This window comes from Rhizobium sp. CBN3 (assembly GCF_030518245.1).
In the GTDB taxonomy this organism is placed as follows: domain Bacteria; phylum Pseudomonadota; class Alphaproteobacteria; order Rhizobiales; family Rhizobiaceae; genus Rhizobium; species Rhizobium aethiopicum_A.
In genome coordinates this window covers 1-55777 of sequence record NZ_JAULSE010000027.1, presented here as the reverse complement: position 1 = coordinate 55777, position 55777 = coordinate 1, and the positions used below count along the sequence as shown (strand labels likewise).

The following is a 55777-nucleotide window of genomic DNA, read 5'->3' as shown; positions in this document are numbered from 1 at the left end:
GCGTTCGTCAAAACTCAAATGCGAAAAGGTACGGATCAAACCATGGCTCCCGAAAAGCAGGCAGCTTAGCGCCTTTGTTGCAGTTCGAGATAGAATGTACCGCCCTTACAGGCGAATCTGGCGTAATCAGCATTATGGAACCAAAGATTTTTCCAGCCGCGCCAAAGACTTGCTTGATGGTTTCAGGAAATGGTGAGGCTGACACGCCTCGCCCAATTCCTCTGCGGTATTCAATCATCAGGAGCCCAGCAACGCGGTGATCTCGGCGCGAGAAGGCATGGCGGGAGCCGTGCCCGGCCGTGTTACCGCGATTGCGGCGGTCGCGCAGCCAAAGCGGACGGCCTCGGTTGGCGCCCGGCCTTCCGAAATCGCCGTCGCGAACCCGCCGAGGAAGGCGTCGCCGGCCCCGGTTGTGTCAACGACATTTCCCGCCGAAAATGCGGGCACGAATTCGCTCTGCCCGGCTGTGTGATAGAACGCGCCGCGGGCGCCGAGCGTGATGACCGCTGCTTTCGCGCCCCGATCGACCAGCGTGTGTGCCGCTGCACGTGCCTGCTCATCGGTTTCGATCGCATGGCCCACCAATTCCGCTGCTTCGACTTCATTGGGAACGATGAAATCGCACAGGCCATAGATGCTGTGCGGGATGGCGCTGGCCGGCGCCGGGTTGAAGATCGTCGTGGCCCCTGCCCTCTTGGCGATCGACAGGCCGTGCAAGGCCGCGTCCAGCGGTTGTTCGAGCTGTGTCATGAAGATGGCGGCACTTTCGATCGCCGCCCGGTTCGCTTCGACATCTTCGATGCCGATCAGCCCCGCGGCGCCCGGCACCACGATGATGGCGTTGTCGCCGCTCACCTCGTCGACGAAGATGAAGGCGGCGCCCGTGGAAACGCCTTCCATCTTCATCACATTGGCTTTGACGCCAGCCTCCGCATAGGCCGCAAGGGCCATCGCGCCGAACGCGTCGTTGCCCACCCGTGAAATGAAAGTCACCTTGCCGCCGGCCTTTGCCGCGGCAATCGCCTGGTTGGAGCCTTTGCCTCCCGGCCCGAGCGTGAAACCCGACCCCATCAGCGTCTCGGCGATATGGGGCAGGCGCCCTGCCTTATAGGCGGTGTCGGCGGCGAAAATGCCTAAGATGACGATCCCGCTTCTCTCGCTCATCGCACGGCCTCTTCCGCTGGAATGACGCCCTTGGTCAAAAGGAAGCATCCATAGAACCGCAGTTCCCCGGTTGCGATCACGCAATAGGCCTTTTTGGCGATGTCGTAGAACGCCATGCGTTCGACGGGATACATCGGCGACGGCTTGCCTTCGGCCCGGTCGACAATCGACTGTACTTCCTGTTGGATCGGCGGGATTTCATCCGGCTTGCCGATCACTTCCATGCGGCCAACCGACGGCTGGATCGGCGTGTCCAAAGGCAGGACCGAAAGGACCGCGTCGACCGCCTGCGGCGCGGGAATGTTTTCCATGGTCAGCAGTCTACCCAGGCGCGTTTGGCGGGCTATCGAATCCGATGGAAAATTCATGTCGGAGATGACGAGATAATCGCCATGTCCCATGTTGCAAAGTGCCTGAAGAATGTCGCCGTTGAGTTCGGCCCGGATTCCCTTGAGCATTGATCTTCCATCCTTTCTCTCGCCGGTACGCCCGGCCGTGCTTCAATTTCTGTGTCTGGCGACATCCGCCCTGGAGTGCCGCGCGCCCTTTCGGACGCACAAAGGACGCTCCCGCTCTTTGGATCTACGCATCGGGCTTTCCGAGAATCGATTCCGGTTTTCGGGCCGGTGCGCCGGGTTGCGGGCACGGGCCGCTCGAACCACGCACGATCAGCGATCCATCCACCATTTCGTCCCCCTTGCCCGGCGGTTCCTCCAGGAGAAGGCTGACCGCGCGCCGCGCCAGCATGTCGGCCGGCTGGCGGATGGTTGTCAGCCGCGGCACCACGAGATTGGCAAGCGAAATGTCGTCGAAACCCGTGACGGACAGTTTTCGCGGCACGTCGATCTTGAGGTCGCGGGCGGCACGTAACGCGCCGATCGCCTGCTGGTCGCTGGCGGCAGCGATCGCCGTCGGCCGGCTTTGTGGCGGGCGCGAAAGCAGCTCACGGGCAATTCTTTCGCCGGATTCGTAGTCGAATCTGCCATGGGCGATTTCCAGTTCGACAGGCTCGCCGGTCTTGCCGAAGCCGTCCATGCGGCTGACAAAGGCCTCTTTGCGGATGCGCCCCGCTTCGGTGTCGGTCGGCCCGGCAATATAGGCGATGCGCCGGTGCCCCAGCCCATAGAGATGATCGGCAATCAGTGTGGCCGCCTGCGCATGGTTGGTCGACACCAGGGGAAAGATGCCGAAACGTCGGTCCAGCGATATGACCGGCACCGAGGCTGGCAGATCGAGACCAGAACCGTCGCTCGAAGCCACCACGATGATGCCGCGCACCGATCGGTCGAGAAAAGCCGAAACATGGCTCTGCTCCGCCTCGCTATCGTTATGCGAGCTTGCCAGCATCAGGCTGTGACCGCATTCGAGCGCCGCGCGCTCGATGCTTGCCGCAAGCTGCGCAAAAAAAGGATTGGTGATATCGGGAACGACGAGGCCGATGACGTCGGTTCTGCTGGTGCGCAAGGCTCGTGCAGTCACGTTCGGCCGGTAACCGAGCGCCGAAATGGCGTCGTTGACCCTTTCACGCAGCATGGGTTTGACCGCGGCTTCGCCCGACAGAACACGCGAAACGGTGCCCACGGAGACGCCCGCATATTCGGCGACATCCTTGACTGTGGGCATCTTTGCCATGTTCAAACGTCCCGCGGCTATTTCACCGCTCCTGCGGTCATCCCGGCGATGATGTGCTTTTCCAACACGACGCCGACGACGACCAGCGGAAGGATACCGGCGGTGGAAAGGGCGGCCATCGACCACCAGTTGATGCCCTGGCTGCCTGTCTGGCTGGCGATCATCACCGGCAGCGTGTTGGTGTTGGTGGAGGTCAGCAGCGCGGCGAAGAAATATTCATTCCAGCACAGGATCAGCGCCAAAAGGAAGGCGGCAACCATGCCCGGCAGAACGAGCGGCACGATGATGCGGGCAAACGCACCCCAAATCGACAGGCCGTCGACCAGCGCGGCCTCCTCGAGCTCGACCGGTATGGTGGCGAACTGGTCACGCATGATCCAGACGACGATCGGCAGAACCATCAGCGTATAAACGGCGATCATGCCGGCATAGGTGTCGAGCAGCGCCAGTTCCTTGTAGAGAACCAGGAATGGCAGGGCGAGGACGACGGGTGGCATAATCAGCTGCGACAGGAAGAAGAAGGAAATGTCGGAATTGCGCATATGGCCGAATTTGTAGGAGAAGCGGCTGAGGCCGTAGGCGGCGAGCGATCCGAGCACAACCGCAAGAGCGGATGCCGTGACGGAGATGATGACGCTGTTCCAGAGCCTGCGCATGAACTCGTCACGCACGGTCGAGATCTGGGGAATCGTATCGGGAGAGAGGCCGAGCGAGCGCCAGCCGAGCCAGTTGGGCGCGAAATTGAACCACGGGATCAGATTGCCGCGCATGACATCTGCGGCTGTCTTGAATGAGGTCGAAACCGTCCAGAACAGCGGGAAGATGCAGACACAAGCCCAGATGACGAGCAGGCCGTAAACGGCCAAACGCATGGCCCACCAGCGAATGCGTTGGCCCCGTCCGTATTTTTCGAAATCGATGCGAACCATCAGAGCCTTCCTGTCATCCGCTTGACGATGCGGTCGGAGATCTTCATCAGCGCGGTCATGCCGACGACGATGATCACCAGATAGACGAGCGCGAGCAGGGTTCCGTATCCGACATTCGAGCGATCACGATATTCGCGGTAGATGAAACTGGTGACGGAATCCGTCGCTCCTCCGGGACCTCCCGATGTCACGGTGATGATGATGTCGGCGAGCTTGAGCTTGAAGATGATGCGGATCATCACTGCCGTGACCGACACCGGCAGCATGAGCGGGAAAATCACCTGCCAGAAGCGCTGCCATTTGGTGGCGCCGTCGACTTCGGCCGCCTCCAGCACCTCCCGAGACAAGGCCTGCAATCCGGCGAGCAGCATGATCATCATGAAGGGAATGAAAGTCCAGGCATCCATGATCATGATCCAAAGGCGCGCCGTCAGCGGATCGCCGAAAAAGGAGGGATTTTCCCAGCCGAGCCAGCGGGCCAAGCGCGCGATCGGGCCGAAACGGGTCTCCAGCATCGACTTGCCGACCATCCAGCTCACCGCGACCGGCGACAGCATCAAGGGCACAAGGAAGGTGACCCGCCAGAACTTCCGGGCAATGATTTCCTGGTTGAGGAGCAGCGCGAGGCCGAAGGCGATCGCATATTCCACGACAATCGCAAGGCAATAAAGGATCATGTTGAGCAAGGCGTTGGCATAAAACGGATCGGCGATCATCCGGCGCACATTGTCGAGCCCATTGAAGCGCCGCCCGGCAGAAGAGGCGAGGTTCCAGTCGGAAAAGCCGATCCAGAGCGCAAAGAGCAGCGGGAAAACCACCATCGATACGACGAAAAGCGCCGCCGGCAGAACAAAGAGCGCCTTCTTGCCGGCCTCGCCGTAGATGACGACGCGGGTGACGCAGAGAACCGCGGCCCAGATGAAATAGGCGTAGAGAACCGGCCGCCAGTTGGCAAAGCCCCAATCGGTCCAGCCAAGTTCGTGGACAGCCTGCAATACAAAGGCTGCCATGAACCATATGGCGCTCAGCCACAGAGCCGCGCGGCCCCAGAAACGACGGCTCACGGAAATGGAGCCGGCTTCGACCGTGTGGAGCAGGTCGCCTTCAACTGTCGACATTGATATTCCTCGCCCGGACAGGATGGGCGCTGGCGGAGCCTTTCAGCCCGCCAGCGCGTTATGTCAAATCGATCAGAGCCCGAGGCTCGTCCGATAGAGCTTCAGCTGGCTATCACGGCCGATCTGGTCGGTGATCTTTTCCCAGGCGGCGGCAATCGCATCCGCGGTTTCCTGTGCCGACTTGTATTGTCCGGCAAAGCCCTTCGCCAATTCGTCCTCCGCAACGGAGTAGTATTGGAAGATGCCGGGGATGCGCGGCTCGATCGCAGCGTTCGGATGGTTGTAGCTGTCGGCGTTCGAGCCCAGATAGTCCTCGATGTAGGCGCGATCGTAACCTGCCTTTTCCCATTCGTCATAGTTGAAGTGCGACTGACGATAGGGCTGGAAGCCGGACGGATAGGCCGATGTCCAAAGGGAAAGATCCTTGCCGCCGAGATGGGCTGCAGCAGACCACGCCGCCTTGCGTTTTTTCTCGTCGCTGGAGACCCGCTTGGTGACGTAGATGCCCCAGCCGAGGTAGGCCATGTTGGGCGCTTCGTTATACTTGTCTTCCCATTGCCCGGACTTGCGATTGTAGACGCGGTTGGAGCCGCGGTTGATGCCGAAACCGACCACGTCGCCGACGACCGACGTATCCGAGGTGCGCGCGCTGGAGCCGACGTCGCCCCACCACATCAGCATGGCGCCGGTGCCCGCCAGGAACTGCGAGAAGGCGGTGGTGCCGGGGTCCGCATTGATCTGGTCGGCCGGATAGGCCTTGGCCGCGATCAGATCCAGCACGTCCTGGATCGCCTGGACCCAGGCGGGGTTGTTGACCAGCGGCTTCATGTTGTCGGGATCGAACAGCCAGGCCGGGTCGCCCGGATATTTGGCATAGGCCGTCGCCCGGTTCTCGATGAAATAGAAGCCGAAGCCGCCCCAGCCCTTGAGCGGGTCGAGATAGCCGTAGGCCGGCTGGCTGGTCAGCGGATCGGTCTTGCCGACCAGCGCCTTGGACGCTGCGTTGACGTCCTGCCAGGTCTTCGGCGGCTCGGCCATGCCGCTGATCGAGCCTTCGCCGAAGTAGTCCTTGCGATAGGCGAAGGTGTGGCAATCGCCGTCGATCGTGACACGATAGGTCTTGCCGTCCCAGGTGCCAACCGGTGGCTTCAGGTAGCTCACCAGGTCGTCGGCTTCGACCTGCTTTGCAGCCCAATCAGGCATCTCGTCGAGAAGCCCGCGTCCGGCGGTGTCGCCTTCGAAAGGCGCGCCCATTTCAAGGATGTCGAAATCGACAGTACCGGTTGCGATCGACTGCTGAAGGCGGGCGTTGTAATCGGCCTGGGCAAGGTCGATCCAGTTGATCTTGGCTCCGGTATAGGCTTCCCAAGGCTTCAGGAAGCCGCGGAACAGGAAGTTGTGCAAGTTCTGGTTATTGAGCCCCATGAAGGTCAGCTCGACACCGGCGAACTCGCCCTGCTTGACATTGGCCTTGGTCGGTCCGAGGCAGAGCTCGCCGACTTTCTGCCAGTCCGCGTCCGTCGGCGATCCCTTGCCGACGCCCGGGATTTGCAGGATCTGGGCGCGCAGATCATCGGCGGCGAATGCTGTGCCAGCAATTCCGCCCATCGCGCCGGACAGGCCGAGCAGGGCCGCCGCACTTGCCGTTCCGCGCAAAACGTCGCGGCGACTTGCCTGACGGCGCATCAATGCATCGTAAATTTCGACTTTCATGTCTTCCTCCTCCACGTTTGGTGCGCTGCCGCCAGCCAGTGTTCCGGATAGGCTCCGGCCCGAATTTGGGACTGGTCTCGTGCAGAACTATCTGGTAAACAAGAAAATGAAACGTTTCATAATTCTTGTTTGAAACCGCTCCTCTCGGTCTCATCATTGAGCATCAGACGGGAAGCGGAAAAAGTCAATAAAAAATGAAACGTTTCATGGAGGAGGCTTTGAAGGTATTTCGGGTCGTGGCAGAGCGCGCTTTCGCTGTGCCTCATGCTCTGGATACCGTCGAGAGATTCATCCCCTGGAATGTGTGCCGGGGGTGACCGGAAAGCGAGTGGGAGGCATATGGCTGAGGTCAATATTTCAGAGGCGCGGAAGGCCTACGGCGCCTTAAATATCCTGCATGGGGTCGATATAGACATTCGCGATGGCGAGTTCGTGGTGCTCGTCGGCCCGTCCGGTTGTGGCAAGTCGACCCTGCTGCGCATGGTCGCAGGCCTCGAGAGCATTACCGGCGGCACCATCTCGATCGGCGGAAAGATCGTCAACAATCTGCCGCCCAAGGACCGCGATATTGCGATGGTCTTCCAGAGCTATGCGCTCTATCCGCACAAGACCGTTGCCGAGAACATGGTCTTCGCGCTGCGCCTGCAGAAGCAGCCGGCCGATGTCATCAAGCAGCGCCTGCAGGCGGCGGCCGAAACACTCGACCTCGTGCCCTATCTCGACCGCTATCCGCGCCAGCTTTCGGGTGGCCAGCGGCAGCGCGTGGCGATGGGACGAGCCATTGTCCGGTCGCCGCAGGTTTTCCTGTTCGACGAGCCCCTGTCGAACCTCGACGCCAAGCTGCGCGTGCAGATGCGCAAGGAGATCAAGGAACTCCACCAAAGACTGAGAACCACGACGATTTACGTCACCCATGACCAGGTCGAAGCGATGACCATGGCCGACAAGATCGTCGTCATGCAGGGCGGCAGGATCGAACAGACCGGAACGCCCCTGGAGCTCTACGATCGGCCCCGCAACACATTCGTGGCCACCTTCATCGGCTCGCCGTCGATGAACCTGATGAAAGGTCGCTATAAGGCCGAGGGTGCGGTCTTCGTCACGGAGACTGGCGATGAGATTGCGCTCGGCTTCACGCCGGAGGCGTCCGATGGCCAGGCCGTGCGCCTGGGCGTGCGGCCCGAACATCTGTCACTCGCTCCGAGCGGCTTGAAGACGACCGTCAACGTCACCGAACCCACCGGCCACGAGACGATGGTATTTCTGCGCTACGGATCCGGCGAGCTTGTCGCCGTGCTGTCCGAACGTCACGATTTCGAGCCGGGACAGGCCGTCACGATCGCTGCCCGGCCGGGCAAGCTTCATCTGTTCGATGCGGAGTCCGGTAAAACGCTGCGGCGGGATTGAGGAGCCGCTTGGTGCCGGCCGACATGCAGAAGCACCCGGACCGGTGGGAAGTCGGTTCGCTCAGCCCGAGGGAGGTTCCGATCCTTGCCGAATGTCCGCACATCTTCTTTGGCATCCTTGTCCGGATATTGTCAGGCCGCGCAGCTTCGCCGTCGACTAGGACGACGTCGGCATAGAGCGCCCTCGGCAATATCTTCGTCGGCCCATGCAAATTCCGTGTAGACGTCCCGGACTTCGGAGATCTTGCTTTGGTCGATAGCAGTCTTGATGTCGTCTGTTTCTGGCACAGAACGTCGATTTCGCGCTGGCGTTCGTCAATCCAAACAGAAGAGATGGTGTTATAATCGTTGGCGCAGTTCCCAACGAGATCACCAGCGCATTCAAATGCGCGCCATGGGCGCTGCAGAAGTCGATTGCGGTTTTGAGATCTTCGTCGAACTGATGAACGCTGAGGATGCTGAGTACCGTCCTGATGGCCATGTCGATGAAGCGGTTTCGATTTCTGCCCTGTAGGCTGCTTCTCGATTGACAGGCGAGGCCGTGACGTCTCGATCGCGCAGTTCGGAGAGGTGCGGGGCCCGTCATCGGTTAGGAGGCCGCAAATGCTGTCGACGGAACGAGACTTCAAACGGGGCGGCGAGCGGTCGCCCATTCCTTCGCAAGGTGAAGTCGAAGGCAAGCTTCTCATGTTCGAAGCGGTTGCCGTCACCTGTTTGCAGGAGCTTCTCGCCAAAACGGAATCGCGCCTGGTCCCCAGGCTTCGCCGGAGACTTATCCGTAATCTGAAAGAGCGGTGCGGCCCATTGAAGCTTTGCGCGGATGACGAAAAGGCTGCAGAGGAGTTCGCGCTCCAACTGTTGAACGCAGCCCTGGAAAAAGCAGAAGACGAGAGAGCGGGCTGACTGCCGGACGCCTCAAGCGCAGGTTCGAGCGCCCAGGTCTTTGACCGGCTCATCCGCCAGCTTGCGCACCACCTTTGCGGAGACCACCCCCATTTTCGAGGAGATCCCGGCCAGTCGCGCGGTCTCTCGAGGCGCCTCGGCAAAGGCATTCTGCGCAAAGTCGGCCACGACCTCGAACGTATCGTTCAGTTCGGCACTTTCGGTGAGGTCGTCCAGGAAGATCTGGTAGAGTTGAAGCCGGTGCCGGAATGAAGTCAGTAACTCGATCTGACAACGCAGCATCGTCCGCGACGCCTCGATGTTCAGTCTGCAGGCCGCGAGGAAAAGATTTCTTGCAGAAGCAGGCAGCGCCTGCTCCGGTATCAGAAGCGCGTTATCGACCATGGCGGACTCCTCTCGTCTCCTTCAAGATTATCGTCGCGGCGAAAGATCTCGTTGATCTGCATCAAGCGGACTCTGCTCACTGCAACGGCACGATCAGATGGGGTGATTGAGCAATCGCAATGACCAGGCCGCATGGCTGTGGATGGCTTCCAGGAACAGGGAGATGGAAATGCATGCTCGTCACGGCATATCGGGCGGAAGACCTCCGGGAGGCGGCGCCGGCAAAAACTGGACCTTCGGATGGTGACTTCATTGGTGATGGCGGATGCATTCCAGCGCCTCAGTCTTGCGCTTGCGATCGGCATACTCGTCGGCATCGAACGTGGATGGCAAGAACGCGAGGCCCCGCCGGGCAAGAGAGTGGCCGGTATCCGCACCTATGGCCTCTCGAGTTTCCTCGGCGGCTTTTGCGGCTTCCTGCAACCTATTGCCGGGCCGATCCTGCCGACGGCCATTTTCGTATTCTTTTGCATCACGATCCTTGTCTTCAGCCGCATGCAGGCGCTGCGGGAGGGTGACTACAGCGCAACCGGCGCCATTGCCGCGATCACGGTGTTTGCGCTCGGTTTCGGAGCCGTCGTTGCAGATATGACGACGATCGCGGCGAGCGCGGTCGCCATGACGGCACTTCTGGCGGCGCGGGAGCCACTGCACGGATTTCTGCGGAAACTGACCTGGCTCGAATTGAGAGCCGCCCTGATCTTGCTGACGATGACCGTCGTCATTCTTCCAATTCTTCCCAATGAGGCGGTCGATCCCTGGCAAATGATCAACCCCTTCGAGCTGTGGATGCTGACCATATTCGTGGGAGCGGTTTCATTTGTGGGCTATGTGATGATCCGGCTCACCGACGCCAGAGCCGGACTGCTCCTGACGGGCGCCTGTGGGGGTATCGTTTCCTCCACGGCCTTGACCCTTTCCTTTGCCCGACAGTCCAAGCAGACGCCCGCCCTCTCGCCGCTGCTTTCAGCCGGAGCGATGATGGCGGGGGCGGTATCCCTGAGCCGGGTGCTTTTGATTTGCGGTGTCATCGCACCGGCGGTGCTGGAGGAGCTTGCGGCATTGCTCGGCCCGGGTGCGGCGGCGCTTGCCATCGGCGGTGGCTTGGCCGGCTTGTCGCCGCGCGCCGGTGACAGTCCCGACTTTTCACCGAAAAATCCGCTGGAGGTGATCGTCGTCCTACGCTTTGCTCTTCTTCTTGCCGCTGTCACCATCGTGACGCGGGCGGCTTTGGAATTCTTCGGAACGCAGTCGCTGGCGGTGGTCGCCTTCATCACGGGGCTGGGCGATCTCGATGCGATAACGCTTTCGATCGCGAAGCTCCCGAACGTGCCGGCGGATGCGGCTGCACAAACCATAGCGGTCGCTGCTTTTGCCAATCTTCTTGCAAAAACAGGGCTTGCAGCAAGCGCGGGAAGCCTTGGCTATGCGGTTCGGCTCGCCATCGTGAGCGGCATCGCGGTGCTCGCCGGCGCCGCCGGCTCGTTCCTGACGTAAGCGGCTGATCTCGTCGTTGGCGCCGGTGCCTGGCGCTCGATCGCGCCGGATCTGACGCGCCACTTCCTATGAGTGCCAGCGGCATGAATTCTGATGCGCCCATCGCGCTCGATATCGCCGCGATCGAATTTCGCGCAGGCAATCCGGCTGAAAAGATCGATATTTTCCTGAAGCCGGCTTTCGTCGCAACGCGGCGGCTGGGCAACCTCAAGAAGGGCCTCCCTGTCGATAACGACCATCTGGTTCGTGCCGCCCGCATCCATGACCAGCAGGGCTTCCTCGCCGGACGACTTCATCATTCCACTGATCAGCTTCAAAGACATTGCTTACCCCCCGGACCGGTTGATCTCGCAAACCTGCCGCAGGAAGCGCTGCCGGGCTCCTCGGGCAAGCTGCCCGGAGAGCTTATGCCGGCGCGGAAAGACCAGCCTTGATGCATATCAATAAAAGATCGCCGGAACGGCTTCTCAGCCAAGGCCCCTCAAGAATTCAACGGTCTCCATGAGCTCCAGCTGCACGGAAAAGCGGTCGTGCAGAAGTTCCAGCGATGCGTCATAGGTGTCGTCGGCGCTGCTGAAGACGGCGTCCTTCAGCATGATGACACGATAGCCGAGATCGATGGCGCCGAGCGTCGCGGCGAGCACGCAGACGTCCGTTTCCCCACCGGTAATTACAAGGGTGTCGACCCGTTCCGATTGAAGGATCGTATGAAGGCGGCCGTCGATCCAGGGGGAATAGGTGCGTTTGTCGAAATATCTTGCCGGCGGAACATGCGAGGCGAGCGAGGAAGTCAGCTCGACGAGGCCATGCGGAAGATGCTCACCCGTCATCATCCACCATTTCCGGTAATAGTCGCGCCATTTTCCCGGCATCGCATCCGCATGCTGGGGCGGCACGAAACGGGTGAAGATCGTTCGGGACGGATAGCGGCCGGCGAGTTCCTCGATCTGAGGGGAGATCCGGGCCATCCATGGAACGTGCCATGGCGTGTCTTCGGCAAACATCCGCTGCATGTCGACGCAAAGGTGCCGCCACTCGCCGATCTCGCCCATCACATCCTCCGTTCGTCCCAGAGCCTTTCCTGGTCAGAATGCTTCAATCTGACGAGGAAAGGCTCTGGGGCGTCAACCGCTGCCCGGGACGAAAGTTCCTGATCGCCGAAAGATCAAACGGTGCTCAGGCAATGGCTCCTGGAGCGATCGTCCGTGCGACGCCGCTTTCGGATTTGCCGAAGCACTCGAGTTCGCGAAGCGGAACCGGTTTGGAGAAGAAGTAGCCCTGAAGGTCGGTGCAGCCGAGGGCGGCCAGAAAGTCCCTTTGATATTCGGTTTCGACCCCTTCGGCCGTCGTCGAAATCCCGAGGTTGCGGCTGAGAGTGACGATGGCGCCGATGATGGCAGCGCCGTTGGCTTTTGCGCCCAGCTGGGAGACGAAGGAACGATCGATCTTGATGCGGTCTATGTCGAAGCGGACCAGGTGGCTGAGGCACGAAAAGCCGGTTCCAAAATCATCCAGCGAAATCTGAACTCCGTGACCGCGCAGCGATTTTAGTACCGAATAGACATCCGAGCTATCCTCGATCAGCGAGGACTCGGTGAGTTCGAGCTCCAGTCGGGACGGCGGCAAGCCGGTCTCTTCAAGCACGGCGAAGACCTCCTCGGCGAAGTTGGGCCTTCTCAGCTGGGAGGGAGACACATTCACGGCCACAAAGGTGTCTACAGGCCACTTGCAGGCAGCCCTGCAGGCTTCGCGCAGCACCCAGAGACCGAGGGCGTCGATGAGGCCACCTTCCTCGGCCGCAGGGATGAAGCTGGCAGGCGTCAACAGCCCGCGCTGACCATGATGCCAGCGCACGAGAGCCTCCGCGCCAGACGCGGAGTATCCGCCCGCGGCGCGATGCACCGTCTGGTAGTAGACCTCGAGCGACCCGAAGTCCGGTCTGTTGCCGATCGGACTGGGTTGTGGAGCGCCGGCGGACGAGGCCGCACTCTTCGCCAGAACATCCCGCAATTCGTTCTTGAGGACGTCGCGCGCATTCCTGCCGCCATCCATGGATGGCGAGTAGACGCGCCACTGACCTCTTCCGCCCACCTTAGCCTCATAGAGCGCGACATCGGCGTAACGCATGAGATCGTCGGCATTGCGCCCGGCATCCGGCACGACGGTGACGCCGATCGAGCCGCCGACCCGGGCGACCGCTTCGCCCCTCAAAAGCGGGAAGGGTTTGCCGAGTTCGGCAACGATCGCTTCGCAGATGGACGGTAAGAGTTGATCATCTCTGATGTTCCGGAGAAGCAGGGCAAACTCGTCCCCGCCAAGTCGGGCGAGCGTGTCGCTCGGACGAAGCAACGCGCGGATCCTCTCCGCAGCCAGCCTGATGAGCTCGTCGCCGGCAGCATGGCCGAAAGTGTCGTTCACCGCCTTGAAGCGGTCTAGGTCAAGAAGCGCCACTGCTGAGCGCTCGCTGGAATTGCGCGTATCGGCCAGGCACTCCTCGAACCGCATCGCGAACAAGGCACGGTTGGGAAGGCCGGTCAGCACGTCGTGCAAGGCGAGCTGCCTGGCGTGCAGCTCGCTTTTCTTCAATTCGCCGAGACTGCTTCGCAGGCGCACGAGCAGAACCGAAAACAGGACCGCGATCACCAGGGCGGCAATCGAAAGCGCCGGCATCAGGCGGCCGATCACCCTCGAACCAGGAAGATCAGGCCGCCATACGATAAAGCCGATCGGTTCGCCGTTTGCCGTTGCGTCGATCTGGAACGCAACCTCGTTTTCGTCAGCGTCGGCCGTGCGCGCGAAGCGCGCGCCGTTCAGGCCTTGTTGCCGGCTCAACTCGTCGAGCGCTGCGCCATCGAGAAACCGCACGACGATCAGGAATTGCCGCATCGGCTGCGGCTGCCCCTCGGCGGCTTCGTTGACGGCAACGACGCCGACGATCGTCGGCCGACCTTCGAGCCGCATCAGATTGGCCAGTGCATGGTTCGAGCGGGCGGTGTTGGCCGCTCGGTTTTCCAATGATGATGGGGCCCGTTCGCTGGAAACGGTGCCCTGGTTCGCCGTCAGGCGAGCGTCTTTCAGGAGAGGCAGAAAGAGCGGTCTCATCCAGCGATAGCGCTTTTCGGTTTCGGCGTCGGTCAGCATGATCAGCTGCGCCTTGTCATCGACAACGAAGGCCTGATCATAGCCGAAGGCCGACATCGCAGTGTGGCTGATCGCACTCCCGGCCGCCGCCGTAAGAACGGTATCGAGGCTGGAGGAAATTCCGGCTGCCCGGGAGGCCGGATAAACGCCGGAGAGGTAGCCATTACCGAATTGGCCGATGACATGCGCGACTTGATCGACCTGTTCCCTGAGGCGCGCATTGACAAGCTGTCGCTGTCGATCGAGGGCTGCCGCATCGCTCTCGGTTCCCGCCCAGAGTGCGGAAAGCACGACCAGTCCGATCGCTCCGAGCCCGCTGACCGCGATCAGGAATAGAATTCTCCCCGAAGCGATCCAGGATTGCTGAAACGTATTGGAGCTGGAAGGGACAACGATGTGCAAGCCTAAACCCCTGAACCCACCACGACACGGGCGCATTCGTGGACGTTAACAAAGAAGCGTTCACGTAGAATTAAAGGCTGGGGCGCACTATGGCGGAGACTACGCCACAAGGAGTTTCCGACGATGTTGCGCCTATCCATTCAGACTATACTGCGCGGAGCGCTGATGGCGGGCGGATTGGGCCTCCTTCTCGCCGCCGCCTCGCCGCTGCAGCTGGCTGCGCAAGAGCGCACGCCTCTGAGAGTTGCCGTCGAAGGTGCATTTCCGCCCTTCAATTACCTTGATGCAAATAACCAGCTGCAAGGCTTTGACATCGATATCGCCAATGCCCTTTGCGAAGCCGGCAAATTCGAATGCCAGTTCATCATCGAAAAGTGGGATGACATGATCCCCGATCTCGTCGCCGGCAAATACGACGCGATCATCTCGTCCATGTCGATGAGCCTGGAGCGCCGCCAGAAAGTCGCTTTTACCGAGCAATATTACACCAGCCCGTCGGTGTTCATCGCCCGCAAGGACTCGCCGATCAACGACGTCAGCCCTGCCGCCCTCAGCGGCAAAAAGCTCGGCGTGACATCTTCCACGGCGCAGGAATCCTATGCCAACCATCTCTATCCGGAGATGAAAAAGACGGTTTTCCGGTCTTCGCCGGAATTATACAAAGGTCTGTCGGACGGGCGCGTCGACATTATCCTCGAGGATAAGCTTGCCATTTATGACTGGATCGCCAACACGAAGGCGGGAACCTGCTGCGAGTTCAAGGGACCGGATCTGGTCGACGTCACCTATTTCGGCGAAGGCGCCGGGATCGCGTTGCGCCTGGATGACAAGGAGCGTCTTGCGCGCCTGAACGAGGCTCTGAAGGCCATCAAGACCGACGGGACCTATGACATGATCAACGCCAAGTATTTCCCGTTCAGCATCCAGTAGTTTTGCCGTAAACCTCTGGTGATCGATCGGTTCAAACTGTTACGGCGCCGCGCCTGCGAAAACAGGCGCGGCGCCGTAAATCTTGTCTTCAGTCCGTGGGGTCAGGCGGCTTTCGCGACCTCTCCGTGCGGATCGAGGACATATTTCGTTGCCGCGCCATGGTCGAAACTTTCGTAGCCGGCGGCCGCATCGTCGAGCGGGATGACCTTGGCGTTGACGATATCGGCGATCGGCAACCGGTCGTGGAGGATCGCCTGCATGAGCTGGCGATTATATTTCAGCACCGGCGTCTGGCCGGTGTGGAAGGACTGCGCCTTTGCCCAGCCGAGACCGAAGCGAAGCGAGAGATTGCCGTGCTTGGCGGCATTGTCGACGGCGCCCGGATCCTCGGTCACGTAAAGGCCGGGGATGCCGATCGAGCCTGCGGCGCGGGTGATCTCCATCATCTGGTTGAGCACGATCGCCGGCTGTTCCCCGCCGGAATGGCCGCGCGCCTCGAAGCCGACCGCGTCGATGGCGCTGTCAACCTCGTTGCTGCCGACGACCTCGGCAATCATGTCGCCGAGACGATCGCTCTTGGAGAGATCGATGGGTTCGAAACCGACCTTCGCGGCATGCGCCAGGCGATCCTTGTTGAAATCGCCGATCATGACGACGGCGGCACCGAGGATGCGAGCCGAAGCCGCAGCCGCTAACCCGACAGGACCGGCGCCGGCGACATAGACGGTCGAGCCGACCCCGACGCCTGCGCGCACTGCGCCATGAAAGCCGGTGGGCAGAATGTCGGAAAGCATGGTGAGATCGCGGATCTTCGCCATCGCCTTATCCCGATCCGGAATTTTCAGCAGGTTGAAATCGGCATAGGGAATGGTGACGTAGCGTGCCTGCCCGCCGATCCAGCCGCCCATGTCGACATAGCCGTAAGCGCCGCCGGCGCGGGCCGGGTTTACTGTCAGGCAGACGCCGGTATCCTGAGATTTGCAGCAGCGGCAGCGGCCGCAGGCGACGTTGAAGGGTACCGAGACGATGTCGCCGATGTCGAGCATCTCGACGTCAACGCCTTTCTCGATGATCTCGCCGGTGATCTCATGACCGAGAACCAGGCCCGGCATCGCCGTCGTCCGGCCACGGACCATGTGCTGGTCGGAGCCGCAGATATTGGTGGAGATAACCTTCAGGATCACGCCGTGCTCGATACGGCGGCCATCGGGCGCTTCCAGCTTCGGGTCGTCGATGTCGCGAACTTCGACCTTGCCCGGCCTCAAATAAACGACGCCTCTATTCTTGCTCATGGATTCCTCCCATGTGTTGAATGCCTCGAGCTGCAACCGATGCAGTCGACGACAACTATTCCTCCGGCCTGCCTCCTCTGCAGTCCGGCATTCAGATCGCCGCACGGGCGATATTTCGAAATTTCGCAGATCGGCGGGGACAGGCTGAATCGAGGAGAGAGTGAACACGAAAGGTCTGGCCTGTCGTTCCGCTCGTCATCGCCCGCCGCAATCCGGAGATCTGCTGCGCACAGAGCTGGTTTCGGGCTCCAGAACCTCCTTTCGATCCGTCTCGAGGTCTCCGGATGTCAATCCGAGGACCGCTTTCAGGACTTCAGTTCTTCTACCGCTGCGGGGCAGCGCGCCGGCGGCGGCCGACTTCGCATCGTTCATGTCGCCAGCTTACGAGGCAGCGCCGTGAACATGACCAGCAAACCACGCCTGACCGAAAACGGCGCACAAAAAAACGACATAGGTGCACCTCCAGGCGACAGGGCGGCAAAGCCGTAATCACTTTCGGCGGGGGACGACAGATTGATCTCGCGAATGCGGCAGTTTTCCGGATCGCTCCGGATGATGTTATCGCAGCTGTCGGGCTTCCCCCCGTTAAACTCGTGGCACTTGCGATCACATCTATTGGCCAGCGGCAGATGTCGTTTTCAATCGTGATTGGACTTCGGCTGTGACCTGAGCGAGGCTGTTCTTGGGAGCGGACCATCTATTTTTCCGGGGATAGGAGGCCGAAATGGAACAGCATGCACTCGAGCAGTTGAAAACGATCGCGAAGGTCAGCACGACCTATAATCGCCTTGAAATGACGAGGCGCGAACGGCTTGAACGGTGGGCAGACAGTCTGGAACACAGTCCCAGGCCGTTTCTCAAGACGCTTCACGAAACCGAATATCAGCCGATTGCAGATCGGCTTGCCTTGCGGGATGACGACACGCCGATCTCTGTTGCGTTCGCTGATCCCATTCTGCGGGCGGCAGGAATGGAAAACGACAGCTATGGAGAAGCCAGGCGGTTTTTCGAACTCAGCGATGAGCAATTGCACGACCTGGTCTGCTTTTGTCATTTCGGGGAACGCGTCAGCGCTGCAACACTAGCTCGCCGCGTAAGAAAGATGGCGGCTCACAAACCAGGCGGGTTTTTCGCTCAGCTTCGTGCGTTCTTTGTCTGATCGAGGCTGAGGCCGCCATCTGGAGCTATCAAAGGGGTGGCCCGCGCCGCCGTGGGAAACGGCCGCCCGGCAATTGCTTGGTCGCTCATCGGCGCATGAGCGAACACGGCTGGATCCGTCGCGTCAGTGGACCGGAGGATAGGCGGCAGCCAGCCGGCCTACCGCCGGCCACGGTTGAAGTCGACCGCCGTATGCCAGAACACGGCGCCGATGATGATCGCGCCGCCGAAATAGGTGGCGATCGGCGGCTGCTCGGAAAACAACAGCCACACCCAGAAGGGCGTCAGCACGATTTCCATCGTGCCGATCAGCGCTGCCTCGGCCGGCGGCATCCGCTTTGCTCCAGCGAGGAAGAGCACCAGCGCCAGCGAGAAATTCGTCGCCCCGAAGGCGGCAAGGACGATCCAATTGTGCAGATCGAGAGAGCCGACCGAACCGAAAGGCGCGAAGATGGCGAGCGTCAGAAAAGCGCTGACGACGGTCGGCGGCAGGCTCGGCACGCCGGGGTCGATGCGCGGAATGATGATGACGAGCGCGAAGGAGGCGGTCATGCCGAGCGCTAAGAGGTCGCCCCAGCCGGTGCCGCCGCCGATCGAGGAGGCGACGATGATGCCGACGCCGAAGAGGGAAACGGCGCCGGCAATCATCGTTCGCCCGGCCACTCTCTCCTTGAGGATGAGCCAGCCGAATAGCGCCGCAATGAAGGGCGTCGTCGCATAGATCATCGTCACATTGGCGACGGTGGTCATGTAAAGCGCCCCGATGAAGCAGCCCTGACTGAAGGTCTGGCATGCGATCATCGCAAGTCCCGATGGATGGAAGACAGAGCGCCATTGCCGCCGCGAGATGCCCCCTTCGAGGAAAAGGCAGGGGATCAGCAGAAACAGGCCTCCGAACAACGACCGCCAGGCGATCGCCGTCCACACGTCGGTGGTCAGGAGCCGCGAGTAAACACCGCTCGCGCTCCAGGCAAGGGTCGCGGCAATGATGAGAAGCACACCCTTCTCATGCTCGCTGCCTGCGAGGTCTCTGGCCGGATTTTCAATGGTCACGCGGATATTCTCAAAGAAGGAAGTCGAACGCCGCCCATTTCTGCGCCAGCAATTGACATTAGACAAACGAATAGTAGTGATGGCTATCATCGAATTTTTCTATGGCTTGCCAGTGCACGAGGTTATTGAAAGCGACCTTCTCAGAACCTTTTTGGTCGTCGCCGAGACATCGAATTTCTCCGCGGCCGCGCAGCGCATCGGGCGCACGCAATCGGCCGTCAGCACACAGATCAAGAGGCTCGAGGCGGCGATTGGCGAGCCCCTTTTCGAGCGCGGCGCCCGCGGCGTGCAACTCACGCGCCAGGGCATACAGCTCGTTCCCTATGCCCGTAGGGTCATCGATCTCCTGAACGAGGCCGCCGCGACGATCCGCAGCAAACCGCTGGATGGGCCGGTGCGCATCGGAATTCCCGAAGAATACAGTCAGACGGTGCTGCCGGCAGCGCTTGCGGCTTTCGCCGTGCGCCATCCGGCGGTCGAGGTCACCGTCTCCTGTGATTATACATCACGCAACCTTGCCGCCCTGGAGCGGGACGAACTCGATCTGGCCGTCGTTTTCGACTGGAGCGACCAGAGGAAAGGCGAGGTCATCTGCATCGATCCCACAGTCTGGGTCACCTCGATGGTCCACCGGCTGCACGATCTCGACCCCCTCCCCGTTGCGACCTATCGCAACTCCACCTGGTCGCGTGATTTTGCGCTCCGGTCGCTGGAGCAGATCGGCCGCAACTATCGCATTGCTTTCATCGCCGATACGGGTTCGGGACTGAAGAATGCGCTGACCGCGGGCCTTGCCGTGACAACGCTTTCGCGCAGCAGCATCCCGCCCGGCTGCCGGGAGCTGACCGCCGAAGACGGTTTCCCGCCGGTCGATTCCTCGAAGGTCGTGCTCCGCTGCAGCACCTACCGTTCCACCGAAGCCATCCGCGAGCTCGCCGAGATGATACGGGACGCGTTCCAGCCTACGTCGCCGCCGCCAGTGGCGTGATGCGGCGGCGCAAGCGGCGCCGGGTCTCGGACGGGCTTTCGGAAAAACTCGCCCGGTAGCTTCTCGCAAAGGCCGAAGCCGAATTGAAGCCGGTCGCTGCCGCGATGTCGGCGAAAGAGGCATTCGTCTCGATCACCTTGCGGCGCGCCGCATTCAAGCGCAGCGCGAGATAATGCACATGCGGCGGTGCGCCGATGTTCTGCTGGAAGAGGTCCTGCAGATGCCGGGCGCTGATACCCACCCGGCGGGCGAGCCGCGCCAAAATGAGCGGCTGCTCGATATGTTCCTCCATCAGCCGCACCGCCTGCGCCACGCGGGGATCGTGCATTCTCAGCCCCGCCGAGGCGGCCGAAAGCGGCTCGTCGGCATGAAAGGAAGGCTGCTCGTAGCGGAACAGTCGGCTGACCTCGAGCGCCAGCGAATAACCCTGCCGCTGCCTGATGATCTCGAGCATCAGGTCGACGGTCGGAAGCGAGCCTGATGTCGTCAATCGCTTGCCGTCGATGACGAAGCGGTCCTTCACGGCCCGCACCTCTGGATAGGCGAGCGCAAAATCCTCGTAATCCTCCCAGTGGACGGTCGCCGGCTGTCCGTCGAGCAGGCTTGCCTCGGCGAGCAGCCATGTGCCGGACTCGATGCCGGCAATCATCGTGCGGTAGCGGGCGGCCTGGGAGAGCTGCATCTTCAGCGCCGGCGTGGCGCTTCGGCGCCAGTTGTAGCTCGCGAGCACGAACAGCGGATTATCCTCTGCCGTCGCCTGGAAGATTCCTTCAGCAGGCACCGCGATATGGCTGGTGGTGGGGACCGGCGCCCCATCCGGCGTCAGCAGCCGCCAGCGATAGAGCTCGCTGCCGGAGATGCGATTGGCGCCGCGCAGCGGCTCGATGACGGACGCGATCAGAATCAGGTTCGTTTCCGGCAGGACGAGAACATCGATGTCCAGCCGTTGCGTCGATCGCTGCAGCAAAGTCGCCTCCCTGTTTCCGGTAATGTACTAAATGCTTCTGAAAATGAAAAGCATCGGGATCTATCCTGGCGCGTAATGTCGGCAAGACGGGGAGAACAAAAACATGCCTCTAGCGATGAACCGCGATGTCTTCATCACCTGCGCCGTGACCGGCGCGGGCGATACGGTTTCCAGATCCAGCCACGTTCCCATCACTCCCAAGCAGATCGCGGAGTCCGCGATCGACGCCGCCAAGGCTGGGGCGGCCGTTGTTCACTGCCATGTCCGCGATCCCGAAACGGGGGCTGCCAGCCGCCGCAACGATCTCTACAGGGAAGTCACCGACCGCATCCGCTCGGCCGATATCGACGTCGTGCTCAATCTCACCGCCGGAATGGGCGGAGACCTGATTTTCGGCGATGTCGAAAGCCCCCTGCCCCTCAATGCGAAGGGCACCGACATGGCGGGCGCCAGCGAGCGCGTCAGCCACGTCGCCGAGTGCCTGCCGGAGATCTGCACGCTCGACTGCGGCACGATGAACTTCAATCTCGGTGACTATGTGATGACCAATACGCCGGCCATGCTGCGGGCGATGGCGAGCAAGATGACGGCTCTCGGCGTGCGGCCGGAGATCGAGGCCTTCGACACCGGCCACCTCTGGTTTGCCAAGCAGCTCGCCGAGGAGGGCCTCATCGAAGACCCCGTGCTGATCCAGCTCTGCATGGGCATTCCATGGGGTGCGCCCGACGATCTCAACACCTTTATGGCGATGGTCAACAACGTGCCTGCGAGCTGGACCTTCTCGGCCTTTTCGATCGGCCGCAACGCCATGGCCTATGCGGCAGCGGCGGTTCTGGCCGGTGGCAATGTCCGCGTCGGCCTGGAGGACAACCTCTTTATCGGCAAGGGGCAGCTCGCCACCAATGCGCAGCTCGTCGAAAAGGCTGTGCAGGTGGTCGAAGGCATGGGCGCGCGCATCATCGGACCGGAAGACGTCCGCAAGAAACTCAAATTGACGAAGCGCTGAGGGCGGCATGACAGTGATCAGCAAGGCAGCTTGTATCGGCGGCGGCGTCATCGGCGGCGGATGGATCGCCCGTTTCCTGCTCGCCGGCATCGATGTCGATGTGTTCGACCCGCATCCGGAGTCAGGCCGCATCGTCGGCGAAGTGATCGCCAATGCCGAAAAAGCCTATGCCATGCTGACGGGCGCGCCGCTGCCGCCGCGCGGCAGGCTGACCTTCTGCAGGACGCTCGAGGAAGCCGTTGCCGACGCCGACTGGGTCCAGGAAAGCGTGCCGGAACGGCTCGACCTCAAGCGCGGCGTGCTGACGCAAATCGATGCCGCGGCCCGTCCCGATGCATTGATCGGCTCGTCCACCTCGGGGCTGTTGCCGACCGATCTGCAGCGGGACATGAAATATCCCGAACGTCTCTTCGTCGCCCATCCCTATAATCCCGTCTATCTGCTGCCGCTGGTCGAAATCGTCGGCGGCGAGAAGACTTCGGCGGCGACGATCCAGGCGGCGATGGAAAGACTGCCGCCGATCGGCATGAAGGGCGTCCATATCGCCAAGGAGATCGAGGCCTTCGTCGGCGACCGGCTGCTCGAAGCGCTCTGGCGCGAGGCCTTGTGGCTCATCCACGACGACATCTGCACCGTCGAGACGCTCGACGACGTCATCCGCTATTCCTTCGGCCTGCGCTGGGCGCAGATGGGCCTGTTTCAGACTTACCGCATCGCCGGCGGCGAGGCCGGCATGCGCCACTTCCTCGCCCAGTTCGGTCCCTGCCTCGCCTGGCCCTGGACCAAGCTTACCGATGTCGTCGATCTCGATGATGCGCTGATCGAAAAGATCGGCCGGCAGTCCGACGAACAGGCGGCCGGCCTTTCGATCCGGGAGCTCGAACGCATCCGTGACGAAAATCTCGTCGGTATTCTCCAGGCGCTGAAGGGCGGCGACAGCGGCAAGGGATGGGGTGCCGGCAAGCTGCTGAAAGATTTCGAACAATCGCTCTGGGCGCAGGGCGGCGACGCGGCGGCTTCCGCCGATCCGTCCAAGCCGCTGAGGCTTGTCGAAACCAAGGTAAACCCTGCCTGGGTCGACTATAATGGCCACATGACCGAGCACCGCTACCTGCAGGTTTTCGGCGATACGTCAGACGCGCTGCTGCGCCTCGTCGGCGTCGATCTTGCCTATGTCGAGGCGGGCCACAGCTACTATACGGTCGAAAGCCATATCCGCCATCTCGGCGAAGCCAAGCTCGGGCAGGCGATCCATTCGACCTGCCAGGTGCTCGCCGCCGACGACAAGCGGCTGCATGTCTTCCACGCTCTGCAGGATACGGCGACGGGCGAGACTCTCGCGACCGCCGAGCACATGCTGCTGCATGTCAACAGCAAGGCAGGCAAGTCCGTGCCGGCGCCGGCCGCTGTGCTCGACAAGATCAAGGCGATCGCCGCTGCTCATTCGGAATTGGCGCTGCCCGAAGGCGCCGGCCGTCACATCGGCCAGAGGCGATAGGAGGAGCGGCATGGATTTCGGTCTCAGCGAAGAACAGGAAATGATCGTCAACACGGTTCGCGCCTTTGTCGAAACCGAAATCTATCCGCATGAGAACGAAATCGAGCGCAGCGGCATCGTCCCGCCGGAGCTCGGCCGCGAGATCCAGCGCAAATGCATCGAGCTCGGCTTCTACGCCTGCAACTTCCCCGAAGAGTTCGGCGGCGCCGGCCTCGATCATCTCACCTTCACGCTGGTCGAGCGGGAGCTCGGACGCGGTTCGCTGGGGCTGACGGTTTTCTTCGGCCGGCCCTCCGGCATTCTGATGGCCTGCGAGGGCGAGCAGCGCGAACGTTATCTGCTGCCGGCGGTGCGCGGCGAGAAGATCGACGCGCTCGCGATTACCGAACCGGATGCCGGTTCCGATATGCGCGGTATGAAATGTGCTGCCCGCCGCGACGGCGGCGACTTCGTGCTGAACGGCACGAAGCATTTTATCTCGCATGCCGACGTCGCCGATTTCGTCATCGTCTTTGCCGCAACCGGCGAGGAGGAAACGCCGAAAGGCATCAAGAAAAAGATCACCGCCTTCCTGGTCGATCGCGGCACTCCGGGGTTCGAGATCCTCAAAGGCTACGATTCCGTTTCGCATCGCGGCTATCACAACTCAACGCTGAGCTTCGAAGATTGCCGGATTCCTGAAGCCCAGGTGCTGGGCGAGGTGCATCGCGGCTTCGATATCGCCAATCAATGGCTTTACGGCACGCGGCTGACGGTTGCCGCCACCTGCGTCGGCCGGGCGCGCCGCGTCTTCGAAATGGCCCTGCCCTATGCCGCCGAGCGCAAGCAGTTCGGCAAGCCGATCGGTGCCAATCAGGGTGTTTCGTTCAAGCTTGCCGATATGATCACCGAGATTGACGCGGCCGACTGGCTGACGCTTGCCGCCGCCTGGCAGGTCGACGCCGGCCGTCCCGCTGACCGCCAGATCGCCTCGGCCAAGCTCTACGCCTCCGAGATGCTGGCTCGCGTCACCGACGAGGCGATTCAGATCTACGGCGGCATGGGTCTGATGGACGACCTGCCGCTTGCCCGCTTCTGGCGCGACGCACGCGTCGAGCGGATCTGGGACGGCACCTCCGAGATCCAGCGGCATATCATCAGCCGCGATCTGCTTCGGCCTTTGGGAGCGTGAACCGATGACCTCTCGCCCGCTCGACCGCCTGCTCAGACCGCAAACGATCGCCGTCTTTGGCGGCCGTGAGGCCCGCAGGGTGATCGAGCAGTGCGACCGCATGGGCTTTTCAGGCGAGATCTGGCCGGTTCATCCCAAACTCGACGAGGTGCTCGGTCGGCGGTGTTATCGCTCCGCATCCGATCTGCCATTGGCTCCGGACGCCGCCTTCGTCGGCGTCAACAGGACGCTCACCGTCGACATCGTGCGCAGCCTTTCTGCTGCCGGCGCCGGCGGAGCGGTCTGTTATGCCTCAGGCTTCAGCGAGGCGACGGCGGAACTCGGCGACGGCGCAGATCTGCAGCAGGCCCTGCTGGCGGCGGCGGGCGACATGCCGATCCTCGGCCCCAACTGTTACGGGCTGATCAATGGTCTCGACGGCGCACTGCTCTGGCCCGACCAGCACGGGATGAAGCGCATCGAATATGGTGTCGCGATCCTCACACAATCTTCCAATATCGCCATCAACCTGACCATGCAGGCACGCGGGTTGCCGATCGCCTATGTGGTGACGGCAGGCAACCAGGCGCAGACATCACTTGCCGATGTCGCCTGCGCATTGATCGACGATCCGCGCATCACGGCGGTCGGCCTTCATGTCGAAGGTTTCGGCGATCTCTCCGGCCTCGAACGCCTTGCCGCCACTGCCCGCCGGTTGAAGAAGCCGGTCGTCGTGCTGAAGGTCGGCAGGTCCGAACAGGCAAAACACGCGGCGGTGTCGCATACCGCCTCGCTCGCCGGCAGCGATGCGGTGGCCGATGCCGTGCTTGCCCGGCTCGGCATCGGCCGTGTCCAAAGCCTGCCGGCCTTGCTGGAAACCCTGAAGCTGCTGCATGTCGCCGGCCCTCTGCCAAGCCATTCGGTCTCATCGATGAGTTGTTCCGGCGGCGAGGCTTCGCTGATGGCCGATGCCGCCGTCGGCCGCGATGTCGAATTCCCGGCGCTGGAGCCGCAACAATTGCCGCGTCTGCGGCGGGTCCTCGGCGAGATGGTGGCGCTTTCCAATCCGCTCGACTACCACACCTTCGTCTGGGGCGATTTCGAACGCCAGACCGAAGCCTTCAGCGCCATGTTCGAAGGCGGCTATGCCCTCAATCTCGTCGTCCTCGATTTTCCGCGCGGGGATCGCTGCGATGCGGCCGAATGGGCGACGACGGTGGACGCGGTGATCGCCGCGGCCTCCGCCACCGGTGCGTTAGCCGGCCTTCTCTCAACCCTTCCGGAGAATATGCCGGAGCCGGTCGCCGATCGGCTGATGGCGAATGGCATCGTCGCCTTCTCGGGCATCGACGAAGCCATCATTGCGGCGGAAGTCGCCGCCGGTATTGGCAAGGTCTGGGATCGCCCGCCTCCCCTGCCGCTGCTCGACGTGCCGTCCGTGGACGGCGAAATCGAGACGCTGACGGAAGCCGACGCGAAAACGGAACTTGCTGCCTGCGGCCTCCCTGTTCCCTGGGGGCTGCAGGCTTTTTCTCCCCGTGAAGCCGCCGAGCAGGCCGAGCGGCTCGGTTTTCCCGTCGTGCTGAAGGGGCTCGGCATTGCGCACAAGACCGAGGCCGGCGCTGTCGCGCTCAACCTCAAGGATAGTGAGGCCGTGTTGAACGCGGCGGCGAAAATGCCGTCGAATGGCGGATACCTCGTCGAGAAGATGATCGATCCGCCGGTCGCCGAGCTCATTGTCGGCGCCAGCCGCGACCCGATCTTCGGATTGTCGCTGACATTGGGAGCGGGCGGAATCTTCGTCGAACTGGTCGAAGATTCCGTCGTCCTGCCGCTTCCGGCGACGAAAGCCGATATTCGTGCGGCGATTTCGCGTCTCAAAATTGCGAAATTGATGCATGGCTATCGCGGGCGACCGAAAGGCGATCTCGAAGCCACTATAGACGCCGTCGCAGCTACGGCAGAATATGTCGTAAAGAACGCGGTGCGCCTGGAGGAACTGGACCTTAATCCCTTGATGGTTCTTCCCGAAGGGCGCGGTGTTGTTGCAGTCGATGCTCTCATACGGCGAAGGAGGTAGCATAGGTTTGAGCGACCACATTCGTACACGACGTGACGGCGGAGTACTGGAAGTCGTCATCGACCGGCCGAAGGCGAACGCCATCGACCTTGCGACCAGCCGCGTCATGGGATCGATCTTCCAAGATTTTCGCGACGACACGGAATTGCGCGTCGCCATCGTCACGGGCGCGGGCGAAAAGTTTTTCTGTGCCGGCTGGGATCTGAAGGCTGCCGCCGCTGGCGATGCGGTCGACGGCGATTACGGCGTCGGCGGTTTCGGCGGTCTGCAGGAACTGCGCGACCTCAATAAGCCGGTCATCTCAGCGCTTAATGGCATCTGTTGCGGCGGCGGGCTGGAGATCGCGCTTTCGACCGATCTGATCATCGCCTCTGAGCATGCCACCTTCGCCCTGCCGGAAATCCGCTCGGGCACGGTCGCCGATGCCGCTTCGATCAAGCTGCCGAAGCGCATCCCCTACCACATTGCTATGGATATGCTTCTAACGGGCCGCTGGCTCGACGTTCATGAGGCGCATCGCTGGGGTTTCGTCAATGAGATCCTGCCGGCCGAGCGGGTGATGGAGAGGGCCTGGGAGCTTGCCCGGCTGCTCGAAAGCGGGCCGCCGCTCGTCTATGCGGCCATCAAGGAAATCGTGCGCGAAGCGGAGGGTTCGACGTTCCAGACTGCGATGAATAAGATCACCAAAAGGCAGTTTGCGACCGTCGATCGGCTCTATTCGAGCGAAGACCAATTGGAAGGCGCGCGGGCTTTCGCGGAGAAGCGAAGCCCCATTTGGAAAGGACGATAAGGAGGCGGCGGCAACCGCGCATTTTCCCGCATGATGCGGGCACCGGAGGTGGAGAGGAAACCGCCTGCGATCCTGCCCGGAAGTTCTGTCAACGCACCAAAGAAGGAACTGGGGAATGAACGACTATACGAAATATCTCGCAAGCCGCGTCACCGCCGGCGGGCTCAGCCGCCGCGAATTCATGGGACGCGCCATGGCGGCGGGCATCACACTTGCCGTCGCCGACAAGCTTTTCACCGAAAGCGCAGAAGCCGCCGAACCGAAGCGCGGCGGCCATCTGAAGCTCGGCTTGGAAGGCGGTGCCGCCACCGATTCCAAGGATCCGGCGAAATTTCTGTCGCAGTTCATGTTCTGCGTCGGCCGCTGCTGGGGCGATATGCTGGTCGAATCCGATCCGCTGACTGGGGCTGCCGTGCCGGCGCTCGCCGAATCCTGGGAGCCGTCAAAGGATGCGGTCACCTGGACCTTCAAGATCCGCAAGGGCGTCAAGTTCCACAACGGCAAGGAACTGACGATCGACGACGTCGTTGCAACGCTGAAGCGCCACACCGACAAAAGCTCGGAATCAGGCGCGCTGGGCGTTCTCGGCTCGATCAAGGAGATCAAGGCCGATGGCGGCAATCTCGTCCTGACGCTCAGTGAAGGCAATGCCGATATGCCGCTGCTGCTGTCGGATTACCATCTGGTGATCCAGCCGAATGGCGGCGTCGACGATCCCTTGGCCTCGATCGGTACCGGACCTTACAAGCTGACGAGCTTCGAGCCCGGCGTCCGCGCCACCTTCGAGAAGAACAAGGACGACTGGCGCACCGACCGCGGCTACGTCGATTCGATCGAGATCATCGGCATGAACGACGCCACCGCCCGCATCGCGGCCCTGTCGTCGGGCCAGGTGCACTACATCAACCGTGTCGACCCGAAGACCGTCAGCCTGTTGAAGCGCGCACCCAACGTCGAGATTCTCTCGACAGCCGGCCGCGGCCATTATGTCTTCATCATGCATTGCGATAAGGCGCCGTTCGACAATAACGACCTGCGCCTGGCGCTCAAATACGCCATGGATCGCGAGACCATGGTGCAGAAGATCCTCGGCGGCTACGGCAAGGTCGGCAACGACTTCCCGATCAACAGCACCTATGCGCTCTTCCCCGAAGGCATCGAGCAGCGCACCTACGATCCCGACAAGGCCGCCTTCCACTACAAGAAGTCAGGTCATAGCGGTTCGGTTCTCCTGCGCACCTCCGAAGTCGCCTTCCCCGGCGCCGTCGATGCGGCTGTCCTCTACCAGGAAAGCTGCAAAAAGGCCGGCATCGACATCGAGGTCAAACGCGAACCGGGTGATGGCTACTGGACCAACGTCTGGAACGTCCAGCCTTTCTCGACCTCCTATTGGGGCGGGCGGCCGACACAGGATCAGATGTATTCCACCGCCTATCTCTCGACGGCGGACTGGAACGACACCAAGTTCAAGCGCCCTGACTTCGACAAGCTGCTGCTGCAGGCGCGCGCCGAGCTTGATGAAGCCAAACGCAAGGATATGTATCGCACCATGGCGATGATGGTGCGCGACGAGGGCGGCGTGATCCTGCCGATGTTCAACGACTTCGTGAACGCCTCCACCAAGCAGGTGAAGGGTTATGTCCATGACATCGGCAACGATATGTCGAACGGTTACGTCGCAACCCGTGTCTGGCTGGACGCCTAGCGGCGAAGGGCGCACGCCCTTCCGATCCCCAACGAAGCCGGGACCGTGGGACAAAACCCGCGGTCCTCCCGACGTTTCAGCGCTAGGTCTTCGCCATGACCAATCCTGCCCCAAGCAATGTCCTGCCCGGTCTCCGGTTCCGGCAGCGTTTTCCGCTGTTGGCCCTCATTCTCGAGCGCTTCGTGCTCAGCATTGTCCTGCTCTTTGCGGTGTCCATCCTGATCTTCGGCGGGCTGGAAGCCCTGCCCGGCGATTTTGCCACCACCTATCTTGGCCAGTCGGCGACGCCGCAGGCGGTCGCCAATATCCGTCGGGACCTTGGGCTCGATCGCCCGGTGACGACGCGTTATGTCGAATGGCTCGGCAGTGCCGTTCAGGGTGACTTCGGCACCTCCTGGGCCAGCAAGAACTCGGTGAGCGAGCAGATCGGCAAGCGACTCGGCAATTCGCTCTTCCTGGCGGGTTTCGCGGCTGTCATTTCAGTGCCGCTCGCCGTCGGCCTCGGCATGCTGTCGGTGCATTTTCGCAATCGAATGCCCGACAAGATCATCAACGTCATCTCGCTGGCGGCGATCTCGCTGCCGGAATTCTTCATCGGCTACCTGCTGATCCTGTTTTTCGCTGTGAAGTTCGGCATGGCGACCTTCCCGGCGACGGTCTATGACAGCATGGGCTTGGTCGAGCGCTTGAAGGCGATCGCCCTGCCGACGGCGACCCTGGTTCTCGTCGTGCTCGCGCACATGATGCGCATGACGCGGGCAGCGATCCTCTCCGTCATGTCCTCGGCCTATATGGAGACCGCCGAACTGAAGGGTTTGAGCGCCTTCCGCGCCATCGTCAAACACGCCGCCCCGAATGCGCTCGCGCCGATCATCAATGTCGTCGCGTTGAACCTTGCCTATCTCGTGGTCGGCGTCGTCGTCGTCGAGGTGGTCTTCGTTTACCCCGGCATGGGGCAATATATGGTCGATGCGGTCACCGTACGCGACATGCCAGTCGTGCAGGCCTGTGGCCTGATCTTCGCGGCCGTCTACATCTTCCTCAACATGACGGCCGATATTCTGGCGATCATCGCCAATCCCAGGCTGAGGCATCCGAGATGAGAGCAAGAGACATCCCCATCACCGCCTGGATCGGCATGGCCGGCATCGCCCTCGCCTTCATCTTTGCGCTCTTTGCGCCCTGGATTGCTCCCTATGGCGAAACGCAGGTCGTCGGCGACGTCTGGCAGCTGCCTGACGATAAGTATCTCTTCGGCCTCGACAATCTCGGTCGCGACATCCTCTCGCGGCTGATCTATGGCGCGCGCACGACGCTGCTGGTCGCCTCCGCCGCCACGATCATCTCCTTCTCGCTCGGTGTCATCCTGAGTTTTACGGCAGCGGTGTCGCGCGGGCTGATCGACACGGTCTTTTCGCGGTTCAACGACCTGATGATGTCGATCCCGACGCTGATCTTCGCGCTGGTGGTGCTGGCGGTCCTGCCGCAGAATATCGTCGTCCTGATCCTCGTCATGGCCGTTCTGGATTCCACCCGCGTCTATCGTCTCGGCCGCGCCGTGGCGCTCGATGTCGCGGTGATGGAATTCGTTGAGGCGGCGAAGCTGCGTGGCGAAGGCAAGCTCTGGATCATCTTCCGCGAGATCCTGCCGAACACGCTGTCGCCGCTTTTGGCCGAGTTCGGGCTGCGCTTCGCCTTCTCGATCCTGTTCCTCTCGACGCTTTCCTTCCTCGGCCTCGGCATTCAGCCGCCCGCCGCCGATTGGGGCGGCATGGTCAAGGACAATAAGGATGGCATCATCTTCGGCATATCTGCCGCCCTCGTACCGGGTACGGCGATCGCCGTGCTCGCCATCTGCGTCAATCTGGTCGTCGACTGGCTCCTGAAACGCACATCCAGCCTCAAGGGAGGGCGCGGCGATGCCTGAGCTTCTTTCCGTCCGCAATCTGAAGATCGAGGCGACCAGTTATCCGCCGGGCGAACCGCCGAAGCGCGTGACGATCGTCGACGGCGTTTCCTTCGATCTTCAGAAGGGCAAGGTTCTCGGCCTGATCGGAGAATCCGGCGCCGGCAAGTCGACCATCGGCCTCTCGGCACTGGCCTATGGCCGCGGCGGCGCCGAAATCACCGGCGGCGAGGTGCGGCTCGGCGGTACCGACATTCTGGCGCTCGGCAAGAACGGCATCCAGAAAATCCGCGGCGCCCGGGTCTGCTACGTCGCGCAATCGGCCGCGGCCGCCTTCAATCCGGCGCACAGGCTCGGCGATCAGGTGATCGAGGCGTCGGTCAAACATGGGCTGATGAGCAAGGACGAGGCGCGCAAGCGCGCGCTCTACCTGTTCCGCGTCCTCGGCCTGCCCAATCCGGAGACCTTCGGCGAGCGTTTTGCCCACCAGGTTTCCGGCGGTCAGCTGCAGCGGGCGATGACGGCGATGGCGCTCTGCCCTAACCCTGAACTTATCGTATTCGACGAACCGACCACGGCACTTGACGTCACGACGCAAATCGACGTGCTGGCGGCGATCAAACATGCGATCGAAGAAACCCATACGGCCGCCCTCTATATCACCCACGATCTTGCCGTCGTCGCTCAGATCTCCGACGACATCATGGTCCTGCGCCATGGCCAACAGGTGGAATACGGCAGTGTCCAGCAGATCATCGAGGCGCCGCGGGAAGACTATACGCGCGCACTTGTCAATGTCAGGCAAGCCTATCGCGAGGAGGCGGCCGACCAGTCCGCGGCGCTTCTCAGGATAGAGAATGTCAGCGCCGAATATTCCAATGGCTTCAAGGTCCTCCACGACGTTTCGCTGCACGTGCCGAAGGGGCAGACACTTGCAGTCGTCGGCGAATCCGGCTCGGGAAAATCGAGCCTGGCGCGCGTCATCACCGGACTTTTGCCGCCGAGCAGCGGCCGCATTGTCTTTGGCGGCACGGTGCTGATGCCGGCTCTCAAGAGCCGGACGAACGATGATCTCCGGCGCATTCAGCTGATCTATCAGATGGCCGATACGGCGATGAACCCGCGCCAGACGGTGCGCGACATCATTGGCCGGCCATTGACCTTCTACTACGGCCTGAGAGGTGCGGAAAAGACCGCCCGGGTGAAGGAATTGCTCGACCAGATCGAAATGGGCAAGGGCTTCGTCGATCGCTACCCGGCCGAACTCTCCGGCGGCCAGAAGCAGCGCGTGGCGATCGCCAGAGCCCTTGCAGCAAAGCCTGAGCTCATCCTTTGCGACGAGCCGACCTCTGCGCTCGATCCGCTGGTGGCGGAAGGTATTTTGAAGCTGCTGCTGCGCCTGCAGAAAGAGGAGCAACTATCCTATATCTTCATCACCCATGACATCGCGATCGTCCGGGCGATTGCCGACAGCGTGGCGGTCATGCATCGCGGCAAGCTCGTCCGCTTCGGTCCCAAATCCCAAGCGCTATCGCCGCCCTTCGACGATTACACCGACCTGTTGCTGAAATCCGTACCGGAGATGGAGATCGGCTGGCTGGAGCGGGTGCTGACGACGCGGAAGATGGCAAGCGCCGGGAATTGAAGGCTCGAAATCTTCCGGCACTCATCCGGATTTGATGGCTTGGTTGTCTTCAATACTCTGCCGGCACCGCATACACTTCCGCGGATGGATCTGCGAGGAACGAGCGCACCGTCGGTGGCAGGTGGCGTGAAGACAGCGGCAGAGGTCCGCAGCGCGACAGAAGCTCGCGCAGGTTGGGCTCGGCGCCGACATGCCGCCAGATCATCCGCGACGCATAGGGGAGATTTTCCCGTCGCCACGAAACTCCCATTGTCGTCCCGCGCAGATAGACGCGCTGGTACTCGTCGAATGGCAGGAGGATCGTCTGTGACAGTACCGGATTCGGGCCGACGACCCGCTCCGTAATGAAGATCCGGTTTCGATAGAAGGCCGCAAGACCGACATATTTCGAAAACTGCTGGATGCCGTTTCCAGCGTCCCGCAGACGCTCCATTGATTTGACATGCACAAGCCCACCCTTCTCCACAAAGCGGCTGCACGAACAGACAACCATTCCCGGCCAGGACGGGGAGCGATGATAGGTCTGGAAATAGCCGATATGGCGCCGGAGTGCGGTCAGATCGCCTGGGAACGCTTTTAACAGTTCGGAACTTTGATTGAGGTCTAGAGTCGGTTTGCGAAGCCGCTCCCGAAAGAGCCTGGGAGCGAGACCAAAGTCGGCTGCGTCGAGATCGAAATACTTGGCTATGCGCGCGAGATTATGGGCAGACGGCCTCGTCTGGCCGTTGATATATCTATTGAATTGCTGCCGGTTGATATCGATCGCGCGGCACAGATGCGAAATGGAACGCTGCGTGGCACAGGCGATCTTGAGGTTCTCGACCAGGTGAGGCATCGGCGATTCCGTCTTAATTATAGTAGCGTAAACTCGCTCAAAGATGCGTCAAGTCGCGAAATTGCGTGAAGCAGCCTGATCTCTACGTTCCCTTCTAATAAAGTTGAAAAAGGGAACTGCAATGACACGTGAAAAGGATCAATCTTCGCCTCTGAGTATCGGCCGCCGTCACTTCCTTGGCGGTGCCGTCGCGCTGAGCGCTTTGCCAGTCCTCACCTCCGGCCTGCTGATGCCGCGCGATGCCCGCGCGCAGGAAGCCAAGCGCGGTGGTCATCTGAAACTCGGTCTCAAGGGTGGCGCCACCAGTGATGCGCTCGACCCCGCGACCTATAGCGCCTCCGTGTTGTTCGTCATTGGCCGTCTCTGGGGCGACACACTTGTCGAATCCGACCCTAAGACCGGTACGCCCTTGCCGTCGCTGGCGACTTCCTGGACACCATCGGCGGATGCATCCGTCTGGACTTTCAAAATCAGGAACGACGTGCAGTTTCACGACGGCAGCAAGGTGACCGTCGCGGACATCGTCGCGACACTGAAGCGACATGCGGACAAGAATTCGCAGTCGGGTGCTCTGGGGCTCATGGCCTCGATCACGGGTATCGAAGAAAAAGCCGGCGACCTTGTCCTCACACTTTCGGAAGGCAATGCGGACCTGCCTTTGCTTTTGACCGACTATCACCTGATCATCCAGCCGAAGGGCGGCGTCGATAAGCCTGCGGCGGCCATCGGTACAGGTCCTTACATTCTGAAAAGCTTCGAACCGGGCGTTCGCGCAACCTTCGAGAAAAATCCGAAGGATTGGCGCTCCGACCGCGGTTTTGTTGACAGTGTCGAGATCCTCGTCATCAACGACAACACCGCCCGCGTTGCCGCACTTGCCTCCGGCCAAGTCCATTTCGTCAACAATGTCGACCCCAAGACAGTCCCGATGCTGCAGCGAGCACCGACCATCGAAATCCTCCGGAATGCAGGCAAGGGCTTCTATTGTTTCCTGATGCATTGCGACACGACTCCCTTCGACAACACCGATCTTCGGCTTGCGCTGAAATATGCCATCGATCGTCAGGCGATCCTCGACAAGGTTCTGGGCGGCTACGGAACAATCGGCAACGACTATCCGGTCAATTCCAACTACGCTCTCGCCCCGACCGATATCGAGCAGCGCCCTTATGATCCAGACAAGGCCGCCTTCCACTTCAAGAAATCGGGTCTCGACCGCTCCATTCAGCTGCTCACGTCAGACGCAGCCTTTCCTGGCGCCGTGGATGCGGCGATCCTGTTCCAGCAAAGCGCGCGCAAGGCCGGCATCACGATCGACGTCAAGCGCGAACCGGAAGACGGCTACTGGACCAATGTCTGGAACAAGCAGCCCTTCTGCGCCTCGTTCTGGGGCGGTCGTCCGACCCAGGATTCGCGCTATTCCACCTCTTACCTGTCGACCGCAGAATGGAACGACACGCGTTTCAAGCGCCCTGACTTCGACAAATTGGTTCTGCAAGCAAGGTCAGAACTCGATGAGGCCAAGCGCAAAGTGCTTTATCGACAATTGGCCCTCATGGTGCGAGACGATGGCGGTCTAATCCTGCCCGTCTTCAACGACTACATCATGGCCTCTTCGAAAATGCTGAAGGGATATGTCGACGATATCGGCAACGATATGTCCAACGGCTACATCGGCAGCCGCGTGTGGCTTAATGCCTAACGCTCTTCTGGATATATGACCATGTCAGACCGCAGCTTCACAACCATCGAAAATCAGTGGATCACCTTGAAGGATGGGACGCGGCTGGCGGCACGCATCTGGATGCCCGATGGCGCGGAAGAAGATCCCGTGCCGGCGGTCTTCGAGTTCCTGCCCTATCGCAAGCGCGACGGTACGAGCCTCAGGGACGAATCGACCTATCCGGTCTTTGCGGCCGCCGGCATTGCCGGGGTGCGCGTCGATATCCGCGGATCCGGGGAATCGGACGGCGTCATCGACGGCGAATATACCGAGCGCGAGCTTGCCGATGCGTGTGAGCTGATCGCCTGGATTGCCGCGCAGCCGTGGTCGAACGGCTCGGTCGGCATGATGGGCATCTCCTGGGGCGGCTTCAACAGCCTGCAGGTCGCAGCACTACGCCCGCCAGCGCTCAAAGCCGTGATATCGATCGCTTCGACCGTCGACCGCTACAATGACGACATCCATTACAAGAACGGCTGCCATCTCTCCGCCCAGCTCTCCTGGGCTGCGACGATGCTCGGCTATCAGTCGCGCCCGCCAGATCCTGCCCTGGTCGGCGAGCGCTGGAAGGAGATGTGGCTGGAGCGCCTCGCAGGCGAGCCCTTCCTCATGGAGGAGTGGCTGAGCCACCAGCGGCGCGACCATTTCTGGCGTCACGGCTCGATCTCGGAGGATTTTTCCAGTGTGGAGATCCCGACGCTCATTATTGCCGGCTGGGCGGACGGCTATCGCAACGCGCCACTGATGGCGGTCGAAGGCCTCGGTGAAAAAGCCAAGGCGCTGATCGGCCCCTGGGTCCACAAATATCCGCACTTCGCCTGGCCGAAACCGCGCGCGGATTTCCATGGCGAAGCGATCGCCTGGTGGAACAAATGGCTGCGCGGCGAGGACAACGGGATCGACGGGCTGCCGCAGACCCGCGCCTATATTCTCGATGCGATCCGTCCTGCCCCGCGGCGCGACAGCGATCCCGGCTTCTGGATCGCCAAGGACATGTGGACGCCGCCGCGCATGCAATGCTTCTATGTCGAGCAATTCGGGCGATTGACGGAAGGCATGCCGATCCCGCATGCGCCCGAGCATCCCGTCTATCTCCAATCTCCCCTCGACACCGGCACGGCGTCGGGAGAGTATTTTACGCTGAAGCCCGACGCCGAAATGGCGATCGATCAACGCTCGGACGATGCCGGCTCACTGGTCTTCGATACGATGCCGCTTGCAGAGGATCATGATTATCTCGGCCGACCCGTCGTAACGCTTGCGTTGCGCCCCCACGCGACAGGCGGCAATCTCTGCGCCCGGTTGGTCGACGTCCATCCGGACGGCACGGCCATGCGTGTCGCCTTCGGTGTCGTCAATCTCACCCATCGCGACGGCAATGCCGATCCGAAACCGCTGGTGCCGGGCGAGACGGTGTCGATCCGGCTGGTGCTCGACGCCTGCTGTTATCGCTTCCGCAAGGACCATCGCATCCGCCTTTCACTCTCCACCGCCTATTGGCCGATGATCCTGCCGCCGCCTGAAGACGAAGGGGTCGAGATCGATATCGCTTCGCTCGGCCTGGGTTTGCCGATGCTGGGCGAGCACCAGAGGATCGACATCGAGGAACCGGCCAATCCTGATCCCCTGCCGAAATATATCGAGCACGTGGCCGCGGCGACGAAGCGACAGGTCGTTCGCGACCTCTCGGCCAACCGGACAGACTATCATATCCACGAGGATACGGGGCTCACCGAACATCCTGAGACCGGCCTGTCGACCCGGCAACTGCGGGAGGAGGTGTGGTCGATTTCACCGGATGATCCGCTGTCGATGACCGGCACGTCGACCTGGACCTGCGACATGCACCGGCCCGGCTGGTTCGTGCGCACCGTCGCGACCGCGCGGATGGCGTGCACGCGGACCGATTGGGTCGTCAGCGCCGTCGTCACCGCTTTCGAGGACGATGTGCAGATCTTCGAGAAGATCTTTGCCGAAAAGCGGATCGTGCGTGACCTGACGTAACCGTCAGGCCAGCGCAAAATGTCTGACGGCCTCGCAAACCGCGCGGAAGCCGTCTTGCGCGCCATCGCTCATGTGGCGGGCGCGCAGCCATGCATGCACCATCTGCGGCTCCTCCCGGAACCAGACTTCGACGCCTTCCGCGGTGAGCCGGGCCGCATATTGCCGTCCATCGTCCCGGAGCGGATCGAAATGGGCGACCGTGATGAAGGCCGGCGGGAGCCCGGCAAGCGAGGATGCGTGCAACGGCTCGGCGATCGTATTTCCCGCGGGTGCCTGCAGGATTTCGCGATAATAGGCGACATCCGAAGTCGTCAGTCCAGGGGCCTCGGCCATTTCGACGTAGGACCCCGCGGCAAGGTCGCCGCCGAGCACGGGATAGATCAGGACCTGGCCGACGATGCCGGACAGGTCCTCGTCGCGGGCACGCAAGGCAAGGCCCGCCGCAAGATTGCCGCCGGCGCTATCGCCGATCAGCACGACCTTGTTGTTGGCGGCAAGCAGATGTTTGAGCACGGCGAAACCGTCATCCGTCTGTGCCGGCCAGCGATATTCGGGCGCGAGGCGATAATCGACGGAAACCAGTTCCGCGCCGGCAAAATCGGCGATCTCGGCGCAGATGGCATGATGGGTCTCGAGCGAGCCGACGACGAAGCCGCCGCCGTGAAGATAGAGCAGGATGGTGCGCGTGCCGATTTTCCGCGGGCGATAGCGCCTGATCGGGATACGCTGGAACATGCCGTCCGCAAAGATCATATCCGGGGGAGCCGAGCGGTCGAAGCGTGCGCAAAGCGCGTCGTACCAATGCCGCTGCTGCTCGACCGATGCCTGGATGGCGTCCGGCGGATAGAAACTATCGCAAATATCGAGAAACTGCAGAATGCCCTTTTCGGTGGGGACAGGCGATGGAGCGGACATGCAGGGTCCTTTCGATTTGGGACATACAGATCATGTCCCTGGCCGACTCTGCCCTCATCATGCGCCTTTGCATCGGAGGCAATCTGTCTGGCCGCGACCCGCGGATGTCGCGATGCTTGCTTATTTTGCCCGGCGTTTCCAGGCTTTGCCGCTTTTGCAAAAAAATCCGATAATTTTTCGTCGTCGACCCAAGGAAAGCCATTGGAGAAACGTCTCAATCCCGAAATAGCATCTTGGCTGATAGCTTGGGGGTAGGTGCGCATTGGATGCGGAGCTCATAGAACGAGCGCAGGGGGGCGACCGGGAGGCCTTTGGGCAACTGGTCTCGCGCCATTATGATTTCGTCCACGCGACGGCGTGGCGATGGTCGGGCAGTTCCACCGACGCCGACGACATCGCCCAGGAGGTCTGCGTCAAGCTCGGCGCGGCCATCCGCGGCTTTCGCGGCGCCAGCCGCTTCAGGACATGGCTCTATACGCTGACGCTCAACGCTGCCCGCGACCACAGACGCAAGCTTGCGCGGGAAGAGCAGACATTCCGCGCTTATGCCGCCGAACCGCAGCCGGACGCGCCGGGCAGAAATGATGACGAGCTATCGAGCGAATTATGGGCGGCCGTGCGGGCTTTGCCGGAACGGCAATGCGACGCCGTGCTGCTCGTCTATGGCGAAGGCCTCAGCCATTCGGCTGCCGCCGATGTCATGGGCTGCTCGGAGGCAACCGTGTCCTGGCAGGTGCACGAGGCGCGCAAGAGGCTGAAGGCCATGCTCGGCAAGGAAGAGGTATGATGGACAAGGAACTCGAAAAGCTCTCCCGTCTCACAGCCCCGGCAGCCGATTCGGAAGCGCGCGCGCGCGCCCTTGCCGCGGCGATGCAGGCCTTCGACAGCGCGGAAAATAATGCGGCGGCGGCCCAAGGAAATGCGAAAGGTTGGCGTCCAAGGTCCATCATCAACTGGATATGGAGCCCTGCCATGAACAAGAAATTCCTCGCCGGTTCAGCCCTCGCGACGCTGCTCGTCATTCCCGCCGCCGGTTACCTTACGATCGAGCTGAGCCGCGACGGATCGCCGATCGTCGACCAGACCGAGATCGCCGGTAACCTTGTGCAAAACAACGCGCCGAAACCGGCCGAACCCGTCACGGCCGCGCCTCAGCTTTCCGAAGCCCCGACCGAAGAAAGCCGGCCGGCTCAATCGTCTGCCGTCAGCGGCGTCCAAGCCTTGCAGGACAAGGAACTACAGACTGCAAAACCCGCTGCGGAGCGGCTCTCTGAATTCGATGCCGGCGACATTGCTGCTCTCAAGAATAAGTCGGAAGATTCCGCCGCGTCACTCGGGATGGCCAAACGTGTTGCGCCGGCCGCTCCTGGCATGGCCGCTCAGGGGCAGCTATTGGCCGAACCGATGGGCGCTGTTGCCCCCTCGCCTGCCCCACCGGCGGAAGGGCAGGCCCAGATCCAGCTCGACCCCAGCCGCGAACGGTTTGCCAATGCCGCGTCAAATCCGATCAAGAGCGTGGTGACCGATCCGGTCTCGACCTTCTCCGCCGATGTCGACAGCGCCTCTTATTCCTTCGTCCGCCGATCGTTGACGGGCGGGGCGATGCCCGATCCGCAATCGGTTCGCGTCGAGGAGATGATCAATTATTTCCCCTATGACTGGCCGGGTCCCGATCGCGCAGAGCAACCGTTCAAGGCGACCGTAACGGTGATGCCGACACCGTGGAACCACGACACGCAATTGATGCATGTGGCGATCAAGGGTTATGACATCGCGCCGGCGACCGCGCCGCACGCCAATCTTGTTTTCCTGATCGATGTCTCCGGCTCGATGGACGAGCCGGACAAGCTGCCGCTCCTGAAGAGCGCCTTCCGGCTGCTGGTCAACAGGCTGAAGGCTGACGACACCGTCTCGATCGTCACCTATGCCGGCAATGCCGGCACGGTGCTGGAACCGACGCGGGTGGCGGAGAAGTCGAAGATCCTCTCGGCAATCGACAGGCTGGAGGCAGGAGGCTCGACCGGCGGCGCCGAGGGCATCGAGGCCGCCTACAATCTCGCCAAACGGGCCTTCGTCAAGGATGGCGTCAACCGGGTGATGCTGGCGACGGACGGCGACTTCAATGTCGGCCCGTCGAGCGACGAGGAGTTGAAGCACATCATCGAAGAAAAGCGCAAGGACGGCATTTTCCTGACCGTTCTCGGCTTCGGACGCGGCAATCTCAACGATTCCCTGATGCAGACGCTGGCGCAGAACGGCAATGGCAGCGCCGCCTATATCGACACCTTGGCGGAAGCGCAGAAGACACTGGTCGAAGAGGCTGGGTCAACGCTGTTTCCGATCGCCAAGGACGTCAAGTTCCAGGTCGAATTCAACCCGGAGCGGATCGCCGAATACCGGCTGATCGGCTACGAGACGCGCGCCCTCAACCGCGAGGATTTCAACAACGACCGCGTCGATGCCGGTGATATCGGTTCCGGTCACAGCGTCACGGCGATCTACGAGATTACGCCCAAGGGAAGCCCCGCGGTCATGAACGACGACCTGCGCTATGGCGCAGCCGACAGGGCGCCGGCCGAGACAGCGGGCAGCGGGCACGAAAGTGAGCTTGCCTTCGTCAAGATGCGTTACAAGCGGCCGGGCGAGGACAAGAGTGCGCTGATCACCACGCCTGTCGGCGCCGGCAACGCGGTGGCCACCATCGACGCCGCGCCGCAGGATGTCCGCTTCTCGGTGGCCGTCGCCGCCTTCAGCCAGAAACTGAGCCGCATCGCCGCTGTCGATGCCTATTCCTACCAGGCGATTGCCGACCTCGCTGCGGCGTCGCGGGGGACGGATCCCTTCGGCTACCGGTCGGATTTCCTCGGTCTCGTTCGTTTGGCGGACAGTCTCAGCCAACGATGAGAAAGGAAGCACCAAAAAGCAAGGCCGCCTGGTAGGGCGGCCTTATCTGCATGAGGGCTACCCCGGTCTCGACCCGTTGGCTGTGAGATAAACAGCATAGAGGGACGTGGTGCCGGTGATAAAGAGACGGTTCAGTTTATCGCCGCCAAAGGCGACGTTGGAGACGAGTTCGGGAATATGGATCTTGCCGAGCAAGGTGCCGTCCGGATCGTAGGCATGCACACCGTCTGCGGCGCTCGTCCATACCCTTCCCTTCCGGTCCACGCGGAATCCGTCGAAGAAGCCCGCCGTACATTCGGCGAACACACCGAGATGGGTCAGCGTTCCCTCGCCTGATACCGCGAGCTTTCGGATATGGCGCGGACCGCCGGGCAGGTGCGATGCCCCGGTGTCGGCGACGTAGAGCAGCGTTTCGTCGGGCGAGAAGGCAAGACCGTTCGGCTTGACGAAATCGGATGTCATCTGATCGGTCGCGCCCGTTTCCGGATCGTGCCGGTAGACATGGCATCCGCCGATTTCTTCTTCGCCATAATCTCCCTCGTAATCGTGGAGGATGCCGTAGCTCGGGTCGGTGAACCAGATGGTCCCGTCCGATTTGACGGTGACGTCGTTCGGGGAGTTGAGTCGCCTGCTGGCGATCCGGTCGACCAGGACGCTGATCTTGCCGTCGAATTCCGTGCGGGTGATGCGGCGTGTCAGGTGCTCACAGGTGATGAGCCGGCCCTGATTGTCGACGGTGTTGCCGTTGCAATTGTTGCTTGGCGAGCGGAATACCGATGTGTGCCCGCTGGTCTCGTCGTAGCGCATCATGCGATTGTTGGGGATATCCGAGAAAACCAGATAACGGCCCGCGGCAAACCAGGCCGGTCCCTCCAGCCAGCGGCCGCCCGTCCAAAGCCGTTCGACCCGAGCATGGCCGACGAAGCAGTTTTCAAAGCGCGGGTCGAGAACCTCGAACCCCGTACCTTCGATTTCTCCGAACATGACAGCTCCTTCCTGATTGTTATCGATATCATTCTGCCCGGTTTTTCAGGCCTCGTACAGACATTCAAGTGATGACGCCCACGAAAATACCGCGAGTATTTGGCTTTTGCGGCTGTGGAACCGTGCGTCCCTGCAATAATATCGATTGTGCGATGATAGCGATAACTTTATTCTGTGCTGAATTACCCAACGAGGAAGCTGTTTTGAAAGCGGAGCGCAGTGAAAGACGAGGATGAGCCAAAAGACAAGCGTCTCAAGGGAGGAGACGCTCAAAAGCTGACGATGGCAGAAGTTGCCAAATATGTCGGCGTGTCGGCCATGACCGTTTCGCGCGCCTTTCGGCAGGATGCGAGTGTTTCCGAAGAGACCCGCAAGCGCATCATGGAAGCCGTCGACGCGCTGGGCTATGTGCTCGACCTGTCGGCCGGCAGTCTTTCCTCGCGGCGCAGCGGCTTCATCGCGGCGCTGGTGCCCTCCATCAACAATTCGAATTTCTCCGACACCGCCCGCGGCATTACCGATGCGCTGGAGAATACCGGTCTTCAGCTTCTTCTCGGCTACACCGATTATTCCGCCGAGAAAGAAGAAAAGCTGATCGAGGCGATGCTGCGCCGGCGCCCCGAAGGCATCATCCTGACGGGCGGTTCGCACACCGACCGCGCCCGACGCATGCTTGATAAGGCCGGCATTCCGGTGGTGGAAACCTGGGAGCTTCCGGAAGAACCGATCAACCATGTCGTCGGCTTTTCAAACAGCGAGGCGATGTCGCTGCTGGTGCGGACGCTCGCCAGCCAGGGCTACCGGAGGTTCGGCTATATCGGCGGTACGACGGCGCGCGATACGCGCGGCAGCCAGCGGCGGAGCGGTTTCCTGAAGACCGTCGAGGAACTGGGCCTGGGGCCTGGCCGGGCAATTTCCTTCGGCGTGCCGCCGATCACCATGGAACAGGGCGGCCAGGCGATCGTGAGCCTGCTGGAGCGCTGGCCGGATACGGAAGTGGTTCTCTGCGTCTCCGACCTTTCCGCCTTCGGCGCGATCATGGAATGCAAGCGCAGAGGAATGAACGTACCGGGTGATATCGCCATTGCCGGCTTCGGCGATTACGAGATCTCGTCGATCTGTCATCCCAGCATCACCACCATCAATGTCGACTGTTACGGCATCGGCCGTCAGGCCGCCGCCCGCCTGCTCGATGCCCTGCAGGGCAGCGGCGAGGCGACCGGCGACGAGATCACATTGACGGGCTACAGGGTCGTTCTGCGCGAAAGCACGGACCGCAGCGCCAAATAGGAGCGCTGCTTCAGAAGGCGATCTGCACCTTCATCGATTTGCTGCGGTCGCTTGCCAGTTCGAAGGCGGCGACGGCCTCGTCGATCCCGAAGACACCTGTCAGCAGCGGTTTCAGATCGACACGGCGCGCGTTGATCAATTCGACGGCGAGCCCGAACTCCTCGTGAAAGCGGAATGTTCCGCGCATCTCGATTTCCTTGGCAACGATCATGTTCTGCGGGATGGAGACATCGCCGCCAAGGCCGAGCTGCACGAGAACGGCACGGGGCTTCAGTACCTCCAGGCCCGCGCGGACGGCCCGCTCATTGCCCGACGCCTCAAACATGACGTCGAAATATCCCTTGTCGGCACCGTAAGCGGCAAGGTCGGCAGCATGGGTGGCAACATTGATCGTGCGATCGGCGCCGCTGGTGCGGGCGATCGCCAGAACGCTGTCGGTGACGTCGGTCGCGACGATCTCGCGGGCGCCGAGAACGCGGGCGGCAACGATCGCCAGCATGCCGATGGGGCCGCAGCCGGTGACCAGCACCCGTTTGCCGAGCAGCGATCCGGCGCGGCTTGCCGCATGCAGCGTCACGGCAAAGGGTTCGGCGAAGGCGGCCTCGTGAATGGAAATGCCGTCGGCGACCTTATGACATTGCCAGCGCTCCGCCACCAGCCGCTGACGGAAGCCGCCCTGAATATGCGGCATGGGCATGGCGCTGCCGTAAAACCGCATGTTGAGGCAGTGGTTCTGCTGGCCCTTCAGGCAATATTGGCAATGGTTGCACGGCCGGCTCGGGGAAACCGCAACGCGGTCTCCAACGGTAAGGTCGCTGACGCCGGCACCCAGCGCCTTGACCGTGCCGGCGATCTCGTGGCCGAGAATCATCGGTTCGCGCAGGCGAACGGTGCCGAAACCGCCATGATTGTAATAATGCAGGTCGGAGCCGCAAATGCCGCCGGCTTCGATGGCGATCTCCACTTGGCCCTCCCCAGCAACCTCCGGCTCGCGCTCTTCGACCCTGAGATCCTTGGCGGCGTGAATGACGATGGCTTTCATATCGGGATCCTCATACGACCGGAGTCGGAAGCGCGCGACCGGCAAAATGCGCGGCGAGATTGTCTCTGACCAGTTTGCCCATGGCCTTGCGGGTTTCGATCGTGCCGGAGCCGTGGTGGGGCTGCAGCACGACGTTTGGCAGCGTCAGGAAGCGCGCATCGATTTTCGGCTCGTTGAGGAAAACGTCAAGGCCGGCGGCTTGGATGGTGCGGTTCTGAAGCGCTGCGATCAGCGCCTCCTCGTCGACGGTCGTTCCGCGCGAAACGTTGATCAGCATGCCTTCCGGACCGAGCGCTTCAAGCACCTCGGCGTTGATGATCTTCATGGTCGCGGCCCCTCCGGGAACGATGACGATCAGGAAGTCGGCCCAATTGGCCAGCGCGACCAGATTGGCTTCATAACCATAGGCGACGTCCTGGTCCCTGTTGCGGGCGAAATAAGAGATGTCGCAGCCGAAAGCGGCAGTTCGCTTGGCGATCGCCTTGCCGATCCGCCCCATGCCGACGATCCCGACCTTCTTGCCCGAAACCCGCGTCACCAGCGGCATGGGAACGTTGCCCCACTGGCCGGTGCGGACGAAAACGTCGGCCTGCGGAATCTGGCGCGCCGTGGAAAGCAGCAGTCCGATCGCGATATCGGCGACGTCTTCGGTCAGCACGTCAGGGGTATTCGTCACGCGAATGCCGTTGGCGCGGGCGTAGGACAGGTCGATGGCGTCGGTGCCGACGCCGTAGCAGGAGACGATCTCCAGCTTCGGCAACTGCTTCATCAGGTCGGCGGAAGCGCCGAGTTCGCCGCGTGTCGCGATGGCGCGGATATTGCTTCCGACTTTCGAAATCAGTGCCTGCCGGTCCGCGGCTTCCCACAGACGGTGGACGCGGTAGGTCGCCTCCAGATCCACCATGTCCCACTCCGGATAGGCCCCGGCCATCAAGATTTCTACGTCAGGCATTTCGTCCCATCCCGCATTTTGGCTGTTGATTATGTTATCGATAACATATAATCCGAGAAAGGGATGTCAAGTGAGTTTCACCGCGAGTGGGGGTATAAGCCGTCATTCGCAGCGACACCGGAGGAGTTATTTGCATGAAGAACCTGTTTGATCTGACCGGGCAGCTTGCCCTGATCACCGGCTCGAGCCAGGGGATCGGTTATGCGCTGGCCGAGGGCCTGGCGCAGCATGGCGCCGAGGTCGTCATCAACGGCCGCACGCCCGAAAGTGTCAAACGCGCAGTCGAAAGCCTCAAGGCTCAAGGTCTGTCTGCCCATGCGGCCATCTTCGACGTAACCAGCAAGGACGCTGCCACGCAGGGGATCGCCGCGATCGAGGCCGATATCGGTCCGCTCGACATACTGATCAACAATGCCGGCATGCAGTTCCGCACGCCGCTGGAAGATTTCCCGGCGGACAAATGGGAGCTGCTGCTGACCACCAATATTTCGAGCGTCTTTTACGTCGGCCAGGCGGCGGCCAAGGCGATGATCGCCCGCAGGCATGGCAAGATCATCAACATCGCCTCGGTTCAGAGCGAGCTCGCCCGTCCCGGCATTGCCCCTTACACGGCGACCAAAGGCGCGGTGCGCAACCTGACGCGCGGCATGTGCGCCGACTGGGCCAAGCACGGCCTGCAGATCAACGCTATTGCGCCGGGCTATTTCAAGACGCCGCTCAACCAGGCGCTGGTCGACAATCCCGAATTTTCCTCGTGGCTCGAGAAACGGACGCCGGCCGGACGCTGGGGCAATGTCGAGGAACTGGTGGGTGCCGCCGTCTTCCTGTCGGGCCGCGGCTCGTCCTTCATCAACGGCCACACGCTTTATGTCGACGGCGGCATCACGACCTGCCTCTAAGGGAGGTGAGATGATGAGTCTGGAGAAAAAGGTACTGCCCTTGGCCGTGATCGTCATGGGCGTCAGCGGCTGCGGCAAATCCTCGGTTGGAGAGCGCATCGCGGCCCGAAACGGCATGCCGTTTGTGGAAGGCGACCAGCTCCATCCGGCTGCCAATGTCGAGAAGATGGCGCAGGGCATACCGCTCACCGATGAAGATCGCCTGCCCTGGCTCGACCGGATCGGTGAGGAAATAAAGACCGCGCTAAACGCATCGCGAGGGCTGGTCGTTTCCTGCTCCGCGTTGAAAAGAAGCTATCGGGACAGGCTGAGGCAGGCGGCAGGCGGGCGCCTTGCCTTTGTTTTCCTCGAAGGATCGCGCGAGCTTCTGCTGTCGCGGATGCAGGCACGTCAGGGCCATTTCATGCCGGCCTCGCTGCTCGACAGCCAGCTGCAGACGCTGGAGCCGCCGACCGGGGAGACCGGTGTCGTGACGGTCGCGATCGATGGTGCTTTGGATGATATGGTGGCGCTGGCTTGTGAGGAGCTGAGAGGCACGGCCATCAAGGGAGGATTTCATGCAGGATGACTACAGAGCAGATGTCGCCGTCATCGGCGCCGGCATCATGGGGACGGCGATCATCACGCGCTTGATCGAGACCGGTCACAACGTATCCGTCTTCGATCTCGATGCCGAAAAAGTCGCGGCGCTGGAAGCCAAGGGGGCTCGCGGCGCGAGTTCCGTCGAGGATGCGGTCGCCGCGTCGCAATTCTGTGTGCTCAGCCTCAATCACGCGAACATCGTGCGTGCCGTCGTTTTCGGCGAAAAGGGTGTTGCGGTGGCCGCGAATGCCGGCAAGCTGCTGATCGACATGTCCTCCATCGATCCCGCCGAGACGGCCGACATGGCGACGCGGCTGCGTCGGGAAACGGGAATGGCATGGGTGGATTGCCCGCTTTCCGGCGGTGTGCCCGGCGCGCTGGGCGGCAAGCTGACCATCATGGCTGGCGGCAGCCCGGAGAATTTCGAACGGGCGCGTGTGGTGATGCGGCATCTTGCCGCCAATTACACGCTGATGGGCGCATCCGGTGCCGGGCAGACGACGAAACTGATCAATCAGCTCTTTTGCGCCGTGCTGTTTCAGGCGGTCGCGGAAGCGGTCAAGCTCGCGGAAGCCGGCGGGGTCGACCCGGCCGCAATTCCGGCGGCCCTTGCCGGCGGGCGTGCCGACAGCCGTATCATGCAGGAATTCATGGCGAAATTCGCCGCGCGCGATTTCTCGCCGACGGGCAGGATCGACAACATGCTGAAGGACCTGGATTCGCTTCAGGCCTTTGCGCTGAAGACGAAGACGCCGTTGCCGATGACGGGGGCGGTCGTAGAGATTCATCGCCTGCTTTGCGCTGCCGGCCTTGGGCCGAAGGACTCTGCCGAGATGATGCGTCTGCTCGACGGATTTGGCGCCGACTGATCTGATTTCAGGCATGGGAGATCGTCACTTTCCGCTTGACTACTCCGCGATGTTATCGATAACATCGATCCATAACGACAGCTGCAGCTTTGGGAGGAGCCACAGTGGAAGCCAAGAGACTGCTGGAGTTCCAATCGATCACCAAAAGCTTCGGCGGCACGCAGGCGCTGCGTGACGTCTCGATCGATCTGCGTGAGGGCGAGATCCTGGCGCTGCTCGGCGAAAACGGTGCCGGGAAATCGACGCTGATCAAGACGCTGGCCGGCATTTACAGGCCCGATAATGGCGACATACTTTTCCGCGGCCAGAGTTACCATCATCGCCCACCCAAGCCGAACGAGCGGCAACCGGTCGCCTTCATCCATCAGGATCTCGGCTTGATCGAGTGGATGACGGTCGGCGAGAACATGGGCCTGTCGCAGGGCTTCTCGATGCGCCGAGGTCTGATCGACTGGAACAGGACACAGGCGCGGGCCAAAGAAGCCTTGAAGCTGGTCGGCTGCGATTTCGATCCGACGACGCGGGTCTCGGCCCTGTCGCGCACCGAAAAATCACTCGTCGCCATTGCCCGCGCACTTGCCGTCGAAGCCGACGTTCTGGTGCTCGACGAACCCACAGCGAGCCTGCCCGCCGACGAAGTCGACCGGCTGTTCAACGCGATCCGTCCCCTGAAGGAGCGCGGCGTCGGCATGATCTACGTCTCCCACAGGTTGGACGAGATTTTCCGCATCGCCGATCGCGTCGCCGTGCTGCGCGACGGATGCATGGTCGGACAGAAGCCCGTCAGCGAGACCACGCCCGACGAACTGGTGACGATGATCATCGGCCGCAGCGGCGACAGTCTCTTTTCGAGGACCGAGATCAAGCCCGGCAAGGCGATCGTCAAAGTCCGCAACCTCGTCTGCGCCGGCACCAGCCCGATATCCTTCGATATAAGAGAGGGCGAACTGCTGGGCCTTGCCGGACTGCGCGGCGCCGGTCAGGAACGCATCGGCCGGGCGCTGTTCGGCTGCGAGCCCTTCAACGGCTCGGTTCTGCTGCATGACCGGGCGCCGGATCTTTCCAGCCCGCGGCAGGCCATGGCGTCCGGCATCGGTCTGATTGCCCGTGACCGCACCGAAGAATCCGTCGCGCTCTCGCTGTCCATTCGGGAAAACACCTACCTCAATCCGGGCGCTGTCGGGCGCGGGCTGTTGTCCTTCCTGTCGCCGCGCGGCGAAGCCGATCTGGCCCATGCGATCGGCCATACCGTCGGCCTCCGGCCGAACGATCCGGATCTGCCTGTCGAGGCGCTCTCCGGCGGCAATCAGCAGAAGGTGGTCGTGGGCCGCTGGCTGGCAACCGGCCGCAAGCTGCTGATCGCGGAAGATCCGACCGCCGGCGTCGATATCGGCGCGCGGGCGGAGATCTACCGTTTGATCACCCAGGCGCTGGAAGCCGGTCTCGCGGTCGTCGTGGTCTCGACGGACTTCGAGGAAATCGCCCATATCTGCCACCGCGCGCTGGTTTTCTCGCGCGGCAAAATCGTCAGCGAACTGACTGGAAGCGCCTTGACGACGGAGGCGGTCATAACAGCCGCATCCGCATCGGAAGCGGCTTGAGCCATCGGGAGAACAGCCATGCAATCCATTGAATCCACCGCGCTGGAGCCGACCAAGAGCGAGATGGCCGGCCTGTCCACCGGCCAAAAGATCGGACGCCTGCTCCCGGTTTACGGGCTGGTAATCCTGACCCTCGGGCTGATCGTGCTCTTCTCGATCCTGCTGCCCGATACCTTTCCGACCGTGTTGAACGTCCGCTCGATCGTCTCCGACAAGGCGATCATCGCGCTGCTGTCGCTGGCTGCGATGATCCCGATGGCGTCGGGCCGCATCGACCTGACGGTGGGTTACGGCATCGTGCTCTGGCATATTCTCGCCATCAGCCTGCAGACGGTCTATGGCCTGCCCTGGCCGGTCGCGGTCCTGATTGTTCTTGCGCTCGGCGTCATTACCGGCTTCATCAACGGTCTTTTGGTCGAGGTTGCCAAGATCGACAGTTTCATTGCGACGCTCGGCACCGGCACGGTCCTCTACGCGCTTGCCCTCTGGCATACCGGCGGGCGGCAGGTGGTCGGCGTCTTGCCTGAGGGCTTCTATGCGCTGAACGGCACCATGCTGTTCGGCCTGCCGATCACCGGCTTCTACGTGCTGCTGATTGCAATCTGCATGTGGATCGTGCTCGAATATCTGCCGATCGGCCGATATCTCTATGCCATCGGCGCCAATCCCAAGGCGGCTGCCCTCAATGGCATTCCCGTCCGCAAATTGGTGATCGGCGCTTTCGTCACGTCAGGGCTGCTGGCGGCTCTGACCGGGGTTCTGCTCGCCTCGAAGCTGCGCATCGGCCAAGCGAGCGTCGGGCTCGAATATCTCCTCCCGGCGCTCGTCGGCGCTTTCCTCGGATCGACGACTATCAAGCCGGGCCGGGTCAACGTCTGGGGCACCTTGATCGGCGTCATCATCCTGGCCGTCGGCATATCAGGAATTCAGCAATTCGGCGGGTCGTTCTTCGTCGAACCGCTGTTCAACGGCGTGACCCTGCTGATTGCCATCGGCATTGCAGGCTACGCCCAGCGCAAGCGCGGAGCTGTGAGGAGGATCACACCCGCATCCAAATGAGGATGCCGGCTCACCGGTATCTCACAACAAACAAAATGGAGGAGTGAACATGAAGCGCAGGACTTTATTGCAGGCAACGGTCGCAACCGTGGCCGTTATGCTCAGTGTGCCGGCAATGGCCGATTCCATGGCCGACGCCAAAGCCGTGGTCGAGAAATATGCGTCCAAGGTGAGCGCCTGGGATGGCCCGACGAGCGGTCCCAAGGGGGCGGCGGGCAAGAACATCGTCGTCCTTGCCGGCGACATGAAGAACGGCGGCATCCTCGGCGTGGCCAACGGCGTCCAGGAAGCGGCAGGTGCGCTCGGCTGGACGGTCAAGGTGCTCGACGGCGCCGGTTCGATCGGGGGACGGACGGCGGCTTTCGGCCAGGCCATGGCGCTGAAGCCGGATGGGATCATCATCAATGGCTTCGACGCGGTCGAGCAGAAGCCGGCGATGGAAGCGGCCAAGGCGGCCGGTATTCCGATGGTGTCCTGGCACGCCGCCTCGGCCGTCGGTCCGGTTGCCGACGTCGGCGTTTTTGCCAACGTCACCACCGATGCGATGGAAGTATCGAAGTCGGCGGCGGACTGGGCCTTCGCCGATGCCGGCGGCAAGCCCGGCGTCATCATCTTCACCGACTCCACCTACGCGATCGCCATCGCCAAGGCCGATCGCATGAAGAAGGAGATCGAGGATCTCGGCGGCACGGTGCTCGAATATGTCGACACGCCGATCGCCGAAACCTCCCAGCGCATGCCGCAGCTCACCACGTCGCTGCTGCAGAAGTACGGCGCCAAGTGGACGCATTCGCTGGCGATCAACGACCTCTATTACGACTTCATGGGACCGTCCCTCGCCTCGGCCGGCATTGCCGGCGACGGAAAGCCGGTGAATGTCGCCGCCGGCGACGGTTCTGAAAGCGCCTATCAGCGCATCCGCGCCAAGCAGTTTCAGGCCGTCACAGTCGCCGAGCCGCTCAACCTCCAGGGCTGGCAGCTCGTCGACGAACTGAACCGCGCCTTTGCTGGCGCGCCATGGTCGGGCTATGTGTCGCCGCTCCACGTAGTGACCAGCGCGAATGTCGAATTCGACGGCGGGCCGAAGAACAGCTTCGATCCCGACAACGGCTATCGCGACCAATACAAGAAAATCTGGGGCAAATAGGCCTTCCCAAGGGCGTATCGACGGATACGCCCTTACCCCGCCTGACACCACGCCAATATCGATCCAGCTCCGGCGAGTTTTGGAAAAGAGAACCCATGATCATTCGTTATGCTTTGTTTGAAGGCGAAATTCATCCCGGCAGAGAAGAGGAATTCCGCGCCTTTGTCAGGCAGCGGCTCGTCCCTCTCTGGACGAAATTTCCAGGCGCCGAGGAAGTCCGGGTGCTTGATGGCATGGAGCGCGACGAAGGCGCTCCGGTCTATGCCATGGCTCTCGCCATACGTTATCCCGATATGGATGCGGTCAACGCAGCACTTCGCTCCGATGTGCGGTTCGAGAGCCGCGAGGTCACTGGGGAGCTCCTGCAGCTTTTCACCGGCAAGGTGCATCATCACGTATTCCAGGCCAATGAATACCCGCCGGCCATTGCATGAATACTGGGTGGCTTCCGCGCCGGCTTGAGCGACGGGTCGCTGCCCGGCATTAAAATTGAGAACAGGGATCGAACAATCCTAAAGCGCCTGCGAACAAGCGTTCCAGGCGCTTTTCCGATTGGGACGCTGCCAAGCCCCGCGGGTGCGATTGTTCCGGCTGCCCGACCTTTGGGACAATTTTTCATCGGCGCCGCCATTATTAAATTAAATAGTCTACTGATTTGGTGGGCAATGCTCCATCTTACCCCGCATGGGCGCCCGGCGCGGCAGACAGCCGCACGATCTTCCAGGAGGCCTTCTTCTTCCAACCACGCAGATCCGCAGCATCGCATGAGCAATAATTCCGAATTTCTCTGGTATATTCCAAACGACGTCAGGCCTGGTCATCGCGGCGATTCCGCCGTCGACAATCACAACAGCCTCGATACGCTGACCAGCCATGCGAAGGCGCTGGAGGAGCATGGCTGGAAAGGCGCGCTGATCGGCACCGGCTGGGGCCGCCCCGACACGTTTACCGTCGCGGCCTCGCTTGCCGCGCGGACCACCAGTTTCGAACCGCTGATCGCGATCCGCCCGGGCTACTGGCGGCCGGCAAACTTCGCCTCCGCAGCCGCGACGCTCGATCATCTCAGCGGCGGCCGCGTGCGGATCAACATCGTCTCGGGCAAGGATAACCTGCCGGCCTATGGCGATAGCGAGGGCGATCAGGCGCATCGTTATGCCCGCACGAAGGAATTCATGCGGCTGGTCCGAAGACTATGGACCGAGGAAAACGTCACCTCGGCGGGCGATCACTTCAGGGTCGCCGAATCCACCGTGGTCCCCCGCATCCAGGTTCGCGGCGACCGCCGCCATCCCAAATTCTATTTCGGCGGCGCCTCCGAGGCGGCCGAGCGGGTGGCGGCCACCGAAGCAGACGTCCAGCTCTTCTGGGGCGAGCCGCTGGAGGGTGTCCGGGAGCGGATCGGCCGGCTCAAGGCGTTGAGCAGGGAACTCGATCGCGACCTTCCCCCGCTGGAGTTCGGATTGCGGATAACGACGCTGGTCCGGGATACGACGGAACAGGCCTGGGCCGACGCCGAGGCGAAGGTTGCCGAGATGGCAAAAAACAAAGGCGCCGGTTGGCACGATCACCAGCGCGTGCTTGCTGTCGGCCAGCAGCGGCTGCTCGCTCTCTATGAGCGCGGCGATGTCCTCGACGACAATCTCTATACCGCGCCCGGCAAATTCGGCGGCGGTGGCGCCGGCACAACATGGCTGGTCGGTTCGGCGGCGGACGTCGCCCGCTCGCTGAGCAAATATCAGGATCTCGGCATCACGCATTTCGTGCTTTCCGACACGCCCTACCTTTCCGAGATCAAGCGCCAGGGCGACCAGCTTCTGCCGCTGCTGCGCGATTGACGTCGGAGGAAAGTGTCAGCGCACCGCCATAGTGCATCCAAGATATCGGCGATCGTCCTGCTTCGTTACGGAAGACCATTATTCGAACGTGACGTGCAGGGAGACTTGAATAGTCCGGTTTGCAACAAGAGATATAGGCCGATTCTGCCGGACAACTTGACATACGCTTGCCGGTGCGAAGGTCGGGGTATTTTGCGAAAAAAATGTTCGCAAAATATTCCAAAATCGCAACGCAGCGATAGCCTACCGCCTCCGTTTACATTCTCTAAAATGTATTCCCCTAAATTTTTAAGGATATCGGAACGACGTTCTCAGGATCGTCATCTACGCCATGATGGCGGCCCGGCATCCGAAATCTCGCATGAAATCGACGTGAACCTTGGTGCGTGCCTCCCATATCGGGCGCGCAGAAGTTTCGTCGGTGCATTGGGAGATAGGTTGACGCTCTGCATTTGAACGAGATGCGACGAGCGATCCTGGCGGCCAAGACAGCTTTGACAAACCTCGCCGACACGATGGAGAGTAACAATGAAGAGCATTAAGAATTTCGGGATCGCGGTGCGCCTCACCCTCGGGTTCAGTTTCCTGCTTCTGCTGATGGCCGCCTTGACCATCTATTCGGCGGAGAAGGTTGCCGAGATCGACGGCAACCTTGAAACGATCAACGACGTCAACAGCGTGAAGCAGCGGTTTGCCATCAATTATCGCGGCAGCGTGCACGACCGGGCGATCGCCATTCGCGACGTGACCCTGGTGACATCGGCCGATGAACGCAAGAGCGCCGAGGCATTGATCGAAAAACTGGCGGCGACCTACGCCGAGAACGAAAAGCGCATGGCCGATATGGTCTCATCTCCGGCAGGCGCGACGGATCAGGAAAAATCCATCCTCAAGGAGATCGCCGACATACAGGCGAAAACCAATCCTCTGGTCGCGGAGATCATCGCGCTGCAGGAGAAGGGCGACGGCGAGCACGCCCGCAAGATCCTGCTCGAACAGGCGCGGCCGGCCTTCGTCGCCTGGCTCGGCGCCATCAACAAATTCATCGATTATCAGGAGGCGCTGAACAAATCGGTCGGCGGCGAAGTTCGCAGTGCGGCAAGCAGCTTCAAGCCGGTCGCGCTGACGGCGCTCGCCATTGCGGCCCTTCTTTCCATTATTGCCGCGACCATCACATCTCGCACGATCGTCGGCCCGCTGGCAAAACTTCAGCTTTCGCTGAAGGCGATGGCTGAGGGCAATCTCGAGGGCGACCGTCATCTCGAAGCGCGGGGCGATGAGATCGGCAAGCTCGCGCGGGCCGTGGCAGGTCTGCGTGATGCGATTTCGACAAAGGCGGAACGGGAAGCCGATGCCGAAGCCAAACGGGCCGTCGTGGAACGGCACCGGCTGGAGCAGGATGCCGATGAACGCCGCACCCTTGCCGAGCAGACGGACAAGGCTGTCGGCCAGCTTGGCGACGCCCTGCAGGCGCTTGCTGACGGCGACCTCACGCAGCAGATCGATACCCCGTTCATTCCGTCGCTGGAAAAGCTCCGGGCAGACTTCAACGCCGCCGTCGAAAAGCTACGCGCCGCCATGCAGAAGGTTTCTCAGAACGCCAGCGCAATTGCGGCCGGCGCGCAGGAAATCCGTTCCGCTTCGGACGATCTCGCCAAGCGGACCGAACAGCAGGCCGCCTCTGTCGAGGAAACCGCTGCTGCCCTGGAAGAGATCACGACCACTGTCGCCGACTCGAGCAACAGGGCTGTGGAGGCCGGGCAGCTTGTTCGCAAGACCAAGGACAATGCGGAACGCTCGGGCAGCGTCGTTCGCGACGCGGTCGACGCCATGGGCAAGATCGAATCCTCGGCCACCGAAATCGGCAGCATCATCGGCGTCATCGATGAGATCGCGTTCCAGACCAACCTGCTGGCATTGAATGCCGGCGTCGAAGCGGCGCGTGCCGGTGAAGCAGGCAAGGGCTTTGCCGTCGTCGCCCAGGAAGTGCGTGAATTGGCGCAGCGTTCCGCCAAGGCGGCAAAGGAAATCAAAGAACTGATCAACGCCTCGAACGGCCACGTCAAAAACGGCGTCGCCCTGGTTGGCGAGACCGGAAAAGCCCTGCAGGAGATCGCAACGCAGGTGCAGCAGGTCGACGGCAATGTCGGCGCTATCGTCGGTGCTTCGCAGGAGCAGGCGACGGGGCTGAAGGAGATCAACGCCGCCGTCAACAGAATGGACCAGGGCACGCAGCAAAACGCCGCCATGGTGGAGGAAGCCACAGCCGCAGCTCATAAGCTCGCCAGGGAAGCCGACGCGCTGTTCCAGCTTCTGGGACAGTTCAAAATCGGCGGAACGGTGGCGCCGAAGCGCATATCGCAGCCGGCGGCCGCGGCACAGCATGCTCAACCCGTGGCCTCGCCGGCCCGCCAGATGGTTGCCAGAGTGAGCAAGTCGTTCCAGGCGAATGCAACCCAGGGGAACGCAGCATTGGCCGGCGATTGGGAAGAGTTCTGATCGTCAGGCCTCTCCTCAGCCTCGGCTGAAAAGCGAAGCGAGGAAGGGCAGCGTTGGCTGCCCTTCGCATTGTGCGCCCAGCATGGGCGCACTCTTGTGGGTGCAAGTCCCACCGTAAGCTGGTCATGGCGAGCGAAGAGAAGCGCAACTTTGCAAGGGCGACCGAGCGTGGGGAGGAAG

The 55777-nt window shown here is 61.7% G+C and carries 49 protein-coding genes; 32 read left to right on the top strand and 17 right to left on the bottom strand.

Annotation, left to right across the window (positions count from 1 at the left end; all coding sequences use genetic code 11):
* A partial coding sequence (locus QWJ46_RS27165) for a hypothetical protein (RefSeq protein ID WP_302755265.1) occupies nt 1–196 on the top strand: 196 nt, incomplete at its 5' end.
* A 41-nt stretch (nt 197–237) separates the two neighbouring features.
* On the opposite strand, the gene QWJ46_RS27160 is transcribed toward QWJ46_RS27165, so the two are convergent.
* The 6 genes from QWJ46_RS27160 to QWJ46_RS27135 all read right to left on the bottom strand — a co-directional run bounded on the left by QWJ46_RS27160 (nt 238) and on the right by QWJ46_RS27135 (nt 6556).
* Nucleotides 238–1164: a ribokinase gene (locus QWJ46_RS27160; RefSeq protein WP_302755262.1), complete on the bottom strand. Its 927-nt coding sequence runs from the start codon at nt 1162–1164 to the stop codon at nt 238–240.
* Nucleotides 1161–1622 (bottom strand): RbsD/FucU family protein, encoded by a 462-nt coding sequence (locus tag QWJ46_RS27155; RefSeq protein ID WP_302755261.1) that lies wholly within the window; start codon nt 1620–1622, stop codon nt 1161–1163. The genes QWJ46_RS27160 and QWJ46_RS27155 overlap by 4 nt, the downstream gene beginning before the upstream one ends.
* Before the next feature lie 124 nt (nt 1623–1746).
* Nucleotides 1747–2796, bottom strand: a complete 1050-nt coding sequence (locus QWJ46_RS27150; protein ID WP_302755258.1) for a LacI family DNA-binding transcriptional regulator — start codon at nt 2794–2796, stop codon at nt 1747–1749.
* A gap of 17 nt (nt 2797–2813) precedes the next feature.
* On the bottom strand, nt 2814–3725 hold the full coding sequence (locus tag QWJ46_RS27145) for a carbohydrate ABC transporter permease (RefSeq protein ID WP_302755256.1): 912 nt from the start codon (nt 3723–3725) through the stop codon (nt 2814–2816).
* Nucleotides 3725–4843: a carbohydrate ABC transporter permease gene (locus QWJ46_RS27140; protein ID WP_302755255.1), complete on the bottom strand. Its 1119-nt coding sequence runs from the start codon at nt 4841–4843 to the stop codon at nt 3725–3727. The genes QWJ46_RS27145 and QWJ46_RS27140 overlap by 1 nt, the downstream gene beginning before the upstream one ends.
* A gap of 72 nt (nt 4844–4915) precedes the next feature.
* Nucleotides 4916–6556 (bottom strand): extracellular solute-binding protein, encoded by a 1641-nt coding sequence (locus QWJ46_RS27135; protein WP_302755253.1) that lies wholly within the window; start codon nt 6554–6556, stop codon nt 4916–4918.
* Nucleotides 6557–6895: 339 nt separating this feature from the next.
* Here QWJ46_RS27135 and QWJ46_RS27130 point away from each other — a divergent pair, with 339 nt between their 5' ends.
* The 3 genes from QWJ46_RS27130 to QWJ46_RS27120 all read left to right on the top strand — a co-directional run bounded on the left by QWJ46_RS27130 (nt 6896) and on the right by QWJ46_RS27120 (nt 8865).
* The gene (locus tag QWJ46_RS27130; protein WP_302755250.1) at nt 6896–7963 is read left to right on the top strand and encodes an ABC transporter ATP-binding protein; all 1068 of its coding nucleotides are present in this window, start codon (nt 6896–6898) and stop codon (nt 7961–7963) included.
* 267 nt (nt 7964–8230) lie between these two features.
* Entirely contained in the window at nt 8231–8476 is a 246-nt protein-coding gene (locus tag QWJ46_RS31305) for a hypothetical protein (protein ID WP_368046102.1), read from the top strand.
* An 89-nt stretch (nt 8477–8565) separates the two neighbouring features.
* On the top strand, nt 8566–8865 hold the full coding sequence (locus tag QWJ46_RS27120; RefSeq protein ID WP_302755248.1) for a hypothetical protein: 300 nt from the start codon (nt 8566–8568) through the stop codon (nt 8863–8865).
* A gap of 12 nt (nt 8866–8877) precedes the next feature.
* Here QWJ46_RS27120 and QWJ46_RS27115 read toward each other — a convergent pair whose 3' ends face one another.
* Nucleotides 8878–9249, bottom strand: a complete 372-nt coding sequence (locus tag QWJ46_RS27115) for a hypothetical protein (protein WP_302755247.1) — start codon at nt 9247–9249, stop codon at nt 8878–8880.
* Between the two features lie 240 nt (nt 9250–9489).
* On the opposite strand from QWJ46_RS27115, the gene QWJ46_RS27110 reads away from it, so the two are divergent.
* Entirely contained in the window at nt 9490–10746 is a 1257-nt protein-coding gene (locus QWJ46_RS27110) for a DUF4010 domain-containing protein (RefSeq protein ID WP_302755245.1), read from the top strand.
* Nucleotides 10747–10829: 83 nt separating this feature from the next.
* The gene (locus QWJ46_RS27105; protein WP_302755242.1) at nt 10830–11180 is read left to right on the top strand and encodes a hypothetical protein; all 351 of its coding nucleotides are present in this window, start codon (nt 10830–10832) and stop codon (nt 11178–11180) included.
* Between the two features lie 33 nt (nt 11181–11213).
* On the opposite strand, the gene QWJ46_RS27100 is transcribed toward QWJ46_RS27105, so the two are convergent.
* Both QWJ46_RS27100 and QWJ46_RS27095 read right to left on the bottom strand, forming a co-directional pair.
* Nucleotides 11214–11798, bottom strand: a complete 585-nt coding sequence (locus QWJ46_RS27100) for a cysteine hydrolase family protein (protein ID WP_302755239.1) — start codon at nt 11796–11798, stop codon at nt 11214–11216.
* 124 nt (nt 11799–11922) lie between these two features.
* Nucleotides 11923–14325: a bifunctional diguanylate cyclase/phosphodiesterase gene (locus QWJ46_RS27095; protein ID WP_302755237.1), complete on the bottom strand. Its 2403-nt coding sequence runs from the start codon at nt 14323–14325 to the stop codon at nt 11923–11925.
* Nucleotides 14326–14412: 87 nt separating this feature from the next.
* Here QWJ46_RS27095 and QWJ46_RS27090 point away from each other — a divergent pair, with 87 nt between their 5' ends.
* On the top strand, nt 14413–15219 hold the full coding sequence (locus QWJ46_RS27090; protein WP_302755234.1) for a transporter substrate-binding domain-containing protein: 807 nt from the start codon (nt 14413–14415) through the stop codon (nt 15217–15219).
* A gap of 101 nt (nt 15220–15320) precedes the next feature.
* Here QWJ46_RS27090 and fdhA read toward each other — a convergent pair whose 3' ends face one another.
* Nucleotides 15321–16511, bottom strand: coding sequence for a formaldehyde dehydrogenase, glutathione-independent (gene fdhA / locus QWJ46_RS27085; RefSeq protein WP_064695160.1), 1191 nt, complete (start codon nt 16509–16511; stop codon nt 15321–15323).
* 724 nt (nt 16512–17235) lie between these two features.
* Here fdhA and QWJ46_RS27080 point away from each other — a divergent pair.
* The gene (locus QWJ46_RS27080; protein WP_184460006.1) at nt 17236–17670 is read left to right on the top strand and encodes a hypothetical protein; all 435 of its coding nucleotides are present in this window, start codon (nt 17236–17238) and stop codon (nt 17668–17670) included.
* Between the two features lie 158 nt (nt 17671–17828).
* Here the strand turns inward: QWJ46_RS27080 and QWJ46_RS27075 are convergent, their stop codons facing one another.
* The gene (locus QWJ46_RS27075) at nt 17829–18722 is read right to left on the bottom strand and encodes a DMT family transporter (RefSeq protein ID WP_302755231.1); all 894 of its coding nucleotides are present in this window, start codon (nt 18720–18722) and stop codon (nt 17829–17831) included.
* A gap of 79 nt (nt 18723–18801) precedes the next feature.
* Between QWJ46_RS27075 and QWJ46_RS27070 the strand changes: the two genes are divergently transcribed.
* A complete protein-coding gene (locus QWJ46_RS27070; RefSeq protein ID WP_302755230.1) occupies nt 18802–19710 on the top strand; it encodes a LysR substrate-binding domain-containing protein in 909 nt (302 codons plus the stop codon).
* On the opposite strand, the gene QWJ46_RS27065 is transcribed toward QWJ46_RS27070, so the two are convergent.
* The gene (locus QWJ46_RS27065) at nt 19685–20677 is read right to left on the bottom strand and encodes a GlxA family transcriptional regulator (RefSeq protein ID WP_302755229.1); all 993 of its coding nucleotides are present in this window, start codon (nt 20675–20677) and stop codon (nt 19685–19687) included. The genes QWJ46_RS27070 and QWJ46_RS27065 overlap by 26 nt on opposite strands.
* Nucleotides 20678–20780: 103 nt before the next feature.
* Between QWJ46_RS27065 and QWJ46_RS27060 the strand changes: the two genes are divergently transcribed.
* From QWJ46_RS27060 to QWJ46_RS27020, 9 genes are all read left to right on the top strand, one after another.
* A complete protein-coding gene (locus QWJ46_RS27060) occupies nt 20781–21683 on the top strand; it encodes a 3-keto-5-aminohexanoate cleavage protein (protein WP_302755228.1) in 903 nt (300 codons plus the stop codon).
* A 7-nt stretch (nt 21684–21690) separates the two neighbouring features.
* A complete protein-coding gene (locus QWJ46_RS27055; RefSeq protein WP_302755226.1) occupies nt 21691–23181 on the top strand; it encodes a carnitine 3-dehydrogenase in 1491 nt (496 codons plus the stop codon).
* 10 nt (nt 23182–23191) lie between these two features.
* On the top strand, nt 23192–24352 hold the full coding sequence (locus QWJ46_RS27050; protein WP_302755224.1) for an acyl-CoA dehydrogenase family protein: 1161 nt from the start codon (nt 23192–23194) through the stop codon (nt 24350–24352).
* A gap of 4 nt (nt 24353–24356) precedes the next feature.
* A complete protein-coding gene (locus QWJ46_RS27045; RefSeq protein WP_302755222.1) occupies nt 24357–26411 on the top strand; it encodes an acetate--CoA ligase family protein in 2055 nt (684 codons plus the stop codon).
* Between the two features lie 7 nt (nt 26412–26418).
* A complete protein-coding gene (locus QWJ46_RS27040) occupies nt 26419–27201 on the top strand; it encodes a carnitinyl-CoA dehydratase (RefSeq protein ID WP_302755220.1) in 783 nt (260 codons plus the stop codon).
* 115 nt (nt 27202–27316) lie between these two features.
* A complete protein-coding gene (locus QWJ46_RS27035) occupies nt 27317–28906 on the top strand; it encodes an ABC transporter substrate-binding protein (RefSeq protein ID WP_302755218.1) in 1590 nt (529 codons plus the stop codon).
* 95 nt (nt 28907–29001) lie between these two features.
* A complete protein-coding gene (locus QWJ46_RS27030) occupies nt 29002–30009 on the top strand; it encodes an ABC transporter permease (protein ID WP_184460015.1) in 1008 nt (335 codons plus the stop codon).
* Nucleotides 30006–30833: an ABC transporter permease gene (locus QWJ46_RS27025; protein ID WP_085780699.1), complete on the top strand. Its 828-nt coding sequence runs from the start codon at nt 30006–30008 to the stop codon at nt 30831–30833. The genes QWJ46_RS27030 and QWJ46_RS27025 overlap by 4 nt, the downstream gene beginning before the upstream one ends.
* Nucleotides 30826–32457 carry an ABC transporter ATP-binding protein gene (locus QWJ46_RS27020; RefSeq protein WP_302755215.1) on the top strand — a complete coding sequence of 544 codons (1632 nt, stop codon included), beginning with the start codon at nt 30826–30828 and terminating at the stop codon, nt 32455–32457. The genes QWJ46_RS27025 and QWJ46_RS27020 overlap by 8 nt, the downstream gene beginning before the upstream one ends.
* A 49-nt stretch (nt 32458–32506) precedes the next feature.
* Here QWJ46_RS27020 and QWJ46_RS27015 read toward each other — a convergent pair whose 3' ends face one another.
* A complete protein-coding gene (locus QWJ46_RS27015) occupies nt 32507–33292 on the bottom strand; it encodes a helix-turn-helix transcriptional regulator (RefSeq protein WP_184460017.1) in 786 nt (261 codons plus the stop codon).
* A gap of 121 nt (nt 33293–33413) precedes the next feature.
* On the opposite strand from QWJ46_RS27015, the gene QWJ46_RS27010 reads away from it, so the two are divergent.
* Entirely contained in the window at nt 33414–34994 is a 1581-nt protein-coding gene (locus QWJ46_RS27010; RefSeq protein WP_302755211.1) for an ABC transporter substrate-binding protein, read from the top strand.
* Nucleotides 34995–35015: 21 nt separating this feature from the next.
* On the top strand, nt 35016–37019 hold the full coding sequence (locus QWJ46_RS27005; RefSeq protein WP_302755208.1) for a CocE/NonD family hydrolase: 2004 nt from the start codon (nt 35016–35018) through the stop codon (nt 37017–37019).
* A gap of 3 nt (nt 37020–37022) precedes the next feature.
* Here the strand turns inward: QWJ46_RS27005 and QWJ46_RS27000 are convergent, their stop codons facing one another.
* Nucleotides 37023–37934 carry an alpha/beta hydrolase gene (locus QWJ46_RS27000; protein WP_302755206.1) on the bottom strand — a complete coding sequence of 304 codons (912 nt, stop codon included), beginning with the start codon at nt 37932–37934 and terminating at the stop codon, nt 37023–37025.
* A 262-nt stretch (nt 37935–38196) separates the two neighbouring features.
* Between QWJ46_RS27000 and QWJ46_RS26995 the strand changes: the two genes are divergently transcribed.
* Entirely contained in the window at nt 38197–38721 is a 525-nt protein-coding gene (locus QWJ46_RS26995) for an RNA polymerase sigma factor (RefSeq protein ID WP_302755203.1), read from the top strand.
* A complete protein-coding gene (locus QWJ46_RS26990; protein WP_302755201.1) occupies nt 38718–40838 on the top strand; it encodes a VWA domain-containing protein in 2121 nt (706 codons plus the stop codon). The genes QWJ46_RS26995 and QWJ46_RS26990 overlap by 4 nt, the downstream gene beginning before the upstream one ends.
* Before the next feature lie 57 nt (nt 40839–40895).
* On the opposite strand, the gene QWJ46_RS26985 is transcribed toward QWJ46_RS26990, so the two are convergent.
* Nucleotides 40896–41822 carry an SMP-30/gluconolactonase/LRE family protein gene (locus tag QWJ46_RS26985; protein ID WP_302755199.1) on the bottom strand — a complete coding sequence of 309 codons (927 nt, stop codon included), beginning with the start codon at nt 41820–41822 and terminating at the stop codon, nt 40896–40898.
* A gap of 219 nt (nt 41823–42041) precedes the next feature.
* Between QWJ46_RS26985 and QWJ46_RS26980 the strand changes: the two genes are divergently transcribed.
* Complete coding sequence (locus tag QWJ46_RS26980) at nt 42042–43112, top strand: LacI family DNA-binding transcriptional regulator (protein ID WP_302755196.1); 1071 nt, start codon at nt 42042–42044, stop codon at nt 43110–43112.
* A gap of 10 nt (nt 43113–43122) precedes the next feature.
* On the opposite strand, the gene QWJ46_RS26975 is transcribed toward QWJ46_RS26980, so the two are convergent.
* Complete coding sequence (locus QWJ46_RS26975; RefSeq protein WP_302755193.1) at nt 43123–44154, bottom strand: L-idonate 5-dehydrogenase; 1032 nt, start codon at nt 44152–44154, stop codon at nt 43123–43125.
* A 10-nt stretch (nt 44155–44164) separates the two neighbouring features.
* A complete protein-coding gene (locus QWJ46_RS26970) occupies nt 44165–45106 on the bottom strand; it encodes a 2-hydroxyacid dehydrogenase (RefSeq protein ID WP_302755191.1) in 942 nt (313 codons plus the stop codon).
* A gap of 134 nt (nt 45107–45240) precedes the next feature.
* Between QWJ46_RS26970 and QWJ46_RS26965 the strand changes: the two genes are divergently transcribed.
* The 9 genes from QWJ46_RS26965 to QWJ46_RS26925 all read left to right on the top strand — a co-directional run bounded on the left by QWJ46_RS26965 (nt 45241) and on the right by QWJ46_RS26925 (nt 55597).
* The gene (locus QWJ46_RS26965; protein ID WP_302755190.1) at nt 45241–46005 is read left to right on the top strand and encodes an SDR family oxidoreductase; all 765 of its coding nucleotides are present in this window, start codon (nt 45241–45243) and stop codon (nt 46003–46005) included.
* A 13-nt stretch (nt 46006–46018) separates the two neighbouring features.
* On the top strand, nt 46019–46573 hold the full coding sequence (locus tag QWJ46_RS26960; RefSeq protein ID WP_302755267.1) for a gluconokinase: 555 nt from the start codon (nt 46019–46021) through the stop codon (nt 46571–46573).
* A complete protein-coding gene (locus QWJ46_RS26955; RefSeq protein ID WP_302755188.1) occupies nt 46563–47456 on the top strand; it encodes an NAD(P)-dependent oxidoreductase in 894 nt (297 codons plus the stop codon). The genes QWJ46_RS26960 and QWJ46_RS26955 overlap by 11 nt, the downstream gene beginning before the upstream one ends.
* A 104-nt stretch (nt 47457–47560) precedes the next feature.
* Complete coding sequence (locus QWJ46_RS26950) at nt 47561–49057, top strand: sugar ABC transporter ATP-binding protein (RefSeq protein WP_302755186.1); 1497 nt, start codon at nt 47561–47563, stop codon at nt 49055–49057.
* Between the two features lie 18 nt (nt 49058–49075).
* The gene (locus QWJ46_RS26945; protein WP_302755185.1) at nt 49076–50116 is read left to right on the top strand and encodes an ABC transporter permease; all 1041 of its coding nucleotides are present in this window, start codon (nt 49076–49078) and stop codon (nt 50114–50116) included.
* Nucleotides 50117–50165: 49 nt separating this feature from the next.
* Nucleotides 50166–51263 carry a substrate-binding domain-containing protein gene (locus tag QWJ46_RS26940; RefSeq protein ID WP_302755184.1) on the top strand — a complete coding sequence of 366 codons (1098 nt, stop codon included), beginning with the start codon at nt 50166–50168 and terminating at the stop codon, nt 51261–51263.
* Nucleotides 51264–51358: 95 nt separating this feature from the next.
* On the top strand, nt 51359–51697 hold the full coding sequence (locus tag QWJ46_RS26935; protein ID WP_003572261.1) for a hypothetical protein: 339 nt from the start codon (nt 51359–51361) through the stop codon (nt 51695–51697).
* 330 nt (nt 51698–52027) lie between these two features.
* Nucleotides 52028–53098 (top strand): LLM class flavin-dependent oxidoreductase, encoded by a 1071-nt coding sequence (locus tag QWJ46_RS26930; RefSeq protein ID WP_302755178.1) that lies wholly within the window; start codon nt 52028–52030, stop codon nt 53096–53098.
* Nucleotides 53099–53626: 528 nt separating this feature from the next.
* Complete coding sequence (locus QWJ46_RS26925) at nt 53627–55597, top strand: methyl-accepting chemotaxis protein (RefSeq protein ID WP_302755176.1); 1971 nt, start codon at nt 53627–53629, stop codon at nt 55595–55597.
* The last annotated feature ends 180 nt before the right edge of the window (nt 55598–55777 follow it).

Coding starts and splice junctions, on each gene's coding strand:
- QWJ46_RS27160 (WP_302755262.1), bottom strand. CDS start 1,164: ATGAGCGAGAGAAGCGGGATCGTCATCTTAGGCATTTTCGCCGCCGAC.
- QWJ46_RS27155 (WP_302755261.1), bottom strand. CDS start 1,622: ATGCTCAAGGGAATCCGGGCCGAACTCAACGGCGACATTCTTCAGGCA.
- QWJ46_RS27150 (WP_302755258.1), bottom strand. CDS start 2,796: ATGGCAAAGATGCCCACAGTCAAGGATGTCGCCGAATATGCGGGCGTC.
- QWJ46_RS27145 (WP_302755256.1), bottom strand. CDS start 3,725: ATGGTTCGCATCGATTTCGAAAAATACGGACGGGGCCAACGCATTCGC.
- QWJ46_RS27140 (WP_302755255.1), bottom strand. CDS start 4,843: ATGTCGACAGTTGAAGGCGACCTGCTCCACACGGTCGAAGCCGGCTCC.
- QWJ46_RS27135 (WP_302755253.1), bottom strand. CDS start 6,556: ATGAAAGTCGAAATTTACGATGCATTGATGCGCCGTCAGGCAAGTCGC.
- QWJ46_RS27130 (WP_302755250.1), top strand. CDS start 6,896: ATGGCTGAGGTCAATATTTCAGAGGCGCGGAAGGCCTACGGCGCCTTA.
- QWJ46_RS31305 (WP_368046102.1), top strand. CDS start 8,231: ATGTCGTCTGTTTCTGGCACAGAACGTCGATTTCGCGCTGGCGTTCGT.
- QWJ46_RS27120 (WP_302755248.1), top strand. CDS start 8,566: ATGCTGTCGACGGAACGAGACTTCAAACGGGGCGGCGAGCGGTCGCCC.
- QWJ46_RS27115 (WP_302755247.1), bottom strand. CDS start 9,249: ATGGTCGATAACGCGCTTCTGATACCGGAGCAGGCGCTGCCTGCTTCT.
- QWJ46_RS27110 (WP_302755245.1), top strand. CDS start 9,490: ATGGTGACTTCATTGGTGATGGCGGATGCATTCCAGCGCCTCAGTCTT.
- QWJ46_RS27105 (WP_302755242.1), top strand. CDS start 10,830: ATGAATTCTGATGCGCCCATCGCGCTCGATATCGCCGCGATCGAATTT.
- QWJ46_RS27100 (WP_302755239.1), bottom strand. CDS start 11,798: ATGGGCGAGATCGGCGAGTGGCGGCACCTTTGCGTCGACATGCAGCGG.
- QWJ46_RS27095 (WP_302755237.1), bottom strand. CDS start 14,325: ATGCGCCCGTGTCGTGGTGGGTTCAGGGGTTTAGGCTTGCACATCGTT.
- QWJ46_RS27090 (WP_302755234.1), top strand. CDS start 14,413: ATGTTGCGCCTATCCATTCAGACTATACTGCGCGGAGCGCTGATGGCG.
- fdhA (WP_064695160.1), bottom strand. CDS start 16,511: ATGAGCAAGAATAGAGGCGTCGTTTATTTGAGGCCGGGCAAGGTCGAA.
- QWJ46_RS27080 (WP_184460006.1), top strand. CDS start 17,236: ATGGAACAGCATGCACTCGAGCAGTTGAAAACGATCGCGAAGGTCAGC.
- QWJ46_RS27070 (WP_302755230.1), top strand. CDS start 18,802: ATGGCTATCATCGAATTTTTCTATGGCTTGCCAGTGCACGAGGTTATT.
- QWJ46_RS27060 (WP_302755228.1), top strand. CDS start 20,781: ATGCCTCTAGCGATGAACCGCGATGTCTTCATCACCTGCGCCGTGACC.
- QWJ46_RS27055 (WP_302755226.1), top strand. CDS start 21,691: ATGACAGTGATCAGCAAGGCAGCTTGTATCGGCGGCGGCGTCATCGGC.
- QWJ46_RS27050 (WP_302755224.1), top strand. CDS start 23,192: ATGGATTTCGGTCTCAGCGAAGAACAGGAAATGATCGTCAACACGGTT.
- QWJ46_RS27045 (WP_302755222.1), top strand. CDS start 24,357: ATGACCTCTCGCCCGCTCGACCGCCTGCTCAGACCGCAAACGATCGCC.
- QWJ46_RS27035 (WP_302755218.1), top strand. CDS start 27,317: ATGAACGACTATACGAAATATCTCGCAAGCCGCGTCACCGCCGGCGGG.
- QWJ46_RS27030 (WP_184460015.1), top strand. CDS start 29,002: ATGACCAATCCTGCCCCAAGCAATGTCCTGCCCGGTCTCCGGTTCCGG.
- QWJ46_RS27025 (WP_085780699.1), top strand. CDS start 30,006: ATGAGAGCAAGAGACATCCCCATCACCGCCTGGATCGGCATGGCCGGC.
- QWJ46_RS27020 (WP_302755215.1), top strand. CDS start 30,826: ATGCCTGAGCTTCTTTCCGTCCGCAATCTGAAGATCGAGGCGACCAGT.
- QWJ46_RS27015 (WP_184460017.1), bottom strand. CDS start 33,292: ATGCCTCACCTGGTCGAGAACCTCAAGATCGCCTGTGCCACGCAGCGT.
- QWJ46_RS27010 (WP_302755211.1), top strand. CDS start 33,414: ATGACACGTGAAAAGGATCAATCTTCGCCTCTGAGTATCGGCCGCCGT.
- QWJ46_RS27005 (WP_302755208.1), top strand. CDS start 35,016: ATGTCAGACCGCAGCTTCACAACCATCGAAAATCAGTGGATCACCTTG.
- QWJ46_RS27000 (WP_302755206.1), bottom strand. CDS start 37,934: ATGTCCGCTCCATCGCCTGTCCCCACCGAAAAGGGCATTCTGCAGTTT.
- QWJ46_RS26990 (WP_302755201.1), top strand. CDS start 38,718: ATGATGGACAAGGAACTCGAAAAGCTCTCCCGTCTCACAGCCCCGGCA.
- QWJ46_RS26985 (WP_302755199.1), bottom strand. CDS start 41,822: ATGTTCGGAGAAATCGAAGGTACGGGGTTCGAGGTTCTCGACCCGCGC.
- QWJ46_RS26975 (WP_302755193.1), bottom strand. CDS start 44,154: ATGAAAGCCATCGTCATTCACGCCGCCAAGGATCTCAGGGTCGAAGAG.
- QWJ46_RS26970 (WP_302755191.1), bottom strand. CDS start 45,106: ATGCCTGACGTAGAAATCTTGATGGCCGGGGCCTATCCGGAGTGGGAC.
- QWJ46_RS26965 (WP_302755190.1), top strand. CDS start 45,241: ATGAAGAACCTGTTTGATCTGACCGGGCAGCTTGCCCTGATCACCGGC.
- QWJ46_RS26960 (WP_302755267.1), top strand. CDS start 46,019: ATGAGTCTGGAGAAAAAGGTACTGCCCTTGGCCGTGATCGTCATGGGC.
- QWJ46_RS26955 (WP_302755188.1), top strand. CDS start 46,563: ATGCAGGATGACTACAGAGCAGATGTCGCCGTCATCGGCGCCGGCATC.
- QWJ46_RS26945 (WP_302755185.1), top strand. CDS start 49,076: ATGCAATCCATTGAATCCACCGCGCTGGAGCCGACCAAGAGCGAGATG.
- QWJ46_RS26940 (WP_302755184.1), top strand. CDS start 50,166: ATGAAGCGCAGGACTTTATTGCAGGCAACGGTCGCAACCGTGGCCGTT.
- QWJ46_RS26935 (WP_003572261.1), top strand. CDS start 51,359: ATGATCATTCGTTATGCTTTGTTTGAAGGCGAAATTCATCCCGGCAGA.
- QWJ46_RS26930 (WP_302755178.1), top strand. CDS start 52,028: ATGAGCAATAATTCCGAATTTCTCTGGTATATTCCAAACGACGTCAGG.
- QWJ46_RS26925 (WP_302755176.1), top strand. CDS start 53,627: ATGAAGAGCATTAAGAATTTCGGGATCGCGGTGCGCCTCACCCTCGGG.